The sequence below is a fragment of the Serratia sp. TSA_105.2 genome (assembly GCF_052692115.1).
Window position 1 is genome coordinate 451,854 of sequence record NZ_JBQZFT010000004.1, and the last position, 46,980, is coordinate 498,833.

The window sequence follows — 46,980 nt, forward strand, 5'->3', positions numbered from 1 at the left end:
TAACTCTTTAAATGCTCTGGAAACATTAGATTTTTGAAGTCCTAAATCTTTTGCTACTTTTGATTGTGAGAAGTTAACAAGAATATTACCATAATCAATAATTGAAAAAAGATAAATAATTATTCGAAAAGAAGTTGGTGTTAGTTTCATTCTTGCCAGAGTGCCTATGTTTGTTTTAAAGATCATGGAAAAATCATCTTTAAAGGAGGTTTTCCTTTTATTACTGGCTTTAATTCTAAGTTCTTCTAAATCGTCTAATGATACGTCTAATGCGTCTGCAATCGCGGATTTTTGTTCTCTGGTTAGAATAACATTTGTATTTATCATATTATCTCCTTTTGTTGTTTATCTGATAATATATATTGCATATTTTATTTAATTGTCAAATTTTTTTTCATAAAGAAACAAATTATTTTATCTATATTGATATATGGAGTATTAAATTAAATACTATGGGTGGTAGATTTAATGTTTCAGGTTATAAAATAAATAAACTTACTTCATGGAAGTCATTACCGCACATCTGATTTAATATTATGACTTACTTAGTTTTATTTTATTTGTCTTTCGCAAGATAAAAGATTAATAAAGAAATAAGAAACCATCGCATTACAATACTAATTTGATCTGCCATATTGTCTTGCTTAATTCAATATCGAATATATCCCTTATGTTTATGTGTATAATGTAATGAAGTCTGCGCAACTTCAGTGTTGCGCCATTGGACTTCGGTTATCATTATTTTTTTTTGGACTAAATGTAAATAATTACACTATATACAGTTATCTGGAATTAAATGAATGAACAAGGTTGTCGCAGAAGAGCTAAGATATCAGAATAACTGAAAATCATTGTATTACATGATTATAAAAATCGGCTTACGCCGAAAACCTCTGGAAAATTTTTCTACTTCAGCGAGTGAGTGCTTTGTGCACTCAGCGGTGCTGCAAGAAAGTCCGTAGCAAAGTATAAATCAATATCTTCGTATCAGTATATGGGGCGTAAGCCAGTGCGAAGCACATTGTTATAAATATCCGTAGAAGGTTTTTTATTAATTGGTTTTAAATTCGATTAAAGGAAGATTGTTATTTAACTTCCATATATTATTGTTTTGTTTCCAAAAAGTAAGATGATAATTATTTCGAATTGGTAATGATATAAAAATATTTTGTTTTAGGTGTTGATTTTTTATGTTGGCATGGTAGTACTTGATTATAAAACTAAAAAAGGATCAAGCTATGTCTAATAACATTACTCTTTCGCAGGAAGAAAAATTTATCCAGTTGATTGATAAATATATCACTCAGCATCGTGATGATGCTATTAATTCTGTGTTTTACCGAAAGCTGTATGTGCTTTTCGTCGGATATCACCTTAAATATTATTACTCACGTAAGCAATACTGCAACTCGTGTTTTCACGTGGATAATATTATGCAGATGTTCACAGGTGTAGTTTCATCACTCAGGGCTAATGTGCTAATAAAGCTCAACAACAGCCATACGATGCTTTATTGCTTGAATGGGCTTGTGGATTATATTTCTGGTAACCTCAGGGAGGTTGAACAACTCTATGCAGATTTGCTGGCACAGTATGAAAGGAAGAGCATTTCACATTCATTGAATTACGTACCGCCACCTATACGTGGCAGGAAAAGGCTATGAGGATAAGGCAATGTGCTTTATGCACACTATACAGTTCGTGGCACGGTGATATATGTGGGTAAGAAAAAGCAGGAGTTGGTTATCCAGGATCCTGCCAGAGGGGATAATTTTCTAGAATTTTACTTATCTACGACCTGCCAGCCATCATCCGTTTTGACCATTGTGACAGCTGCGGTGGCCTTGTCGTTATTGACAACAACCGTCACATTACATTTATAGCTTTTATCCGATACTTCCACACAGTCATGCTTTTTGACTGATTTTAATTCCCGCAGTGCGTCTTTCGGAACATCTTTGCCGGCTATGGATTTGACGATGGCATTCGTCTGCTCCACGACCTTATTCATTGCATTATAAAGATCTTGCTCGGAGGGCTCATTATTACAGCCACTCAGTAAAAAAATTGAGGCAATGAGTGTAGTAATTGCATATGTTTTCATAAAATAATTCCAGACGGTAGAGTGCGTTATTGAATAAGACCGGTTTTCATCTTGCTGTAATTTTCTGAGAACGTCCATTTTCTGACCGTTTCGTCTTTAAATTCGATTTCGAGTATTTTTGCCTGTGTCTGTGAACCACCCGTCAGTAATCCAACGATCGGGATGAATGTGGTAGCATCAAACTGATTGTTATTCATAAAGTAAGTCCATTCTTCATTGCCGTTATCAAGATTGGTTCTTGTATCTGGCTCGCCCAGGAGGGCAGTGATTTCTGATTTCCTTGTCTTATGTTTAGTAATTTTCGACTGCAGACTTTGTGATGTTTCGTTTTTGAGATGTTGATTTCCTGATGTTGAGCAACCAGAAGTAAAGGAAACGGAAATAAAAAATATAGAAGCAATAAGTCTGTTCATAAGCTCTCTCATTTTAATGTTTTATGCAGTGCAGAATTAATTTTGTTGAATAAAAACAACTCTGTCTGCATATATCTTTTTAATTATACAGATAAGAATAATGATGCTTGCAAAAAACGTAATGACAGAGACAGGAGTGCTGTCGGTTAATGAAAATACTAACCAGGCGAGACCGAAGGCCACGAATTGAAACAGGAATGCCACACTGAGCGGACTTTCACCATAGACCACTTTTGCATGGCATCCGGTGCATATTTTTACGCCGTGGGGACTTTCTTTAAAACAAAAGGGGCACTGAACAGTTTGCTTACTCATTGCAACTCCCTGACCTGATTTAAGGCGATGTCTTTTTGAGCATTTTCAATGAATGAACTGCTTTAGTAAAATTGCTTGTACCGATCGATGGATTCTAGTTGATAGTTTTTGTCTATCATGAGTGATTTATCGATCTGTATAAACGATCAATAATTTCTTGACTAAATTTAAAAAATAAACTAATTAAAATGTGGTTTGTAGTTGGGTACGTTACTAACCAATTGTTCTGAATATGTTTTATCGACAGGTTCAGGAGAGGAGGCAAGTAAGTGAAGATGATAGATTTGTCTAAAGGGACGAGCGGTCGCATACAACAGAGAACCACCCAACAGTCTGAGCAGGTGTATGAGCCTGCTAAGAAATGGAAGCCACACCTGGAAGTGGGATTGGTGTTGTCTGGATATCTGATGGGCCGTAAAGCGTAGTTTTTGGTTCAATTGGATGGTATGGGCAAGTTCATTCTCCCTTTCATTTCTGATTTGCTCGTCGAGTTGCAGTAGTTTATCGAGAATAGTTTCTCTGCTGGGATGTTGTGCTTCTGGCTGTGTGCAAGGAGCAGGAGCAGACTTAGATCGCGTATTAAGTAAGTTTACATGTTCCGGCGAATAATCAATAAGTGTCTGAAGATGTGACCACGCATATTTTTTTCCAAGTTGTGAAGCCTTGAAGGCAATCCCCTGAAATTGAAATGAAAAACCACTCATTTTGCCCGTCGAAGCAATGTTGAGCTGACAGGTTACCCCCTCTTGTTCCAGTTGCTGAATGAAGGATAACAAATCTGGGTGATTGGCTAATACATTATCGATGCAAGTTTGCAAAGCGACTTTTGGGCAGGGAGTAGCCGTTCGTTCAGAGAGCATCTTTTCGTTGCGCGAAAGCTTCTTTATGCTCTGAGATCGTCGGTTAGAAGTTGTCGCTGTTTCTGTGAGACCATGTATTCTTTCAAGCTCACTGATAATTCGAGTGCTGGTAAGGTTCTCATTTTTTCCCAGATACAACTTTCCGTCAGTAATATCGATACGACTGGCAATAATGTGAATATGCTGTCCAGCCTTATCATTATGAAGAACATAGCAACGAAGATGTGTATCAGTAAAACCCATACGGGACATATAGTCGTCGGCTACGGTTGCCCATTGTGCTTCTGACAATTTTTCTCCATGCGGTAAGCGAAGAGAATTGTGCCATACTGGTTTTTTGATATCCGGTCGTAAAATTTTTGTTTGCCCAAACTCGCGGATAAGGTCAACGATATTGTTACCGGCCATATTGCCACCAATAACCCTGGGATCAGTTTTATGGTGTGAAGCCGGTTCAAGTGCATAGACAACTATTCCTGTAAATTGCTTACCTCTTTTGATTTTCTGCATACCTTTCATTTGTATTACTCCAAAAAGTTGAGGGAAGTAGAAGAGTGCGAAGTGTCTGCACCTGCCGTTTGATTACATGCATTTCTGTCATGGTTGGATCGCTGTCAGGACTTTTACCATCGAGGTATGTCAGCAGGCGATTTAAATCTTGTGAAAGGCGACCAAGCTCTACCCATGCACTTTTATTAATCTCTGGTAATACCAAAGGAAGTTTATTCAGCGAAGCCATCCTGAGCCATTCTCCTTTTTTATAGGAACCTCTTTTTTCTTCCAGAATAGATAATTCATTTTCATTTAATCTGACACTTACACAGTATGATCTGATTTCATTCTCTGGTAGCCGTTCAGTATGAAATTTTCCCCTTCTCGATGTTTTTGTTAAATCAGGCTGTTGTTTTTGAGGGTTATAATGCATATAAATACCTAAATTTTAATTGTGTCATGAGTTATATATAAAAGATAATAATAAAACGTCAAGTGTGTAATGTTGTAAGTATAATATTTGGTAAGCTCGATTTTATAAAATGTAAGTTTATTTGTCATGCGGAGGTGATTATTTCTAACAGGAGTGTCGCTGTCATTCCAATTTTTAATGTGCACAAACTTGTTGATGTTTTCATGTTTTATAATATAATTTTTATAGAGTAATATGAGATGGATTTAGAAGGAAGAATAATGAAAAAAGACATTAAAGAAATGGAAAGGATGATTGATATCATTAATGCATGTTCTATGGACATAAATTCATATGGTGATATATCTTATTATTTGTTAGTGCATAAAGAAAATTCTTCGAGCGATTTATTTAAAAAAATTAATACAATATTGAATGCTCGGATACATCTTAAAAAGAAAAATACATTTTATGTAGAACCATCTACTGGGAAGAATTTATCTGACTTGTTAAGTGAAGATGATTTAGATAATATTGCTTTTTTGGCAGAAAAGATAACTCATTTACCTGTACGTGGCCGATTATATGATGTGTTATGGCTTTATAAGAAACCAAGGCAACGTAATTTTGCTTCAGAGGCATTAAATGCTTTTTCATCCTTAGATATCAAGGAAGATAATTGGTATGGATACGTAAAGGATGTTTTCTACAGAGCTCTTTATTTACCAAAGTTCACTCAAGAGTTCTCGGCGTATGATGTGATTGAATCAAAAATAATGGCTTGTTTTCATGAGACTAATAATCCCTACTTGTTCTGTGAAATGGCGGATATAATAACATCAAATAGCATCAAAAATGAAGATGATGTCTTAATCAATAAAGCAATAAGGTCATTTATCTATAAATCAAAAAAATCAAAAGACTATGTGTCTGCCTATCGTTGTCTAACAACATTATATGAGCGGTATAAAAATGATATCTTCCAAGGAAATGGTGATCATAAATGCCAATTAGTGAATTTATACCATGCCAGATTGTTAGATGAAGAAGGAAGGGAGTATCAAGGCCTGCATGCAGTAAATTGCTTTAATGAATCCTTGAAAAAATATAAAGCATCAAAAATTACACTTCGTGGGATCTTTGATGTAGATGAAGCTATTACAGCATTAAAAGCTATGATTAGAAAAGAAGGTAAACATGCCTATGAGTCTATGGCAATAATAAAAACAGAACCATTAGACATTTCCGTTGAAGTAAATCGAGCTATAGAACTTGTTTCAGAACAAAAGGATATAATTCATTCTCTTTACAATTTTTGTTTTATTGCCCATCCAGTCAATAAAAAAAGAATGATTAAAGATGCGGTTGACAGCATTAGGAATCACCCATTTCAAAGTATATTTCCTTCCATAGTAACTGATAGAGATGGCAGAGTTCTTGCTAAAACAAACGGTGTTGAAATTGATGAATTGAAAGATGAGGGTTATAGCTTAGAGAATATTATAATTCCATTATCACAAGGTTTTTCAATATATATATCGCTACAAATACAGGCAAGAATTGCTCCTGCACTTAAACAAATTTGTGAAGAGTATTATATTGATTATAAAGTTATTAAAGATCTTTGTGAGCATTGTGGATTTATACCCGATAGTAAAATAGCCCTTTTCTCGCAAGCCCTGCATTTTGGCTTTGAGTATAATTTTTCTGCATCAGTGCACCTATTGGCCCCTCTTTTAGAAGATATAATTAGAAAGATACTTTATGATCAAGGTGAATACTCTGCAATTATAGATAAGAATGCAAAAAGCACTGAAGTATCTATATCAACTCTTTTAGATAAACCAAAAGCTAAGGAAGTTTTTGACGAGAATTTCCTTTTTGAGTTAAAAATGCTGTTAACTAACAACATTGGCTCTAATCTGAGGAATGCAGTAGCACACGGGTTATTAGATGACGATACTGCCAGTGGGGGGGATGTTGTTTATCTCTGGTGGAGAATATTAAGATGGGTAACGCTATCTGTCGTAATTGGTCATAATGAATATCAGGAACTAAAAAATGCTCCTGTCATTGAGGAATCTGAATGATCAATAGTTAAATTTTATGTTAATATTAATATTAATATTAACCTAAGTTAAATATAGATGGCTATTGTTAAAGCGGTAGCCATATTTATGTGATATTGATGGTTGGCTATAGTTCGGTTGACTTTTAATTATTTAGTTAACTGGCTATTGAAGGCGTTTATTTTATTACGGGCTGTAGTATTAAGTAATTAGAATGTCGGATATGTGGCTATTCTACCTTTTCCAACCAAAGGGCGGAAAAGCAAGGTCAACCCGAAGAAGCATACGCAGTAGCTTCGTAGGGTTAGCCCTTGCTTATCTTATAATTGGCATTACTCATTAAAGAACAATAAGATCTTCGCTTGCACAAGCGAAGTTATAATATAAATCTGGCGATTAATTATTATAAAATATTTAATAAAAACTATTGACATAAATAAAAAATAAGTTATTTATTAATTATGCCATAAATAAAAGAGTTTTTATGTCATACGTCTCCTGCACCATGTGCAGTTAATATACTACTTGCCCCATATATGGGGATATTGGAAAGGTTACTTTGTTTTTGAAGTAGCCTTTCGTCCTTCAAGGCTCACCATCGCTTCTTACTCCTACCGAAGCCAGCCAAGTCGAAGAACTTTTTCTATTTGAAGCGACTTCGAACACCCGGTTAAAGTCCAAAAAATGTATCCCATACGTAGACCAAAGAAAATTACAAGATAATTACTTTATATTTTTCATTGTATTAGGCTGATTTCTCAGGTGCTGCTGCATCATCGGCGTGTGCGAATCGAGTTTATTGGTGCTATTCATGCGATTATTTTTCCAATCCATTGAATGTAAAGGTCACTGTGATTTTCATTGTCATCATTCGCTATCACATTGTCTCAGCAGGCGCCGCCCCATTCAGCGCTTGCCGGGCGGCGCAAATCAAATCATCAAAACGCCAGACGGCGCGCTCAAACCCGAGGTTTGCACAGACGCTTATACTAGCCTAGCGGGCAATCGGCTGTCACAGGTAAAAATGGGAAGCGCTGCGCAAGGCCGGTTTGTAACGTAGCGAGATTGTTGTTCGCCTGCGGGCAACAACGCAAGTCGCCGCCCGCAGTGGTGGTGGAAAGGTTATTGCGCGGCGGTGAGAGGCAGGGGCAGTTGATAAAGGCGGAAGCTGTCGGGCACTTCGGTTTCATGGCCGGGCAGCAGGCGGTGGCGGATGCGCGATTCGCTGACGAAGGCGCAGCCTTGTGGCGTGATAGTTAGGTTGACCGGCGATTCCATGCCTTCGCGCAAGATCTCAATCCGGTGCATACCTGCCGCCTTGGGGGAAGGGATCCGCAGGATCCGCCCCTGGCCGCTCTGGATCGCGTTTTCCAGCACGATCAGCGCGCCGTCCGGTGCCAACCCCACCCCGTCCGGGTTTTCGATGAGGCGCGGCAGCTGCATTTCCGTCAGCTGCGGCTTTGGAGCGTTATAGCTGAGGGTGTAGAGCTTACCGGTGCCGAAATTGGCGACGGCCATCAGCCGGTCGTCGAGCAGCACGATCCCGGCGGCTCCCAACCCGCTGGGAGCCGCCAATTGCGGATCCCGATACAGCGTACTGAAGGCCGTTTCGCCCGGCCGCAGGCGCAGGATGCCGCCGCCGCGGGTTTCCGTCACGTACACTGTGCCGTCTGCGCCGAGCACGATATCGTTGCCCATTTCCCCTGCCGGCAGCGCCAGGCTGCGGTTGAGGGTGCCATCCGCGACGTTCAGCGCATAGATGCGGTTGGCGCGCGTTTTGCCGCCGGAGAGAAAGTCCGGCGAGTTCCCCCACAGCAGCCCGCGCCGTTCGTCCAGCCGCAGCGCGTTTGAGGCGAATACCGTGTCAGCGCCGGGGAAGAAGGTTTCCCACGCCTGACTCGGCCGTTTGCGCAGCACGTTGCCGCTGGTGATCAGCCCGACATACAGCGTACCGTCCGCCGCGCGGGCGATGCCGTTGGGGTAAAGTGCGCCGGGCGGCAGCGTTATGCTGCTTTCTGTGCAATCTGCGCTGACGGCGGCCTGCGCTGGCGCGCTAAGGGTGAATGCGGCAGCGAGGGTGAACAACGCCGCTCGCGCGGTAACAGCGTATGACATGTTTCTCTCCGGGAATGGGGTAAAAGGGGCTACCAGCGTTCGGGGCGGGCCGCGTGCGCCATTGGCGCCTCCAGCGCGGCCACGTCTTCCGGCGATAGTCTGAGGTCGAGCGCCGCCAGCGCATCCTGCAGATGGTGTGGCTTGGACATACCCACCAGCGGCGACGTCACGCCGGGTTTGGCCAACAGCCAGGCCAGCGCGATCTGCGCCGGTGGAACGCCGCGCGCGGCCGCCACCTCCGCTACCGCAGCGACGGTGCGTTCCACCTTGTTTCTGCCGCCGTACCAACGGGGCGCCTGTTCGTCGGTGGCGGCGCGCAGCGTGCCGCCACTGCCGGAGCCGGCCAACACGCCGCGGGCCAGCGGCGACCAGGGCGTCAGGCCAAGACCTTCCTCCAGGCACAGCGGGATCAATTCTTCTTCGTCTTCACGCGTCACCAGGTTGTATTGGCTTTGCAACGAAATAAACGGTGCCAGGCGGTGCTGACGTTGAAAGGCCAGCATTTTCATCAGGCGCCAGGCGTGCAGTGAAGACGCGCCGAGATAGCGGATCTTGCCCTCCCGCACCAGGCCGTCGAGGGTGTCGGCAGTTTCTTCGATCGGTGTTTCGGTGTCGAAGCGGTGCAGTACGAACAAATCGAGGTAATCCGTTCCCAGCCGCAGTAAGGAGGCGTCGACGCTGTGCAGCAGGTGCTTGCGCGACAGCCCGCGGCTGTTCGGCTGCGCGTCCATCGGAAAGTAGGCTTTGGTGGCGATTACCACGTCTTCACGACGGGCGAACGTCTTCAGCGCACGACCGAGAATGCGCTCGCTTTCTCCGCCGGAGTATATGTTGGCGGTATCGAAAAAATTGATGCCCGCCTCCAGCGCCTCGCGGATAAAGGGGCGCGCTTCATCCTCTTTCAGTACCCAGGGCCGCCAGGCCGGATCGCCGTAGGTCATGCCGCCCAAACAAAGGCGGGACACCTTCAGGCCGCTGTCGCCAAGCCGAACGTAGTTCATGGCGTCGCCCCCTCAGCGCATGCCGGCGATGGTGTAACCGCCGTCCACCAGCAGGCTTTGGCCGGTGATGAAACGGGCTTCGTCCGTCGCCAGCCACAAAGCCACATCGCCGATGTCTTCCGATTCGCCCAGGCGGCCGGCGGGCGTGTGGGCGATAAAGGGCGCGAACGCCGTGCTGTCGGCCACGCTGCCGCGCGCCATCGGCGTGTCGATGATGCCGGGGTTGATGTTGTTGACGCGGATGCCCTGGCCGCTGTATTCGAGCGCCACCGCGCGGATCATCGCATCGAGCGCGCCTTTGCTGGCGGAATAGCTGGATGAGCCGGCCAGCGCGCCGTGGGTCAGCCAGGAGGAAGTGTTAACGATCACGCCGCCCGAGCGCTGAGCCAGGAAGGTTTCAATCTCGTATTTCATCGCCAGCCAGACGCCTCGGAGGTTAATGGCGATCACGCGGTCAAAATCCTCGCTGCTCTGTTCGGTGATGGGGGCGAAGTTGCCGATGATGCCGGCGTTGTTGAAGGCGACGTCGAGCCGGCCGTAGTGGGCGGTCACCGTGGCGAGCAGCCGACGGATGTCGTCTTCCTGGGAGACGTCGGCCACGATGGGCAGGGCGTCGCCGCCTGCGAGCGCGATGTCGCGCGCCGTGGCTTCGATTTCCGCCGCGAGCCGGCCGGCCAGCGCGACTTTGGCGCCTTCACGGGCATAGGCCAGCGCGGCTGCGCGGCCGATACCGGTGCCGCCGCCGCTCACCAGCACGACTTTGTCAGCCAGACGGCGCGGCGTTTCATGAGTTGGAGCTGTAGCATTAATCATCGCATCGATACCTGGTAATGGATTCGATCGTAATGCTATGTTGTTAGATGACGGATAACTATCCGCTAAAAATTCATCTCACTATTAGATAATTTATATTAATAGCATGAAGAAACCCGAATTGTCCGGCCTGGCGGCCTTCGTGGCTATCGCCAGTGAACGCAGCTTCCGCCGCGCCGCCGCCCGACTGGGCGTGACGCCGCCGACGTTGACCCACACCCTGCGCGAACTGGAAGCGCAGGTGGGCATTCGCCTGCTGAACCGCACCACCCGCAACGTCTCGCCGACGGAGGCCGGTGAGCATCTGTTGGCACAGCTGGTGCCGGCCTTTACCGACATCGACGCCGCGCTGGAGAGCCTGAATGCATTTCGCGAAGGGCCACGCGGCCTGGTGCGCATCAACGCGCCGCGTTCGGCGATCGATCTCGCCATCGTGCCGCACCTGGGGCGGTTGGCCAGCGAGTACCCCGGCATTACGCTGGAAGTGGTAGCGGACGAGGGGTTTGCCAACATCGTCGAGCAAGGCTTTGACGCCGGCATTCGGCTCGGCGAGGATCTGCACAACGATATGCGTGCGGTGCGCCTGACGCCGGATCTGCGTTTTGCCATCATCGCCACGCCGGACTATTTTCAACGGCACGGCGAACCGACGCATCCGCAGGATTTGCTGCAGCACCGCTGCATCGGCTGGCGCAAGACCTCTTCGGGCGAGCGCTACAAATGGGCATTTCAGCAGGGCGAGCAGCGATTTTCCGTGGCGGTCAGCAGCCCGCTTATCGTGGATGACGCCAGGCTGTTGCTGCAGGCGGCGTTGGCGCACGTCGGCATCGCTTTCGCCATCGAACAGGAGGTGGAAGAACACCTCGCGAGCGGGCGGCTGCGGCGGGTGTTGGCCGACTGGTGCGCGCCGTTTCCCGGTTTTTACCTCTATTATCCCAACCGCAGGAATCATTCCGTGGCGCTGACCACGGTGATCGAGTTGCTGCGTCTGCCCACCTAATCTTCTTTACCGGCCATCGCGTTCGGATGGTAAGTAAGTGAATCAAGCTTGAACTATTTTTATTCCCTCTTCGTTTGTTCGGGCGCAAATAATCCCTTAAATTCCCGGAGAGTTTATAACTGGCTGTTTATAATTGTTATTTGAGTATTTATTGCGAATATTCCGAGTTTTTATCGGTTATTTGAGAGCCCGGTCACACTATTTTTTTATGTGAAATGTGAAGAGGGTCAAGCCAGTAGGTCAAGGAGAGACGGTTATTATCCTAGCTGGCTTACCGATCCGTTTTTCATGCTCCGTATACTGTCTGCAACCAGGGCAACGTGACGGAAATTTTCATAAGGAATGTGCGTGAAGCAATCGTGATTGCATCTGGCATACAAATAACACGGGGTTTTTTTGATTATCTGAGGTGCTTGGTATGGAAAAGAAAAAAATCTATCTGTTTTGTTCTGCCGGTATGTCCACTTCCCTGTTGGTATCAAAAATGAAGGCGCAGGCCGAGAAATACGAAGTACCGGTGATCATCGCCGCCTATCCGGAGGCGCTGGCCGCGGAGAAAGGCATTGAAGCGGATCTGATCCTGCTGGGGCCGCAGATCGCCTACACCTTGCCGGAAGTGCAAAAACAGCTGCCCAACAAACCTGTTGAAGTCATCGATCCGCTGCTGTACGGCAAGGTCGATGGGCTGGGGGTGCTGAAGGCCGCGGTGGCCGCCATCAAGAAAGCCAATCAATAACAGGAGGCCGCCGTGAATACCCTCATTGCCTCGCTCGAGAAGGTTATCCTGCCTTTCGCCGTAAAAATCGGTAAGCAGCCCCACGTTAACGCCATCAAGAACGGCTTTATCCGCCTGATGCCGCTGACCTTGACCGGGGCGATGTTCGTGTTGATCAACAACGTGTTCCTGAGCTTCGGCGAAGGATCGTTCTTCTATTCGCTGGGCGTGCGCCTGGATGCCTCCACCATCGAGACGCTGAACGGGCTGAAGAGCATCGGCGGCAGCGTTTACAACGGCACGCTGGGGATCATGTCCCTGATGACGCCGTTCTTTATCAGCATGGCGTTGGCCGAAGAGCGCAAGGTCGATCCGCTGGCTTCGGCACTGCTGGCGGTGGCGGCCTTTATGACCGTCACGCCGTTTAACGTCGGCGAGGCCTATGCGGTGGGCGCCAACTGGCTGGGCGGCGCCAACATCATTTCCGGTATGGTGATCGGGCTGGTGGTGGCCGAGATGTTCGCTTTCATCGTGCGGCGCAACTGGGTGATCAGCCTGCCGGACAGCGTGCCGGCTTCGGTGTCGCGCTCCTTCTCGGCGCTGATCCCCGGTTTCATCATCCTCTCCATCATGGGGCTGGTGGCGTTCGCGCTGGCGCACTGGGGCACCAACTTCCACCAGATCATCATGGACGGCATTTCGGCGCCGCTGGCCAAGATGGGCAGCGTGGTGGGCTGGGTGTACGTGCTGTTCTCTTCGCTGCTGTGGTTCTTTGGGGTGCACGGCTCCATGGCGCTGGCGGCGCTGGACAGCGGCATCATGACGCCGTTCGCGCTGGAAAACGTGGAGCTGTACAACAAATACGGTTCGGTCGAAGCGGCGGTGGCCGCCGGCAAAGAGTTCCATATGTGGGCGAAGCCGTTTGTCGACTCCTACATCTACCTCGGCGGCACCGGCTCGACGCTGGGCCTGATCATCGCCATCTTCATCGCCTCGCGCCGCGAAGATTACCGCCAGGTCGCCAAGCTGGCGACGCCGTCCGGCATCTTCCAGATCAACGAACCGATTCTGTTCGGCCTGCCGGTGATCATGAACCCGGTGATGTTCATTCCGTTCATCCTGGTGCAGCCGGTACTGACCATCATCACCTCGCTGGCTTATTACTCCGGGCTGATCCCGCCTATCACCAACATCGCGCCCTGGACCATGCCGGTCGGCCTGGGGGCGTTCTTCAACACCAACGGCAGCATCATGGCCCTGTTGCTGAGCCTGTTCAACCTGGCGGTCGCCACCGTGATTTATCTGCCGTTCGTGGCGATCTCCAACAAGGCGCAGAGCCAGATCGACGCGGCGACGGAAAGCGAAGAAGACATCGCCAAGGCGCTGAAATTCTAACAGTGGAACGGGGCGGCGTGGCCGCCCCGCGAGGGACGCGAGTATGGAATATCAATTTGCCGACGGGTTCTGGTGGGGCAGCGCCACCTCCGCGCCGCAGTCTGAAGGGGCGGCCGCACGGGACGGCAAGAGCCGCAACATCTTCGACTATTGGTTCGAGATCGCGCCCGAGCGCTTTCACGATCGGGTGGGGCCGGGCGAGGCCTCAACCTTTTACGACCATTTCCGTACCGATATCGGGCTGCTCAAAACGCTGGGCCACAATACCTTTAGAACGTCGATCTCGTGGTCGCGGCTGATCCCGGACGGCGACGGCGAAGTGAACCCGCAGGCGGTGGCTTTCTATAACGCGATGATCGACGAGCTGCTGGTGCAGGGCATCACCCCGTTTATCAATCTCTGCCACTTCGATATGCCGCTGTGCATGCAGCAGCGCGGCGGCTGGGAAAGCCGGGCGGTGGTCGAAGCCTATGCGCGTTACGCCGATATCTGTTTCGGTCTGTTTGGCGATCGGGTCACCCACTGGTTCACCTTCAACGAGCCGATCGTGCCGGTGGAGGCCGGCTACCTGAATGACCTGCACTACCCTTGTGTAGTGGACTTCAAACGGGCGGTCACCGTGGCGTATCACAGCGTACTGGCGCATGCCATGGCGGTGCAGCGTTTCAGAGCGCGGGAGCTGCCGGGGAATATCGGCATTATTTTGAACCTGAGTCCGACCTATCCGCGTTCCGATGCGCTGGAGGATCGGCAGGCCGCGCACGATGCCGATCTGCTGCTCAACCGCAGTTTCCTCGATCCGGTCGCCAAAGGGCGTTATCCGGCGGCGTTGCTGCAGCTGCTGGAGCGGCATGGGCTGATGCCCCACTGCGAGCCGCAGGATGCGCAGCTGATTGAAGACGGCGTGGTGGACATCCTCGGCGTCAACTATTACCAACCGCGCAGGGTGCAGGCGAAAGAGGGGCGCCGTGCCGAGGGGCCGATCGCATCGCCGGAGGATTTGTTCAGTTACTATGCAATGCCGGGCCGCAAAATCAATCCGCACCGCGGCTGGGAGATCTACGAAAAGGGGCTGTACGACATCCTGATGGATCTGAAAGAGAACTACGGCAATCTGCCTTGTTATATTTCGGAAAACGGCATGGGCGTTGAAGGCGAAGAGGCGTTTATCGGCGTTGATGGGCGGGTGGAGGACGATTACCGCATCGACTTTATTCGCGAGCACCTGAAATGGCTGCACCGCGCGCTGGCGGAAGGCTCGCAGTGCAAAGGCTATCATCTGTGGACCTTTATCGACTGCTGGTCCTGGCTGAACGCCTACAAGAATCGTTATGGGCTGGTGCGGCTGGATCGGGCGGATCAGCGCCGCACCATCAAGAAAAGCGGCTACTGGTTTGCCGAGGCGGCCAGACGCAACGGATTTGACTAACGGGAGGCCGGCGCCGTGTCCGACAACCGAATTTCGCTGAGTGCGAACGACGTGAAGCTGATTCGCGAGCAGGATTTTTTTAACTGCAAAGATTTTCACCTGTTTATCTACAACAAGGTGGAAAGCGCCACCGGGCTGCATCAGCACGACTATTACGAGTTCACCATCGTACTGAGCGGCAAGTGCTACCAGGAGATCAACGGCAAGCGGGTGCTGCTGGAACGCGGGGATTTCGTCTTTATCCCTATCGGCTCCTACCACCAGAGCTTTTACGAGTTCGGCGCGACGAAAATCTTCAACGTGGCGGTCAGCAAAGCGTTCTTTGAAGAGCACTATTTGCAGCAGCTGCCGCGCTGTTTCGTCGCCTCGCAGGCCTACAGCCTGAGGAGCGAGTTTTTGGCCTATATCGAATCGGTGGTGAGTTCGCCGCAGTTTCGCGAGGATGATTTCGCCGAATTTCTCGAAACGCTGACTTTCTATGTGATCAGCCGCATTCGTCACTATAAGGAAGAAAACGACGGCGGCGATGATATCCCGCAGTGGCTGAAGAACACCCTGGCCGGCATGCATGACAAGGCGATGTTCGGCGAAAGGGCGTTGGCGAACATGGTGGCGCTGTCGGGGAAGACCCAGGAGTATCTGACCCGGGCGATGCGGCGTTACTACCATAAGACGCCGATGCAGGTAATCAATGAGATCCGCATCAATTTCGCCAAGACGCAGCTGGAGGTCACCAACTCTTCGGTTTCCGATATCGCCTTTGATTCCGGCTATGGCGATGTCAGCCTGTTCATTAAGAACTTCAAGCGGCTCACCGACGTGACCCCAGGCAACTACCGAAAAAAGTGCTACGGCCCTCTTTAGGGCCGCTCCCGATCAGTATCAACGCAGATATGCCGATGAGCTTCAGGCCGCCGGCCGGTTAATCATTCGATTTTTACCTTAGCGAAGGGGAATGCCGCGTCGGTCGGTCGGGCTTCCCTTGCCAAAAATCCATCTCGCGGGAGCCATTATGGAAAAACTACTGATCGTGAATGCCGATGACTTCGGCCTGAGCAAGGGGCAAAACTACGGCGTCATCGAGGCGTATCAGCATGGCGTGGTTTCTTCTACCACGGCGATGGTGAACGGCGGCGGCGCCCAGCACGCGGCGGCGCTCAGCCGGCAATATCCGGGGCTGCCGATCGGGCTGCATTTCGTTTTGACCCATGGCAGGCCGCTGGGCGCCATGCCTTCGCTGGTCAACGAGCATGGCGAACTGGGTAAATGGCTGTGGTGCCGCGCCGAGGCCGGCGAGCTGCAGCTGGACGAGGTTCAGGAGGAACTGCAGCGCCAGTTCGCGCGGTTTGTGACGCTGTTCGGCAGGCCGCCGACGCATATCGACAGCCACCACCATGTGCATATGCAGCCGCAGATTTACCCGCTGGTGGAGGCGTTTGCGCAGGCACAGGGTCTGCCGCTGCGTCTCGATCGCGAAGAGGCGAAACGGTGCGATATTGCGTTGCAGACGCCCTGCAGCACCGACGCGTTTGACGCGGGATTCTACGGTGAAATGATTTCCGAAGCCTTGTTCCTGCAGCGGTTGACGCGCGCCGACGAGCAGGGCGCCGAGTCATTGGAAATGATGTGCCACCCGGCGTTCCTCGACGCGACGATCCTGCAGAGCAAATACTGTCATCCGCGCCTCGTCGAGCTGGATGTGTTGACCGCGCCGACGCTGAAAGCGGCGATCGCCGAACGCGGTTTTATGCTGGGCTCCTTCCAGGATCTGTAGCGCCGCCGTTTACAGCATGGCGTGCGCCTTTTTCAGGCCGGTATCCTCTTGCGGATCGGCCCCCTGAGGCAGGGGCTCCATCTCCTGTTCCTCGGGCTGCGGCTCGTCGACATCGGGCGCCGCTTCCGGCGGCGGCATGGTGTCGTGAATGATCTGCTCATCGAAGGTCGGATTGAGCGCCGGCGACAGCGGCGAACTGGCGAGGCTGTCCGGCAGCGGAATATGCGGCACCGGTGCGTCCTGCGCCAGCTGAGGTTCCTCCGCTTTCGCCGTGCGGCTGAGGGCCGCCAGCAGCACGCCGCACAGGGCGAAGAAGGCGTACAGGATATTACCGCCAAGCGGCTCGATCAGCGCGCCGACCGCCAAGGGCCCGATGCTGGCGCCGACGCCGAACGCCATCAGCAGACAGGCGGCCAGTGAGACGCGGCGCTCCGGCTCAATCAGATCGTTGGCCAGCGCCACTACCAACGGGTAGAGCGTAAACTGCAGCATGCTGACGACAAAGCCCACCGCCAGCAGCAGCGGGAAATCGATGTGCGGCAGCAGCGCCAGCGGCAGCGCCGCCACGATCAGCAAAATAGCGTTGAGTCGCATCAGCAACGGGCGGCTATAGCGATCCGACAGCCAGCTGAGTGGGAACTGCGCCACCAGTCCGGCGAAGATGGCCAGCGCCATGAACAGGCCGGTTTGTTGAGTGGTTAAGGACTGCAGGCTGGCATAGACCGGCGCCAGCCCGTAAAACGAGCCCACCACCATGCCGATCACCAACGTGGTGGCCAGCACCTTGGGAATGGCGCCGACAAAGTAGCGCAGCTCCATCGGCGCCGGCGACATGTGGCGTGCATTGGTGCGGGTGGTGAGGGCGATGGGCACCAGACAGAGCGCGAAGCACAGCGCGATCACCAGCAGCGTGGTGATGCCCAGGTTGCTTTGCAGCATCAGCACGATCTGGCCCAGCGACATGCCGAGATAGGTCGCTGCCATATAGAAGCCGAACACCATGCCGCGCTGGTTGGATTCCGCCTGGTCGTTCAGCCAGCTTTCCAGCACCATGTACTGACACATCATGCACAGCCCGATCACCAGGCGCAGGGCGACCCAGGCGGGAATGAACTCCGTTAGGCCGTGCCCCAGCACCGCAGCGGTAATGATGCCGGCGCAGGCCACGTAGGCGCGGATATGCCCGACGCGGGCGATGAGAAAGTGGCCGACCTTGCCACCGATCACCAACCCGATGTAGTTGGCGGCGATGATGGCGCCGATCAGCGCGCTGCTGACGTGGATGGAGGCCAGTCGCAGCGAGACGTAGGTGGTGAGCAGGCCCGAGCCCAACAGCAGCAGCAGGGTGGTGGTGTACAACGGCAAGAATACGCCCAACGTTTTTTTCACGCTATCATCCTAATCTCTTCTGGTGCGCCCTGAGGCCGCCGCCGCAGCGTGCCGCCTCCGTGATGTTCCTTGTGCTGGTGCGCCGCCGCTCGCTGGGGCGCTTCTTTTGATACTAGCAGCTTGGCTGGGCGCTTAAAACCGCACCTCCTGCGAGGCGCTGCGCATTTCCACGCGTCGGCCGCCGCATCGCCTTGATAAATGCTACTATCGGGCGCATATACCTGAATTCGCGAGGGAGAGGTTATGAGTGAAAACCAACTGCGTCGGCTCAGCGTGCTGGTGGGGGAAAAACTGAAGGCACAGGGCCGCTGGATCACCTGTGCGGAATCCTGCACCGGCGGCGGTATTGCCAAGGCCATTACCGATATCGCCGGCAGCTCCGCCTATTTCGATCGCGGTTTCGTCACCTACAGCAATGCGGCGAAGCATGACCTGCTAGGGGTGCGCGAAGCCACGTTGGCGGTGCACGGCGCGGTCAGCGAAGAGGTGGTGCGCGAGATGGCGATAGGGGCGCTGCGGGCGGCGCAGGCCGATCTGGCGCTGTCGGTGAGCGGCATCGCCGGCCCGGACGGCGGAAGCGCGGAAAAGCCGGTCGGTACCGTGTGGTTCGGCTTCGCCGGCAGCGATGGCCGGGGGCTGTCGCGCATGATGCAATTCGAGGGCGACCGCGACGCGGTGCGGCTGCAGGCGACGATTTTCGCGCTGCAAACCGCCATCGACGAATTTTTGTAAATTAGGCTTGATACTGTATGACCATACAGTATAATTAGTGACATTTCCTGCACAACATACATTCAGTGGCAGTGTGGGGTAACACCGGCATTGCGAAACGAAGGAGCAAAAATGGCTATTGATGAGAACAAGCAAAAGGCGTTAGCTGCGGCACTGGGCCAGATTGAGAAACAGTTCGGCAAAGGCTCCATCATGCGCCTGGGTGAAGACCGTTCCATGGACGTGGAAACGATCTCCACCGGCTCACTGTCACTCGATATCGCTCTGGGCGCCGGCGGCCTGCCGATGGGCCGCATCGTTGAAATCTACGGCCCGGAATCCTCCGGTAAAACCACCCTGACGCTGCAGGTCATCGCCGCTGCGCAGCGCGAAGGCAAAACCTGTGCGTTCATCGATGCCGAGCACGCGCTGGATCCTATTTATGCGAAAAAGCTGGGCGTCGATATCGACAACCTGCTGTGCTCCCAGCCGGACACCGGCGAGCAGGCGCTGGAAATCTGTGATGCGCTGACCCGCTCCGGCGCGGTTGACGTCATCATCGTCGACTCCGTGGCGGCGCTGACGCCGAAGGCGGAAATCGAAGGTGAAATCGGCGATTCACACATGGGCCTGGCGGCACGCATGATGAGCCAGGCGATGCGTAAGCTGGCCGGCAACCTGAAAAACGCCAATACCCTGCTGATCTTCATCAACCAGATCCGTATGAAAATTGGTGTGATGTTCGGCAACCCGGAAACCACGACCGGCGGTAACGCCCTGAAGTTCTACGCTTCGGTGCGTCTGGATATCCGCCGCATCGGCGCCATCAAAGAGGGCGACGAAGTGGTGGGCAGCGAAACCCGCGTGAAAGTGGTGAAGAACAAAATCGCTGCGCCGTTCAAGCAGGCTGAGTTCCAAATCATGTACGGCGAAGGCATCAACAGCCGTGGCGAGCTGGTCGATCTGGGCGTGAAGCACAAGATGATCGAAAAAGCCGGCGCCTGGTACAGCTATAACGGCGAGAAGATCGGTCAGGGCAAGGCGAATGCCTGTAACTTCCTGAAAGAAAACCCGGCTATCGCCGCTGAGCTGGATAAGAAGCTGCGTGACCTGCTGCTGCACAGCGGCGGTGAACTGGTGGCCGCTTCCGGTGACGACTTCGAAGACGACGAAGCGGAAACCAGCGAGCAGTTCTAATCGCTGAAGATATGCGCCGCCGTTCGTGTGGCGCATATCCCATAAATTCAGGCTTGAATGATGAATGACTTGCTAAGCCGCGCCATGCGCCTGCTGTCGCAACGCGATCATAGTGAAGCTGAACTGCGCCGCAAACTTGCGGCGCAGCCGTTTGTGGCGAAAGCCCGTTTTGGCGGCAAGGGGCCACATGCGCCGGCATCACCGCCGGTGGCTGAAGAGCCGGTGGATCCTGCGCTGATCGAGCAGGTTATTGCCTACTGTTACCAGCATAATTGGCTAGACGATAAGCGTTTCGCTCACAGCTACATCGGCAGTCGCAGCCGCAAAGGTTACGGCGCGCAGCGCATCCGCAGCGAACTGATGCAAAAGGGCGTCGACAAAGCGCTGGTGCAGGATGCGCTGGCGGAATGCGATATCGATTGGTGCGAACAGGCAAAACAGGTGGCGCAGCGAAAATTTGGCGATGCGTTGCCAACCGACTGGAAAGAGAAAGCCAAAGTGCAGCGTTATCTGCTCTATCGCGGCTTCTTCCAGGAAGAAATTCAGTCAATTTACCGTGATTTTGCGCAATGAGCGCACACGGGGTTTTACTTCCCTCTGAAGAAAATTTATCTTATCCCCACTTTTTGTTCGTGAGCTGGTTGTCATCGTCGGGATGACGCGTCACCGGCTCACGTGTCGTTATTCTAGCCTTTCCAGGAAAATTATGAGCAAGAGCACCGCTGAGATCCGTCAAGCGTTTCTCGATTTCTTTCATAGTAAGGGTCATCAGGTTGTAGCAAGCAGCTCCCTGGTGCCTAACAATGATCCGACATTGCTGTTTACCAATGCCGGCATGAACCAATTTAAGGATGTTTTCCTGGGGCTGGACAAACGCGCCTATTCCCGCGCCACCACCTCGCAGCGCTGTGTGCGCGCAGGCGGCAAGCATAACGACCTGGAAAACGTCGGTTATACCGCGCGTCACCATACCTTCTTTGAAATGCTGGGCAACTTCAGCTTCGGCGATTACTTCAAGCACGACGCGATCAGCTACGCGTGGGAACTGCTGACCGGTGAAAACTGGTTCAACCTGCCGAAAGAGAGACTGTGGGTCACCGTGTATGAAACCGATGACGAAGCGTTCGACATCTGGCAGAAGCAAATCGGCGTACCGGCCGAGCGCATTATCCGTATCGGCGACAACAAGGGCGCGCCTTTCGCTTCCGACAACTTCTGGCAGATGGGCGACACTGGCCCATGCGGCCCGTGCACCGAGATTTTCTACGATCACGGCGATCACATCTGGGGCGGCCCTCCAGGCAGCCCGGAAGAAGACGGCGACCGCTACATCGAGATCTGGAACATCGTTTTCATGCAGTTCAACCGCCAGTCCGACGGCACCATGCTGCCGTTGCCGAAACCTTCGGTGGATACCGGTATGGGCCTGGAGCGCATCGCGGCGGTGTTGCAGCATGTGAACTCCAACTATGAAATCGACCTGTTCCGTACCCTGATCGCCGCCGTGGCGAAAGTGACCGGCGCGACCGATCTGGACAACAAATCTCTGCGCGTTATCGCCGACCACATCCGTTCCTGCGCCTTCCTGGTATCGGACGGCGTGATCCCGTCTAACGAAAACCGCGGCTACGTGCTGCGCCGCATCATTCGCCGTGCGATCCGCCATGGCAACATGCTGGGCGCGAAAGAGACCTTCTTCTACAAGCTGGTGGCGCCACTGATCGACGTGATGGGCCCGGCGGCCGACGAACTGAAACGCCAGCAGTCGCTGGTGGAGCAGGTGCTGAAAACCGAAGAAGAGCAGTTTGCCCGCACGCTGGAGCGTGGTCTGGCGCTGTTGGACGAAGAGTTGGCCAAGCTGCAGGGCGATACCCTGGACGGCGAAACCGCTTTCCGTCTGTACGATACCTACGGCTTCCCGGTCGATCTGACCGCTGACGTCTGCCGCGAACGCGGTCTGAAAGCCGATGAAGCGGGCTTTGAAGAGGCGATGGAAGCACAGCGCCGTCGCGCACGCGAATCCAGCGGCTTCGGCGCCGACTACAACAGCCTGATCCGCGTGGACGGCAGCAGCCAGTTCAGCGGTTACGATCACGACGAGCAGCAGGCAACTGTCATCGCGCTGTTCCGCGACGGCCAGCCGGTCGATCGGATCAACGCCGGCGAAGAGGCGGTGGTGGTGCTGGATGAGACGCCGTTCTACGGCGAATCCGGCGGCCAGGTCGGCGATAAAGGCGTGCTGAAAGCCGCCGGCGTAGAGTTTGTGGTCAACGACACCCAGAAATACGGCCAGGCAATCGGCCACCAGGGCAAACTGGCGCAGGGCTCGCTGAAGCTGAACGATCGCGTGGATGCGCAGATCGACGCTGAGCGCCGCAACAGCATCCGTCTGAACCACTCCGCGACTCACCTGCTGCACGCTGCGCTGCGTCAAACGCTGGGCGACCACGTCGCGCAGAAAGGCTCGCTGGTTAACGACAAATACCTGCGTTTCGACTTCTCGCACTTCGAAGCGATGAAGCCGGAGCAAATCCGCGCGGTGGAAGATCTGGTGAACCAGCAGGTGCGTCGTAACCTGCCGGTACAGACCGAGCTGATGGCGTTGGAAGATGCCAAAGAGAAGGGCGCGATGGCGCTGTTCGGCGAGAAGTACGATGATAACGTGCGCGTACTGACCATGGGCGACTTCTCCACCGAACTGTGTGGCGGTACTCATGCCAGCCGCACCGGCGATATTGGCCTGTTCCGTATTCTGAGCGAGTCGGGCACCGCGGCGGGCATTCGTCGTATTGAAGCGGTGACCGGCGCAGGTGCTATTGCCACGCTGCACCAGCAAAGCGATTTGTTGCAAGACGTTGCGCAGCTGGTTAAGGGCGACAGCAACACCCTGACCGATAAAGTGCGCTCGGTGCTCGATCGCACCCGCGCGCTGGAAAAAGAGCTGCAGCAGCTGAAAGATCAGCAGGCGGCGCAGGAAAGTGCGTCGTTGTCCAGCCAGGCAAAAGTGGTTAACGGCGTGAAGCTGTTGGTCAGCCAGTTGGACAATGTCGAAGCCAAAATGCTGCGCACCATGGTGGATGACCTGAAAAATCAATTGGGTTCGGCCATCATCGTGTTGGCAACGACGGCTGATGACAAAGTCAGCCTGGTTGCAGGCGTGACCAAGGATCTGACTGACCGCGTGAAAGCCGGCGAGTTGATCGGCAACGTGGCGCAGCAGGTAGGCGGTAAGGGCGGTGGTCGCCCGGATATGGCGATGGCGGGGGGGACGGATATCAACGCCCTGCCAGCGGCGTTAAACAGCGTAGAAGCCTGGGTGGCCTCGAAGCTGTGAACATAAATAAATAGCACGCACAAACGCCATAATACTTTGTTGATTATGGCGTTTTCATACTGTGCTAACACAATTTAGTTACAATTGCGGGAACAAAGTTTTTCAGGTCGGCTAAACTTACCATTATCTGAGGTGGGACCAAGTCTGCTTACACTTATTGTGGGTTGCGCGGCTTACGTTTTCACCACATATGATGGATAATGACGGGGAAACTGAGAGACCCGACTCTTTTAATCTTTCAAGGAGCAAAGAATGTTAATTCTGACTCGTCGAGTTGGTGAAACCCTCATGATTGGCGATGAGGTTACGGTCACTGTGCTAGGGGTAAAAGGCAACCAGGTGCGTATTGGTGTGAATGCCCCCAAAGAGGTTTCGGTTCACCGTGAAGAAATCTATCAGCGCATTCAGGCAGAGAAGTCTCAGCAGACGACTTACTGATTCCGAAGCAGCGTCTCGTTGCCAGACGAGACGCTACTGCATCGTTTTACCCACTTCTTTCGTTCTCCTCTCTCTTTTTCGTGATTATTTTCCCGGTTAGTTTTCTGCTTTGTTGCCACAAACGCTGCGGTTGCCTGTTGATAAAACGCCCTTTTTGCCGTGAAATCGCCCATGTTGGGTGCGAATTGTGCAAACGCGCATGAGTTGGGAAAAATTGTTTGACTTAAAAGTCGGAGAAAGTAATATGTGCGCCACGCAGTGCCGATGAGCTTCTCTAAAGCAAGTCAGGCACAATTCGAAAGAAGCGTATGGTGAGGTGGCCGAGAGGCTGAAGGCGCTCCCCTGCTAAGGGAGTATGCGGTCAAAAGCTGCATCCGGGGTTCGAATCCCCGCCTCACCGCCATTTGCATCCATAGCTCAGCTGGATAGAGTACTCGGCTACGAACCGAGCGGTCGGAGGTTCGAATCCTCCTGGATGCACCATATTTTCCTCATGTGTCGCGAAGCGAGAGTTTCAGACAGGTGACGAGCAAGAAAGTGCTCGAAGGAGGATAACATTGCTTAAGCAATGGCCCGTAGGGCGAGGCGCTAGCGCCGAATAATCCTCCTCGATGCACCATATTTTGCGGTATGGTGGGGTAGTAACAACGTACCATACGGTATCAAAAAAGAATTCCTGTGCATCCATAGCTCAGCTGGATAGAGTACTCGGCTACGAACCGAGCGGTCGGAGGTTCGAATCCTCCTGGATGCACCATTCTTTCCGTCATGCTTCGTTAGTGAAGCGGGCAAGCAGTAAAAAATAGACATGCATCCATAGCTCAGCTGGATAGAGTACTCGGCTACGAACCGAGCGGTCGGAGGTTCGAATCCTCCTGGATGCACCATCTAAGAGAAACCCGCTTCGGCGGGTTTTTCGCTTTTCAGCATTTAGCCATTCTCTCTCCCCCGTCCTCCTTTGCGTCCGATCGGGCACAGCACATTCCGTTATGACGCAGTCAGCGACAACCCAACGGCTTTACGCTAAAGTAGTTTTCTTTCCTCTACGATCATGGAGTAACGATGTACGACCGCTATCAGGGTCTTATTTTCGACATGGACGGCACGATTCTGGACACCGAGCCAACGCACCGCAAAGCGTGGCGTGAAGTGCTGTCCCGTTATGGCATGACGTTTGATGAAGCGGCCATGGTGGCGCTGAGCGGTTCACCGACCTGGCGCATCGCCCAGGCGATTATCGCCAGCCATCAGGCCGATCTCGATCCCCATCACCTGGCCGCGGAGAAAACCCGCGCGGTGGAAGCGATGCTGTTGGACAGCGTGCGTCCATTGCCGCTGATCGAGGTGGTGAAGTCCTATCACGGCCGCCGTCCGATGGCGGTCGGTACCGGCAGCGAGCACCGCATGGCGGAAATGCTGCTGCGTCATCTCGGCCTGTTCAACTGCTTCGACGCGATCGTCGGTGCGGACGACGTGCAGCGCCACAAACCGGAGCCGGACACCTTCTTGCGCTGTGCCGAACTGATCGGCGTGCCGCCGGAAAAATGCGTGGTGTTTGAAGACGCCGATTTCGGCATTCAGGCGGCGAAAAGTGCCGGTATGGCTGTGGTAGACGTCCGTACGCTGTGAGTAGTACGCTAGCCGTAATATCGTTATTTGGCAGTAGCTTCCTCAGTGCGACGCTGCTGCCGGGAAATTCAGAAATCGTTCTGGTCGCCTTGCTGACTCAGAATCGCGTCTCGCCGGAGTTGCTGGTGCTGGCCGCGACTCTGGGCAACACGCTGGGTGGCTTGACCAATGTCATTATCGGGCGCCTGTTACCGGCGTTGAAACCACAGCGGGGGCTGGCAACGGCGCTTGGGTGGCTGCAACGCTTCGGCCCGGCTGCGCTGCTGCTCAGCTGGGTGCCGGTGGTGGGCGATTTGTTGTGCGTGTTGGCAGGTTGGCTGCGCATGCCCTGGGGCTCTGTCGCGCTGTTTCTGTGTATCGGAAAGGCGCTGCGTTACATCGTTTTGGCTATGATAACGGTACAGGGCATCGCCTGGTGGCAGTAACCAAGTGAATATAACTCAATATTCTCTCGGGTGCGGATTCAGTATGCTTACGAGTTATTGTTTTTAGAAGCGGGAGGTCAATTTGATCCCGGACGTATCACAGGCGCTTTCTTGGTTGGAAGCCCATCCCCAGGCATTAAAAGGTATTCGTCGTGGCATCGAGCGTGAAACGCTGCGGGTCACGCCGAACGGCACCTTGGCGACCACCGGGCATCCGGAAAAGCTGGGCGCGGCATTGACGCACCACTGGATCACCACGGATTTCGCCGAAGCGCTGTTAGAGTTCATTACGCCGGTTGATGACAACATCGATCACCTGCTGACGTTCCTGCGCGATATTCATCGCTACGTGGCGCGCAATATCGGCGATGAGCGCATGTGGCCGCTCAGCATGCCGTGCTTTATCGAAGCCGAGCAGGATATCGAGCTGGCGCAGTTCGGTTCCTCGAACATCGGCCGCATGAAGACGCTGTACCGTGAAGGGTTGAAGAATCGCTACGGCGCGCTGATGCAGACCATTTCCGGCGTGCATTACAACTTCTCGCTGCCGCTGGAGTTTTGGCAGGCGTGGGCCGGCGTGCAGGACGCAGAAAGCGGTAAAGAGCAGATCTCGGCGGGGTATTTCCGCCTGATCCGCAACTATTACCGTTTCGGCTGGGTGATCCCGTATCTGTTCGGCGCATCGCCGGCCATTTGTTCTTCGTTCCTCAAGGGGCGCGAGACCAATCTGCCGTTCGAGCGCACCGAGCAGGGGATGTGCTACCTGCCGTATGCCACCTCGCTGCGTCTGAGCGACCTGGGTTACACCAACAAGTCGCAGAGCAATTTGGGCATCACCTTCAACGATCTGCACAGCTATGTGGCCGGTCTTAAGCGGGCGATCGCTACGCCTTCCGAAGAGTTCGCCAAGCTGGGCGTGAAAGAGGGCGATCGCTACCTGCAGCTGAACAGCAACGTGCTGCAAATCGAGAACGAGCTGTATGCGCCGATCCGGCCGAAGCGCGTGACCCAAAGCGGCGAGACGCCGTCGGACGCGCTGCTGCGCGGCGGTATCGAATACATCGAAGTGCGTTCGCTGGATATCAACCCGTTCTCGCCGATCGGCGTGGATGCGGTGCAGGCGCGTTTCCTGGATCTGTTCCTGGTGTGGTGCGCGCTGGCCGATGCGCCGGAGATGAGCAGCGATGAACTGCTGTGCACGCGCAAGAACTGGAACCGGGTGATCCTGGAAGGGCGCAAGCCGGGTCAGACCATCGGCATCGGCTGTGGCGCCAGCCATGAACCGCTCGAAAAAGTGGGCAAGGCGCTGTTCGCCGATCTGCGTCGGGTGGCGGAAGTGTTGGACGGCGAAGCCGGTAACCGTCAATACCAGCAGGTGTGCGATGAGCTGGTCGCCGCGTTCGATGACCCTGAGCTGACCTTCTCCGCGCGCATTCTGAAGGCGATGAAGGCGGAAGGCACCGGGCGCGTCGGGTTGCAGCTGGCGGAGCAGTATCGCCAGACGTTGCTGGAAGAGCCGTTGGAAATCCTGAACGAAGCCGAGCTGGATAAAGAGCGGGAAGCCTCGTGGCAGCGCCAACGCGACATGGAAGCCAATGATACGCTAAGCTTTGAAGCGTTCCTGAAGCAAAACGGCGGAAGCTGAAAAAGAAAAAGGCCACATCAATGTGGCCAAATATGCATCTCTGATGACAGGGATGATGATAACAAATGCGCGTCTTTCACATACTCAGACTCGCAGGGTTGGAAAAGGTTTCCCGGTTAGGAAAAAAAGTTTCGAAATAAATGCTCTTTTACGAGGAGGTAGCGAAATGCCATTGCTGGATAGCTTTACCGTCGATCATACCCGTATGGCAGCTCCGGCTGTCCGCGTTGCGAAAACCATGAAAACGCCTCATGGCGATACCATCACGGTGTTTGATCTGCGCTTTTGCCGCCCGAACCTGGAAGTGATGCCCGAGCGCGGCATTCACACGCTGGAGCACCTGTTCGCCGGCTTTATGCGTGACCACCTGAACGGCCAGGGCGTGGAGATTATCGACATCTCACCGATGGGCTGTCGTACCGGTTTTTACATGAGCCTGATCGGCGTGCCGGAAGAGCAGCGCGTAGCCGACGCCTGGAAAGCGGCGATGGCCGACGTGCTGAAAGTGACCGATCAGCGCAAAATCCCTGAGCTGAACGAATACCAGTGCGGCACTTACCATATGCACTCGCTGGAAGAAGCGCAGGAGATCGCCAAGCACATCCTGGATAACGACGTGGTGGTTAACCACAACGACGAGCTGGCGCTGCCAAAAGAGAAGCTGCAGGAACTGCATATCTAGCCGCGAGTTTCCCGCAGAGATAAAAAAAGACGCGATTTCGCGTCTTTTTTACGTTCAGGCCGGCGGTCAGTGTTGGCCGACGCTGGACTGCAGCGAGGTGATCGGCGTGACCCGCACCTGTTTGATCATGTTGCCCTGCACGTCGAGAATGTCGATATCGTAATGGCCGATACGCACCCGGGTGCCGATTTCGGGGATCTCTTCCAGCTCTTCCAGCAGCATGCCGTTGACGGTACGGGCCTCACTGGCCGGCAGGGTCCAGTTGAAGGCCTTGTTCAGCTCGCGCACGTTGGCGGTGCCGTCGATCAAGACCGAGCCATCGCTCTGCGGCGTGACTTCTTCCGCCAGCGTCGGTGACATCGAGGTGGTGAAGTCGCCGACGATCTCTTCGAGAATGTCTTCTACCGTGACCAAGCCCTGAATGTCGCCGTACTCGTCGACCACGATGCCGACCTTCTCCTTGTTGCGCTGGAACTTCACCAGCTGCACGTTGAGTGGCGTGCCTTCCGGCACGAAGTAAATCTCGTCGGCGGCGCGCAGCAGGTTCTCTTTGTTGAATTCTTTTTTCTCGGTCATCAGGCGGTAGGCTTCGCGCACGCGCAGCATGCCGATCGCGTCGTCCAGCGAGCTGCGATACAGCACGATGCGGCCGTGCGGCGAGTGGGTCAGCTGGCGCATGATCGACTTCCAGTCGTCGTTGACGTCGATGCCGACGATCTCGGTGCGCGGCACCATGATGTCGTTGACCGTCACCTTTTCCAGATCCAGCACCGAGATCAGCATGTCCTGATTGCGGCGGGAGATTTGCGATTGGGATTCGCGCACGATGGTGCGCAGTTCATCCTTGCTGACGGCATCGCTGATGCGCACGTTGGTGCGGATGCCGAACAGGCGCAAGGTCAGGCTGGTGATGCCGTTGAGCAACCAGACCAGCGGGAACATCACCTTTTGCAACGGCGCCAGCAGGACGCTGCTGGGGAAGGCGATGCGTTCCGGGTAGAGCGCGGCGAAGGTCTTCGGCAGCACTTCGGCGAACAGCAGCACGGCAAAGGTCAGTATGCCGGTTGCGATCGCCACGCCGAGATCGCCATACAGCCGCATGCCGACGATGGTCGCCAGCGCCGAGGCGAGGATGTTGACCAGGTTGTTGCCGATCAGCACCAGGCCGATCAGCCGATCCGGTTTTTGCAGCAGCTTCTCCACCCGACGCGCCGAGCGGTTGCCCTGTTTGGACAGGTGACGCAGGCGATAGCGGTTGAGCGTCATCATGCCGGTTTCGGAAGCGGAGAAGTAAGCGGAGACCACGATCATGATCACCAGGATAATGATGAGGGTCCCCGTCGACACATGCTCCAATGCAGTATTCCTTATAGAGAGGGAGAATTGAGCCGGGCTGGCTTAGCGCACCATCACCTGCTGAATCAGACGGCTGCCGAAGTAGGCGAGCGTCAGCAGGAAGGCGCCGGCGAAGCTGAACCAGACGACGCGGCGGCCGCGCCAGCCTTCATGGTAATGGCCCCACAGCAGCACGATATACACGAACCAGGCCATGATCGACAGCACGGCTTTATGCACGTTCTCTTTGCTGAACAGATTGTCCATGTACAGCAGGCCGGTGCACAGGGTGAGCGTCAGCAGCACCACGCCGATCTGGGTGATATGGAACATCTTGCGCTCGATGCTCATCAGCGGCGGCATGTCGGCGCTAAAGGTCAACTTCTTGTTTTTCAGAAGGTAGTCGAGCCAGGCGAGCTGCAAGGCGTAGAGCGCGGCGATGATCAGGGTAGCGTAAGAGAACAGCGCCAGGCCGATATGCACCATCAGTTCCGGGCTGGCTTCCAGGTGAGTGATGAACTCGCCGGGCATGAAGCTGGCGAAGGCCAGGTTGATCATCGCGAAGCTGTAGACGATCGGCAGCAGGAACCAGCCGCGGTCGCGCGAGGCGACGAAGGTCATCACCGAGCAGATGATCAGGCTGACGATGGAGCCAATGTTCAGCAGGCTGAGATTCTGCCCGGCGCTGACGTCAAAGATGCGCTGCTGCAGCGCGATGGCATGGCAAATCAGCGCCACCACCGCCGAGACGAGGGCAAGCCGACGGTATGCGCTGTTCTTCCGCAACAAACTGGGAATGATCAGTCCAAGGCTGAGCAGGTAGGCCATCAAAGCCACAATGGAGAAAACTGGCATAGCGTTTAATTTTGCTTCGGCGTGGTTAATTGGAGTGTCAGTATAACGTTGCGCGCGTTTCACTCCAACCTATCTCCAACGCTGAGGCAGAGATCCGCCGCGCTTCGTGTTATCATCGGCGCAATTGTGTCGCCGGAGCGGCCTGTCATTACACGTTGAGCATGAGACGATGTTTGAAAATTTAACCGATCGATTGTCGCGCACGTTGCGCAATATCAGCGGCCGCGGGCGGCTGACCGAAGAGAATATCAAGGAAACCCTGCGTGAAGTGCGTATGGCATTGCTGGAAGCGGACGTCGCGCTGCCGGTGGTGCGCGACTTCATCAACCGCGTCAAAGAGAGCGCGGTTGGCCATGAAGTCAACAAGAGCCTGACGCCGGGGCAGGAGTTCGTCAAGATCGTCAAAGGCGAGCTGATCGCCGCGATGGGCGAAGTCAACACCGAGCTGAACCTGGCGGCCCAGCCGCCGGCGGTGGTGCTGATGGCGGGCCTGCAGGGCGCCGGTAAAACCACCAGCGTCGGTAAGCTCGGCAAATTCCTGAAGGAAAAGCAGAAGAAGAAAGTGTTGGTGGTTTCCGCGGACGTTTATCGCCCGGCGGCGATCAAACAGCTGGAAACGCTGGCGGAAGGTGTCGGCATCGATTTCTTCCCGTCTGACGTCAAAGAAAAACCGATCGACATCGTCAATCGCGCGCTGCAACAGGCCAAGCTGAAGTTCTACGACGTCCTGATCGTCGATACCGCCGGCCGTCTGCACGTTGACGAAGCGATGATGGACGAGATCAAACAGGTGCACGCGGCGATCAAGCCGGTGGAAACCCTGTTCGTGGTCGACGCCATGACCGGCCAGGACGCCGCCAATACCGCCAAGGCGTTTAACGAAGCGCTGCCGCTGACCGGCGTGGTGCTGACCAAGGTCGACGGCGATGCGCGCGGCGGTGCCGCGCTGTCCATCCGTCATATCACCGGCAAGCCGATCAAGTTCCTCGGCGTGGGCGAGAAGACCGAAGCGCTGGAGCCGTTCCACCCGGATCGCGTGGCATCGCGCATCCTGGGCATGGGCGACGTGCTGTCGCTGATCGAAGATATCGAAAGCAAGGTCGACCGCGAGCAGGCGGAAAAACTGGCCAACAAGCTGAAGAAGGGCGACGGTTTCGATCTGACCGACTTCCTGGAGCAGCTCAAGCAAATGCGCAACATGGGCGGCATGGCCAACATGCTGAGCAAGCTGCCGGGCGCCGGCCAGCTGCCGGACAACGTCAAGTCGCAGATGGACGATAAAGTGCTGGTGCGCATGGAGGCGATCATCAACTCGATGACGCTGAAAGAGCGCGCCAAACCGGAAATCATCAAGGGCTCGCGCAAGCGCCGCATCGCGATGGGGGCCGGCATGCAGGTGCAGGACGTCAACCGCTTGCTGAAGCAGTTCGACGAAATGCAGCGTATGATGAAGAAGATGAAGAAAGGCGGTATGGCGAAGATGATGCGCGGCATGAAAGGTATGATGCCGCCGGGCTTCCCTGGCCGCTGATGGGCCTCCGCACGCCGAGTGCGGGCGCTTTCAGCATTCGCCGTTCGCGGTGAAAACCGCCCGAAATTTGACAGGCTGCAAAAGTTGTCCTCTGCGATCGACGCTTTAGATTGCTTTTTGCGCCAAAATGAGTAAAATTTTCGGGCTTTTTATATTGCAACCGGGCCCCGTCCCTCAATGGGGCCCGGCTGTTTTATTAACTAAAGAGGATGTTATGGTAACAATTCGTTTGGCACGTGGCGGCGCTAAAAAGCGTCCGTTCTATCAAGTAGTAGTGACCGACAGCCGCAACGCTCGTGATGGTCGTTTCATCGAGCGCGTAGGCTTCTTCAACCCGATCGCTTCCGGTCAGGCTGAAGCACTGCGTCTGGACCTGGACCGCATCGAGCACTGGGTTGGTCTGGGTGCAACCGTTTCTGATCGCGTTCACGCGCTGATCAAAGACGCTAAGAAAGCAGCTTAATCTGTCGCGGTGGTGGCAATGAGCAAGCAACTCAAACCGGTAGCGCCTAAGCAGCCGATTGTACTCGGTAAAATGGGGTCCGCTTACGGCATTCGTGGTTGGCTCAGAGTGTTTTCATCCACCGAGAACGCCGAAAGCATTTTTGACTATCAGCCGTGGTTTATCCAGCAGGCGGGTCAGTGGCAGCATATCGAGTTGGAAGACTGGAAGCGCCACAGTCAGGATCTGATCATCAAGGTCAAAGGCATTGACGATCGGGACGCGGCGAATCTGCTGACTAATCGCGAGATTATGGTGGATTCTGAGCAACTTCCTCCGCTGGAGGGTGACGATTACTACTGGAAAGACCTGATGGGCTGCCAGGTAGTCACCACCGCCGGCTACGAGCTGGGTAAAGTCATCGATATGATGGAAACCGGCTCGAACGATGTGATGGTTGTGAAAGCGAACCTGAAAGATGCGTTCGGCATGAAGGAGCGGTTGATTCCGTTTCTTCATGGGCAGGTTATCAAGAAAGTCGATCTCACTGCCCGCGTGATTGAGGCAGATTGGGATCCTGGTTTTTGACCCCCGGATCAAACGGTCGAAGCAAGTGGAATAACGGTAAGGGGATTGGCTTGTGTTCATCGGTATTGTAAGCCTGTTTCCTGAGATGTTCCGCGCTATCACCGATTACGGGGTGACTGGCCGGGCAGTAAAAAATGGCCTGCTGAGCGTGCAGTGTTGGAGTCCTCGCGACTTCACCTACGACCGGCATCGTACCGTGGACGATCGCCCTTATGGCGGCGGCCCGGGAATGCTGATGATGGTGCAACCTTTACGGGAAGCCATTCATGCGGCGAAAGCAGCGGCAGGCGAGGGAGCAAAGGTGATTTATCTGTCACCTCAGGGGCGCAAGCTGGATCAAACCGGCGTGTGCGAACTGGCGGCCAATCAGAAGATGATTCTGGTGTGCGGACGTTACGAAGGGATAGACGAGCGCGTAATCCAAACCGAAATTGACGAAGAATGGTCAATCGGCGATTACGTTCTCAGCGGCGGGGAACTGCCGGCGATGACCCTGATTGATTCAGTCGCCCGTTTCATACCGGGTGTGCTGGGCCATCAGGCCTCAGCGGAGGAAGACTCCTTTGCCGACGGATTGCTGGACTGCCCGCACTATACCCGCCCAGAGGTGTTGGAAGGGATGGAAGTACCGCCGGTTCTGCTGTCGGGCAACCATGCCGAGATACGTCGCTGGCGCTTAAAGCAGTCGCTGGGCCGAACCTGGCTTAGAAGACCTGAACTTCTAGAAAGCCTAGCTCTGACTGACGAGCAAGCGGTGTTGCTGGCTGAGTTCCAACGGGAACATCAGGCCAGGCAACAGGACTATGAAGGAAACGTCTGACATCAGACGGGACCGATATATCAGTTTACCTAGGGTAAGAGACATATTATGAGCAACATTATTAAGCAACTTGAACAAGAGCAGATGAAACAAGACGTACCTGCATTCCGTCCGGGTGATTCCGTGGAAGTGAAGGTATGGGTCGTTGAAGGTAGCAAAAAACGTCTGCAGGCATTCGAGGGCGTGGTTATCGCTATCCGTAACCGCGGTCTGCACTCTGCATTCACTGTTCGTAAGATTTCCAACGGCGAAGGTGTTGAGCGCGTATTCCAGACTCACTCCCCAGTAATCGACAGCATTACTGTTAAACGTCGTGGTGCCGTTCGTAAAGCTAAACTGTACTACCTGCGTGAACGTACTGGTAAGTCTGCTCGTATCAAAGAGCGTCTGAACCGCGTTAACTAACGCTGCATCCAAAAGTTAATAGTTATCAGGGGTTGGCTTTTGCCAACCCCTTTTTTTATCTGAAAATCCGGCTGCGTTGTATTTGCGAGATTTGACCGCGTTGTAGCGACATTAAAAAGCCTGCATCAGCAGGCTTTTTGCATTACAGCGCGGCGGCGCTTTGTTTAAGCTGATTCTCCGGCGGGTGCGGTTGCGCCGGGACAATGTCATCGCCGGGCTTGACGATCACCCGTGCAACGGATTCGTGCGTGGCGAACGTGCAGCTGCAGTTGATGTTGCGGCATTGATGGTAACGCTCTTTGGTCGACTCGCTCAGATAGCGACTGGAGCGAGTGTGGGCCACGTGACCGCAGAGTGGACAGTGCATCATAAGAACCCCCCTTGAACAAATTAAGTGAAATTGTTGTGGCATCACCACTTAGGCGAGCGAGCCCGTCATGATGAGGCAATGCCTTGCAAGCACAGTGCGCGTTCCGTGGCGCGTCGCTGTTCCAGCCCCTTGTTTTTCTTTCCGTTTACGTAAACCCAGCGTGGCAACTGATCGCAAGCCTGCTGCCACTGGCGCTGCTGCAGCAGCGTGACCAGCGTGGAGTGGCAGGCGGCGCTGATGCCCACGTTGAAGGCGAAGGCGATCACCGCGTCATAGGTTTCTTGTGGGAGCGTTTGCGGCAGGCAGGCGGCCATGCCACGCTCGGTGCGGCGAACATCGTCTACCAAATCCACAGCGGCTTGCCGTTCATCGATGGCCTGGCCCGGGATGACGCCGGCGGTGTGCCCAATGCCCTGTGTCCACACTCCGGCGCTGCACTGGTAAGGCGACAGGCGGCAACCTTCGAGATCGGCGATCAGCCTGAGGCCGGCTTCTGAGGTTTGCAGCTCGCCAAATGACGGTAACAGCACGGCAATGGCCAAAACGGCGGCGACGCTGCAGCGCTTAACGATTGCACTCATCGTAAAGTTTCCTCCGTGATGCCGCATTGCGCTCAATAGCCTTCAAGATCTGCAGGCTTTTACGACGGTAGTACCAGTTCACCAGAAACGTGCCGATGCCTACCGCCGCACCGACTAAAAAGGCAATGTCCTGCGGAGAGAGCCTGCCGAGCCAGGCGAGAAACAGCGCCATGGCGTAGGTGATGAATGAGGTAATTTTCTCCATAGCTTATGCTCGCTTTGTTTACAGCATCTCGGGAGCTGTGGTGGTCATCGATGCGTTACTGGTCGCTCTCTATCGAAATCCATCATGGCCCGAGGCTGTATAATAATTGCTGTATATGCATACAGTATTAAGCTATTTGCTAAAGTCGTCAATGGGCGGGATGAATATTTTTAGCAGATTGTGCAAAAGAGGGCGGCGGGCAGAAAAAAGCCCATCGATGATGGGCTTCGAGAAATTCTGGGCGGGGGAAGTTACAGGCCGTAGACCAGCGTGACTGAGGTGGTGGTATCGGTATTCTTAGGCGCTGAGGCCGGCGGTTTGCTGTTGTAGGTCACGGTGTAGGCCACGCGCAGTGAGAAGCGATCGTTGATCGCCACGTTCAACGCGCTTTCCGAGTTCAGCGTGGTTTCCTCGTTCGCCAGCGCAGAAACGCCCTGAATGAACTTGGTGTTGTCGGTCAGCTGATAGGAATAGTTGGCCGCACCGTAGGCCAGCCCTTTGGTCGAGCGGCCGCCGCCGTGGTATTCGTCATGGCGCACGCCGGGACCGAATTCTACCCGCAGATCGCTGAGCGGCCCGTTGAGGAGTTGGCGGCCGTAACCGCCGGTCAGCGTGGAGCGCGAGTCATAACCGTTGAAACGGTCGCTCAGCCAGCTGGCCTGGCCGAACAGGTAGTTGCGATCGGTCAGGTTATAGCGCGTACGGCCACCGGCCTGGTACTTTTCGGACGAGCGCACGTTGGAGGAGGTGGTGTTGTTGGCCGCCCCCCACAGGCTATATGCCGCGTCGGTATTGAACCAGGTCATATTGGTGTTGGCCAACAGGGTGGAGCTTTGCGAGTTGCCGGACTGGGCGTTGTAGCCCGCCTGCACGTTGCCTTCGAACGGTTTCTTGGCGGTGGCCGGATCGTCCATCGCGGTGAAAAGCGTATTGTCGGCAAGGGCTGAAACACTGGTGAAAGTCGTTAAGCAACAAATATACAGCGGAAAAGCGCGACGAGCGCGAGAAGAGAGCATCTTGGATCCAGTTGTTAAGGGTGGTTATTGTTGATGACGGTCACATTATATCGGTTCACTTCGGCGACAAAAATAGCCGCCATTAGCTTAAGTTTTTAATTTTTATTCCTCATTTATTCGCTTTTCTTCTACTTAAATTCATCGCTTTCGGCGGCATTTCGTGCTGAGCCTGACGGTATCCGCTACTGTCCGTTCGTGGGCGCCGAGACGGGCGGTGTATCTTCCCTGTAAAACTAATTGTACAAATATGTTTACGATTGGGTGTTTTGGTTCGCAGGGTGCCTAGGCGCGTTTTGATGATCCTGTAATTTTATTATATTATTGATTTAAATGAATTTAATTGTATTTTATTGATGTTTTTATACATGTTTTTTTATAAGAAAAAGCACGGTAATTTTTTATTTACGGAAATTGGATTGAAATCTTTACATCGCGTGATAAGGTAGAGCCCTGAAACGCTCAATGTTCCATTTCAACGCATAACGCCAAACGACAGGAATAGCATCATGCAAAAAGACGCGCTCAATAACGTACATATCAGTGCAGAACAGGTTCTCATCACGCCGGAGGAGCTGAAGAACCAGTTCCCGCTTAGCGCCGACGACGAAAATGAAATCGCCACCGCGCGCAACACCATCGCCAACATTTTGCAGGGGCGCGATCATCGCCTGTTGGTGGTGTGCGGGCCTTGTTCGATCCACGATCCGGATGCGGCGCTGGACTACGCCCGTCGTTTGAAAACCCTGGCGGCTGACTTGAGCGATCAGCTGTATATCGTTATGCGCGTCTATTTTGAAAAACCCAGAACCACTGTCGGCTGGAAAGGTTTGATCAACGATCCGTACATGGACGGTTCGTTTGACGTTGAAGCAGGCTTGCATATCGCGCGTCGCCTGTTGCTGGATCTGGTGGGCATGGGCTTGCCGTTGGCTACCGAAGCGTTGGATCCGAACAGCCCGCAGTACCTGGGGGACTTGTTCAGCTGGTCGGCGATCGGCGCGCGCACCACCGAATCGCAGACCCACCGCGAAATGGCTTCCGGCCTGTCGATGCCGGTCGGGTTCAAAAACGGCACCGACGGCAGTCTAGGCACCGCCATCAACGCCATGCGCGCCGCCGCTATGCCGCACCGCTTCGTCGGCATCAACCAGGCGGGCCAGGTTTGCCTGCTGCAGACGCAGGGCAACCCGGACGGGCACGTGATCCTGCGCGGCGGCAAAACCCCGAACTACAGCGCCGAGCACGTTGCGGCCTGTGAAAAACAGATGCTCGAGGCGGGACTCCATCCGTCCTTGATGATAGATTGCAGCCATGGCAACTCGAATAAAGACTATCGCCGTCAGCCGGCGGTGGCCGGGTCCGTGGTGGAGCAGATCAAAGCGGGCAACCGTTCGATCACCGGCATTATGCTGGAGAGCCATCTGCATGAGGGCAATCAGTCTTCCGAACAGCCGCGTGCAGACATGCGTTACGGTGTGTCCGTCACCGACGCCTGCATCGACTGGGAGAGCACGGAAACGCTGCTGCGTCATATGCATCAGGAACTCGGCGCTGCGCTGACGGCACGCACGGGAGAAAAGTAAGTTATGGTGGCAGAACTGACCGCGCTGCGCGATCAAATCGACGAGGTGGACAAAGCGTTGCTGGATCTGCTGGCAAAACGCCTGCATCTGGTAGCGGAAGTGGGGGAGGTGAAAAGCCGCCACGGTTTACCGGTTTATGTGCCGGAGCGCGAGGCGGCGATGCTGGCCTCGCGCCGTCAGGAGGCGGAAAACCTCGGGGTGCCGCCGGATTTGATCGAGGACGTCTTGCGCCGCGTGATGCGCGAATCATACGTCAGCGAGAACGATAAAGGCTTTAAAACCCTGTGCCCGCAGCTGCGGCCGATCGTCATCATCGGCGGCAACGGCCAGATGGGCCGGCTGTTCAACCGTCTGCTGACGCTGTCGGGTTATCAGGTCAGGGTATTGGATCAGGAAGATTGGCCACAGGCGGAACAGCTGTTGGCCGACGCCGGCATGGTGATCGTCAGCGTGCCGATCCATGTGACAGAGCAGGTGATAAGCCGCCTGCCAACGTTGCCCGACGACTGTATTCTGGTGGATTTGGCGTCGGTGAAGAACCGTCCGCTGCATGCGATGCTGGCGGTGCACAACGGCCCGGTGGTGGGGCTGCACCCGATGTTCGGCCCGGACGTGGGCAGCGTGGCGAAGCAGGTAGTGGTCTACTGCGATGGCCGCCGGCCGGAGGCTTACCAGTGGTTGCTTGAACAACTGCAGGTGTGGGGCGCGCGGCTGCATCGCATCAGCGCGGTCGAACACGATCAAAACATGGCGTTTATTCAGGCGCTGCGGCACTTCGCCACCTTCGCCTACGGGTTGCACCTGGCGGAAGAGAACGTGCAACTGGAGCAACTGCTGGCGCTCTCCTCGCCGATCTACCGGCTGGAGCTGGCGATGGTTGGCCGCCTGTTTGCGCAGGATCCGCAGCTGTACGCCGACATCATCATGTCGTCGGAGGAAAATGTGGCGCTGATTAAGCGTTACTACCAGCGCTTCGGCGAGGCGATAAAGTTGTTGGAGCATGGCGACAAACAGGCGTTTATCGACAGTTTCCGCAAGGTGGAGCACTGGTTCGGCGATTACGCCCAGCGCTTCCTGGTGGAGAGCCGCACGCTGTTGCGGCAGGCTAACGACAGCCGGCAGTAAACGCGGGTGGTAAACGTAAAGGTAAGGGGTTCGGCTTGGCCGAACCCTTTTTTTATGGTTTCAGGATGGGTTGACCGGCACCACGGTGTCGCTCGGGTAACAGCCCAGTACCTTCAGCGAGCGGGTGATTGGTGCCAGATCGCGCAGCGCTTTTTGCATCGCGTCGGCACGCAGATTGGCCTGCACATCGATATAAAACATCTCTTCCCACGGATTGCCGTTGATCGGGCGTGACTCCAGCTTGGTCATGATGATGCCGTTGTCGCGCAGAACCAGCAGCGCTTCGACCAAGGCGCCGGATTGCTGACCGGTCGCCATGATCAGCGTGGTTTTGGACGGTACCTGCTCAGAAACCTCGATCGCTTTGCGCGCCAGGACGATAAAGCGGGTGATGTTCTGCTGCTGGTTGGCGAGGTTATGCTCCAGCACCTGCAGACCGTACAGTGCGCCACCGGCTTCGCTGCCCAGCGCGGCTACTTTCGGCGAATTCAGCTTGGCGACTTTCTCCATCGCGCCGGCGGTGCTTTCGGTGTATTCGATTTTCCAGTGCGGGAAACGGTTAAGGAACTGGCTGCACTGCTGGAACGGCTGCGGATGGCTGTAGACGGTTTCAATCTGGCTCAGATCGCTGTCGCCGGCCACCAGAACGCAGTGGTTGATCGGGTTGGTCAGTTCACCGACGATCGACAGACTGGTGTGCTGCAACAGATCGTACACCTCGTTAATCGAGCCGGAGCTGGTATTCTCGATCGGTAGAATCGCGTAGTCCGCCTGGCCGGTTTCCACCTGGGCGAAGATATCCTGAAACTTCTGGCAGCCACATTCGATCAACTGATCGAAGTGGCGGGCAGCGTATTGGCGCGCCGCCAGATGCGAGTAAGAGCCTTTCGGGCCGAGGAAGGCGATGCGGGCGGAGTGCTGGCTGACGGGATTGAGCTGGTGCTGCAGCAGCGCTTGTTGGGTCAGAACGGAGTCTTCAATGATCAGTTGGAACAGGCGAGTGACGTAGAAACCGTCCAGGTCGTAAGGCTTGGCGGCGGCGATCAGCGCATCCAGCAGATCGCGCTCGCGCTCTTTGTCGCGGATCGGGCGGTGAGAGTGCAGCTTGGTCTTGCCGACTTCGATCGCCAGCTCACGGCGTTCCGCCAGCAGGGCCAACAGTTTCAAGTCCAGTGCGCTAATGCGCTCGCGCAGCACCAATAACGGGTTGTCAGTCATAATCAGCTTCCGCCTTCAGTTCTTATTCGTTATAAAACAGCCATAAAAAAAGCCCCCTGTTTCCAGGAGGCCTTGTTGTTCGTCTTCGCATTCTTTCTCACACGACGAAACGCCTCCCAGTCAGGGGAAGGTAAAAAAGAATGCGAAGAAAAACGGTGTACGTAGCATGGTCTACCTAAGGTTGATGCGAACAGGTTTTAAAGTAACCGCTGGCTTTTACCCCGTCAACAAAAATACCCGACAAAAAACGCGCCCTCGGGCGCGTTTGATGCGGCAACCGCAGTCGGACTCGGACAGTTATTCTTCTTCCGGTGTGACTTCCGGCACGATGTCTTTCACGCTGGCATTGCAGCGGCGCGCTTCACCTTTGTGCTGCACCTTGTTCAGCTGGCGCTCCAGCTTGGCGATCAGCTCATTAACGGCGGTATACATGTCATCATGTTTGGCGCTGGCGACCAGCGGGCCGTTAGGCGTGGTAATGGTAGCGTCGGCGACAAACCCCTGTGGTTCTTTGGATAAGACGATGTGCGGGTTTATCAGCTGGGTCTGCCATTTTTCCAGTTTGGTGAGACGGTCTTCGACGTGATTGCGGATTGCGGGAGTGATATCCATTTGTTTGCTGGTAATGTTCAATGTCATATAACTTACCTCTCTGTCTTTCCGTCTTGGTGAATCCAGCATACCCCGCTTTTTGTTTAAATGCGTGATGTAAATCACGATTTTTTGTCACTTTTTGCAAAGTTAGTTCAATCTGTGATTCAGCATTTGAATTGGTTATCTAATGCTTGAGAGTTGCCGCCGGATGGCGCATTATCGATGAGTTGACCGGTGAGGAGCGCTAGCTAACACCGTGTTTTTACTTGTGTATTTCCCAGTGAAAACCCGGTCGACGCCAATGAAAACGGCAGCCGAGGCTGCCGTTTGGTTTTTCTGCCGATGCCGACGCGCGGTTATTGCGGGTTGGCGGCGATCACTTTGGCCACTTTGTCAGCCTGGCCGTTCAGCTGCAGCTGCTTGTAGGCGTTTTCCATCAGCGGCAACACATCGTGCGTCGCCTTGGTATCCGGGAATTCACGCAACATCTGCTCGGCGCGATTAACGACCGCGACGTAAGCACCGCGTTTAGTGTAGTATTCCGCCACCGAAAGCTCATACTTGGCCAAGCGGTCTTTCAGATACACCAAACGCTTGTTGGCGTCGGTCGCGTATTGGCTGTTCGGGTATTGCTGAATCAGCTGGCTGAAGTCGCGGAACGCAGCGCGAGCGTGCTGAGGATCGCGATCTGAACGGTCGACCCCGAAGAAGCCCTGCAGCGCGCTGTCATCGAGCGCCATGTCGGTCAGGCCGCGCATGTACATCACGTAATCGATGTTCGGGTGCGTCGGGTTCAGGCGCATGAAGCGATCGATGGATGCCTGAGCCATCGGCAAGTCGGCGGCCTTATAGTAGGCGTAAATCAAATCCAGCTGGACCTGCTGGGAATACGGCCCGAAAGGATAGCGGTTATCTAACGCTTCGAGTTGCGTAATCGCGCCCTTGAAGTTACCGTCCTGCAGCTTTTGCTGCGCGGTAGCATAGATTTCCGAAGGTGGGTTGTCGGGAACCGCATCCTTGGATGTGGAGCAACCTGCCAGCGCCAGGCTCAACGTGGCTGCCGCCACCAGATATTTCATACGCGTCATGACGTTTTGATTATCCTCAGGGTGTTATTCCGGGAGACTGTCCGTTAAGCTCCCGACAAAGACCAGGTACAATAGCACATTATATTAAACGGCATCGCCGTGAAAACCCAACGTTAACGAAGAAGCTGCATATGGCACAACAAGTACAACTCACCGCAACGGTGGCCGAATCTCAACTCGGACAACGTTTAGATCAGGCTTTGGCCGAATTGTTCCCTGATTATTCACGATCTCGCATAAAAGAGTGGATCCTGGGCGATCGGGTGAAGGTCAATGGCAAAACGTCAAATAAACCGAAAGAGAAGGTGCTGGGCGGAGAGACCGTCGCCATCGATGCACAGATTGAAGAAGAGGCGCGTTGGGAGCCGCAGGATATCGCGTTGGATATCGTCTATGAAGACAGCGACATCCTGGTGATCAACAAGCCGCGCGATTTGGTGGTGCACCCTGGCGCCGGTAACCCAGACGGCACCGTGCTCAATGCGCTGCTGCATTACTACCCGGAAATCGCCGACGTGCCGCGCGCCGGCATCGTGCACCGTCTGGATAAAGATACCACCGGCCTGATGGTGGTGGCGAAAACCGTGCCGGCGCAAACCCGGCTGGTGGAAGCCCTGCAGGCGCGTGAAATCACCCGTGAATACGAAGCGGTGGCGATCGGTACCATGACCGCCGGCGGCACGGTAGAAGAGCCTATCTCGCGCCACTCCACCAAGCGTACCCACATGGCTGTGCATCCGATGGGTAAACCGGCGGTGACGCACTACCGCATCATGGAGCACTTCCGCGCGCACACCCGCCTGCGCCTGCGTCTGGAAACCGGCCGTACTCACCAGATCCGCGTACACATGGCTTACATCAGCCATCCGCTGGTGGGCGATCCGCTGTACGGTGGCCGTCCACGTCCGCCGAAAGGCGCTTCGGAAGCCTTCATCAACACGCTGCGCGGCTTTGACCGTCAGGCGCTGCACGCCACCATGCTGCGTTTGTACCACCCGATCAGCGGCATCCAGATGGAGTGGCATGCGCCGCTGCCGCAGGACATGGTCGATCTGATCAACGCGCTGAAGGCAGACACCGAAGAATTCAAAGATCAGATGGACTGGTAATGAACCCGCTCATTCTGCCCGACTGGCCGTTGCCTCCCGGCGTTAAAGCTTGCAGCACCACGCGCGGCGGCGGCGTCAGCCTGCCGCCTTATGACTCGCTGAACCTCGGCACCCACGTCGGTGACGAGGAACAAGCGGTGAAGTGCAATCGGGAAAGGTTGGTTACCACCGCTGGCTTGCCACAGATGCCGGTATGGCTCGAGCAGGTACACGGCACCCGCGTGGTGCCGTTGACGGGACCAGCGCCCGCCGATCTGCGGGCGGATGCGGTGTACAGCAACGTGCCGGGGCAGGTGTGTGCAGTGATGACGGCGGATTGCCTGCCGGTGCTGTTCTGTTCGCAGCACGGCGACGAAGTGGCCGCCGCTCACGCCGGTTGGCGTGGGCTTTGCCACGGCGTGCTGGAACAAACCGTGGCGGCGTTCAGCGCCGCGCCGGGCCAGATCAGCGCCTGGCTGGGGCCGGCGATCGGTCCGCAGCAGTTTGAGGTTGGGTCGGAGGTGCGCGCCGCTTTCATGGCGGAAGATGCTGAAGCCGCGTTGGCATTTACGCCGCACGGCGATAAGTTTTTGGCTAATATCTACTTGCTGGCTCGCCAACGCTTGTTGCGTGCAGGCGTTCAGGCCATCTATGGCGGCGACCGCTGCACGGTTAACGAAACGAGCCATTTTTTCTCCTATCGACGTGATGGAATAACCGGACGTCTGGCAAGTTTAATCTGGCTGATATAACCTATTGAATTAGGACGATCCAACGACGTATGGCGTTGTACCGAAAATTTAGCGTCGAGATAACCTTGAAAATTTGAGGGATGACCTCATTTAATCTCCAGTAGCAATTTCGACCCATCTTGGAGGTGTTATGCGTCTGGATCGTCTTACCAACAAATTCCAGCTTGCCCTCGCCGATGCCCAGTCACTAGCCCTTGGGCACGACAACCAGTTTATTGAACCGCTACATCTGATGAGCGCCCTGCTCAATCAGGAAGGGGGCACGGTTCGTCCACTTTTAACTTCCGCAGGTATCGATGCCGGGCGCGTACGCACCGAGATCGAACAGGCGCTGTCCCGTTTACCGCAGGTAGAAGGCACCGGTGGTGACGTTCAACCGTCTCACGAGCTGGTGCGCGTTTTGAATTTGTGCGACAAGCTGGCACAGAAGCGTGCGGATAAATTCATTTCTTCCGAGCTGTTTGTGCTTGCGGTGCTGGAAGACCGCGGCTCGTTGACCGACTTGTTAAAAGCGGCCGGCGCAACGGCCGACAAAATCAGCAAAGCCATTGAACAAATGAGAGGCGGTGACAGCGTGGAAGATCAAGGCGCCGAAGACCAGCGGCAAGCATTGAAGAAATACACGATCGATCTGACTGAACGCGCTGAGCAAGGCAAACTTGACCCGGTGATCGGCCGTGACGAAGAGATCCGTCGCACCATTCAGGTGCTGCAACGCCGTACCAAAAACAACCCGGTGCTGATCGGCGAACCTGGCGTGGGTAAAACCGCCATCGTCGAAGGCCTGGCGCAACGCATCATCAACGGCGAAGTGCCGGAAGGGCTGAAGCACAAGCGCGTACTGTCTCTCGATATGGGCGCCTTGATCGCCGGCGCCAAATACCGCGGCGAGTTTGAAGAACGGCTGAAAGGCGTGCTCAACGATCTGGCCAAGCAGGAAGGCAGCGTTATCCTGTTTATCGACGAACTGCACACCATGGTCGGCGCCGGCAAGGCGGATGGCGCGATGGATGCGGGCAACATGCTCAAGCCGGCGCTGGCGCGCGGCGAACTGCACTGCGTCGGTGCCACCACGCTGGATGAGTACCGCCAATATATAGAGAAGGATGCGGCCCTCGAACGTCGTTTCCAGAAAGTGTATGTGGCGGAGCCGAGCGTGGAAGACACCATCGCTATCCTGCGCGGCCTGAAGGAGCGTTACGAACTGCACCACCACGTGCAGATCACCGACCCGGCCATCGTGGCGGCGGCAACGCTTTCGCACCGATATATCGCCGATCGTCAATTGCCGGACAAGGCTATCGACTTGATCGACGAAGCGGCGTCCAGCATTCGCATGCAGATGGACTCCAAGCCGGAGTCTCTCGACAGGCTTGAACGCCGCATCATTCAGTTGAAGCTGGAACAGCAGGCGCTGAATAAAGAGTCTGACGACGCCAGCAAGAAACGCCTGGACATGCTCAGCGATGAGCTGGGGCAGAAAGAGCGCGAATATTCTGAGCTGGAAGAAGAGTGGAAAGCGGAAAAAGCGTCGCTCTCCGGCACCCAGAACATCAAGGCTGAACTCGAGCAGGCCAAAATCACCCTGGAGCAGGCGCGCCGCGTCGGCGATCTGGGGCGGATGTCGGAACTGCAGTACGGCAAGATCCCTGAGCTGGAGAAACAGCTCGCCGCCGCCACGCAGGCCGAAGGCAAGAGCATGAAGCTGCTGCGCAACCGGGTGACCGATGCGGAGATTGCTGAAGTGCTGGCGCGTGCTACCGGGATCCCGGTGGCCAGAATGCTGGAAGGCGAGCGCGACAAGCTGCTGCGTCTGGAGCAAGAGCTGCATTCGCGAGTTATTGGCCAGGACGAAGCGGTCAGCGCGGTCTCTAATGCTATCCGCCGCAGCCGTGCGGGGCTGTCCGATCCTAACCGGCCGATCGGTTCGTTCCTGTTCCTCGGCCCGACCGGGGTGGGGAAAACCGAGCTCTGCAAGGCACTGGCTTCGTTCCTGTTCGACAGCGACGACGCCATGGTACGTATCGATATGTCCGAGTTTATGGAGAAACACTCCGTTTCGCGTCTGGTCGGTGCGCCTCCGGGTTATGTCGGTTATGAAGAGGGTGGCTACCTGACGGAAGCCGTGCGCCGCCGGCCTTATTCGGTGATTCTGCTGGATGAAGTCGAGAAAGCGCACCCGGACGTATTCAATATTCTGTTGCAGGTGTTGGATGACGGCCGACTGACCGATGGCCAAGGCCGTACCGTCGATTTCCGCAATACCGTGGTGATCATGACGTCCAACCTGGGCTCCGATCTGATCCAAGAGCATTTCGGTCAGATGAACTATGCACAGATGAAAGAGTCGGTGATGGAGATGGTGAGTCACCACTTCCGTCCGGAGTTCATCAACCGTATCGACGAAGTGGTGGTGTTCCATCCGCTGGGCGAGAAACACATTGCTGCGATCGCCAAGATTCAGTTGTCGCGTCTTTACAAGCGTTTGGAAGAGCGCGGTTACGAAGTGACCATGACCGAGCCGGCACTGGCGCTGTTGAGCAAAACCGGTTACGACCCTGTATATGGTGCGCGTCCGTTGAAACGCGCTATTCAACAGGAGATCGAGAACCCGCTGGCGCAGCAAATCCTGTCCGGTAAGCTGATCCCCGGCAAACTGGTCACGCTGGATGTGGAAAACGACCATATCGTTGCACGCCAATAACGGCAATCGAGCGTCATAAAGATGAAAGGGAGCGGGTGACCGCTCCCTTTTCTTTATCTTCGTTTGTCCCTATTTACAGGGTTTGCCGCCATTACTGCGCTAAAAGCGGTATTTTTTGACTAATAAACATCCTAAAAAGGCATTTATGGTGATTATTTGAGCTCTTGAAAAGTTTTTTGCAATTAGGGGTTGCGGCCCGCCGAGAACTCCCTATAATGCGCCTCCACTGACCGGGAACAACGACTGACAAGCCGCCGGGTCAGCGAGAGGAAAGCGAAATAAACGCTTGACTCTCCGGGTGAAAAGCGTAATATACGCCACCT

Annotated in this window: 47 protein-coding genes, 4 tRNA genes and 1 other annotated feature (1 of these 52 cut by a window edge); of the genes, 31 read left to right on the plus strand and 20 right to left on the minus strand. The window is 54.5% G+C overall.

The genetic code is table 11. The features are described from left to right. Positions 1–327, minus strand: the 5' portion of a protein-coding gene (locus ACUTSC_RS16270) for a helix-turn-helix domain-containing protein (RefSeq protein WP_445653447.1). The gene continues 195 nt to the left of window position 1, outside the view; the window shows 327 of its 522 coding nt (coding positions 1–327); it begins with the start codon at positions 325–327; its stop codon lies beyond the left edge, outside the window. 911 nt (positions 328–1,238) lie between these two features. Between ACUTSC_RS16270 and ACUTSC_RS16275 the strand changes: the two genes are divergently transcribed. Continuing rightward, a complete protein-coding gene (locus ACUTSC_RS16275; protein ID WP_445653448.1) occupies positions 1,239–1,664 on the plus strand; it encodes a hypothetical protein in 426 nt (141 codons plus the stop codon). A 119-nt stretch (positions 1,665–1,783) separates the two neighbouring features. On the opposite strand, the gene ACUTSC_RS16280 is transcribed toward ACUTSC_RS16275, so the two are convergent. From ACUTSC_RS16280 to ACUTSC_RS16300, 5 genes are all read right to left on the minus strand, one after another. After that, positions 1,784–2,104: a hypothetical protein gene (locus tag ACUTSC_RS16280; RefSeq protein WP_023486611.1), complete on the minus strand. Its 321-nt coding sequence runs from the start codon at positions 2,102–2,104 to the stop codon at positions 1,784–1,786. 26 nt (positions 2,105–2,130) lie between these two features. Next, a complete protein-coding gene (locus tag ACUTSC_RS16285; RefSeq protein WP_445653449.1) occupies positions 2,131–2,517 on the minus strand; it encodes a hypothetical protein in 387 nt (128 codons plus the stop codon). 36 nt (positions 2,518–2,553) lie between these two features. Continuing rightward, positions 2,554–2,832, minus strand: coding sequence for a hypothetical protein (locus tag ACUTSC_RS16290; RefSeq protein WP_023486609.1), 279 nt, complete (start codon positions 2,830–2,832; stop codon positions 2,554–2,556). Positions 2,833–3,011: 179 nt separating this feature from the next. After that, the gene (locus ACUTSC_RS16295) at positions 3,012–4,211 is read right to left on the minus strand and encodes a relaxase/mobilization nuclease domain-containing protein (protein WP_445653450.1); all 1,200 of its coding nucleotides are present in this window, start codon (positions 4,209–4,211) and stop codon (positions 3,012–3,014) included. Next, positions 4,180–4,617, minus strand: coding sequence for an ATP-binding protein (locus tag ACUTSC_RS16300; RefSeq protein WP_445653451.1), 438 nt, complete (start codon positions 4,615–4,617; stop codon positions 4,180–4,182). Before ACUTSC_RS16300 ends, ACUTSC_RS16295 begins: the two co-directional genes overlap by 32 nt. Positions 4,618–4,877: 260 nt before the next feature. Between ACUTSC_RS16300 and ACUTSC_RS16305 the strand changes: the two genes are divergently transcribed. After that, the gene (locus ACUTSC_RS16305) at positions 4,878–6,686 is read left to right on the plus strand and encodes a DUF4209 domain-containing protein (RefSeq protein ID WP_445653452.1); all 1,809 of its coding nucleotides are present in this window, start codon (positions 4,878–4,880) and stop codon (positions 6,684–6,686) included. A 1,101-nt stretch (positions 6,687–7,787) separates the two neighbouring features. Here the strand turns inward: ACUTSC_RS16305 and ACUTSC_RS16310 are convergent. From ACUTSC_RS16310 to ACUTSC_RS16320, 3 genes are read right to left on the minus strand one after another with little or no spacing between them, the layout of a single operon-like run. Next, a complete protein-coding gene (locus tag ACUTSC_RS16310) occupies positions 7,788–8,780 on the minus strand; it encodes a Vgb family protein (RefSeq protein ID WP_445653453.1) in 993 nt (330 codons plus the stop codon). A gap of 29 nt (positions 8,781–8,809) precedes the next feature. Continuing rightward, a complete protein-coding gene (locus ACUTSC_RS16315) occupies positions 8,810–9,781 on the minus strand; it encodes an aldo/keto reductase (protein ID WP_445653454.1) in 972 nt (323 codons plus the stop codon). A 12-nt stretch (positions 9,782–9,793) separates the two neighbouring features. Continuing rightward, on the minus strand, positions 9,794–10,594 hold the full coding sequence (locus ACUTSC_RS16320) for an SDR family NAD(P)-dependent oxidoreductase (RefSeq protein WP_445653455.1): 801 nt from the start codon (positions 10,592–10,594) through the stop codon (positions 9,794–9,796). A 106-nt stretch (positions 10,595–10,700) separates the two neighbouring features. Between ACUTSC_RS16320 and ACUTSC_RS16325 the strand changes: the two genes are divergently transcribed. The 6 genes from ACUTSC_RS16325 (at position 10,701) to chbG (ending at position 16,907) form a co-directional block, all read left to right on the plus strand. After that, positions 10,701–11,594 carry a LysR family transcriptional regulator gene (locus ACUTSC_RS16325; protein ID WP_445653456.1) on the plus strand — a complete coding sequence of 298 codons (894 nt, stop codon included), beginning with the start codon at positions 10,701–10,703 and terminating at the stop codon, positions 11,592–11,594. A gap of 418 nt (positions 11,595–12,012) precedes the next feature. Continuing rightward, the gene (locus ACUTSC_RS16330; protein WP_033641898.1) at positions 12,013–12,330 is read left to right on the plus strand and encodes a PTS sugar transporter subunit IIB; all 318 of its coding nucleotides are present in this window, start codon (positions 12,013–12,015) and stop codon (positions 12,328–12,330) included. A gap of 12 nt (positions 12,331–12,342) precedes the next feature. After that, complete coding sequence (chbC, locus tag ACUTSC_RS16335; RefSeq protein ID WP_049200339.1) at positions 12,343–13,704, plus strand: PTS N,N'-diacetylchitobiose transporter subunit IIC; 1,362 nt, start codon at positions 12,343–12,345, stop codon at positions 13,702–13,704. 43 nt (positions 13,705–13,747) lie between these two features. Continuing rightward, positions 13,748–15,133 carry a glycoside hydrolase family 1 protein gene (locus tag ACUTSC_RS16340; protein WP_445653457.1) on the plus strand — a complete coding sequence of 462 codons (1,386 nt, stop codon included), beginning with the start codon at positions 13,748–13,750 and terminating at the stop codon, positions 15,131–15,133. A 15-nt stretch (positions 15,134–15,148) separates the two neighbouring features. Continuing rightward, the gene (chbR, locus tag ACUTSC_RS16345) at positions 15,149–15,997 is read left to right on the plus strand and encodes a transcriptional regulator ChbR (protein ID WP_060425318.1); all 849 of its coding nucleotides are present in this window, start codon (positions 15,149–15,151) and stop codon (positions 15,995–15,997) included. A 148-nt stretch (positions 15,998–16,145) separates the two neighbouring features. Further along, the gene (gene chbG / locus ACUTSC_RS16350; RefSeq protein WP_213873706.1) at positions 16,146–16,907 is read left to right on the plus strand and encodes a chitin disaccharide deacetylase; all 762 of its coding nucleotides are present in this window, start codon (positions 16,146–16,148) and stop codon (positions 16,905–16,907) included. Between the two features lie 9 nt (positions 16,908–16,916). On the opposite strand, the gene ACUTSC_RS16355 is transcribed toward chbG, so the two are convergent. Then, positions 16,917–18,296 (minus strand): MFS transporter, encoded by a 1,380-nt coding sequence (locus tag ACUTSC_RS16355; RefSeq protein ID WP_197783742.1) that lies wholly within the window; start codon positions 18,294–18,296, stop codon positions 16,917–16,919. Between the two features lie 243 nt (positions 18,297–18,539). Here ACUTSC_RS16355 and pncC point away from each other — a divergent pair, with 243 nt between their 5' ends. From pncC to luxS, 13 genes are all read left to right on the plus strand, one after another. Continuing rightward, on the plus strand, positions 18,540–19,028 hold the full coding sequence (pncC, locus tag ACUTSC_RS16360; protein ID WP_445653458.1) for a nicotinamide-nucleotide amidase: 489 nt from the start codon (positions 18,540–18,542) through the stop codon (positions 19,026–19,028). Positions 19,029–19,139: 111 nt separating this feature from the next. Further along, positions 19,140–20,204, plus strand: coding sequence for a recombinase RecA (recA, locus tag ACUTSC_RS16365; RefSeq protein ID WP_004932541.1), 1,065 nt, complete (start codon positions 19,140–19,142; stop codon positions 20,202–20,204). Between the two features lie 60 nt (positions 20,205–20,264). After that, the gene (gene recX, locus ACUTSC_RS16370; RefSeq protein ID WP_043135802.1) at positions 20,265–20,777 is read left to right on the plus strand and encodes a recombination regulator RecX; all 513 of its coding nucleotides are present in this window, start codon (positions 20,265–20,267) and stop codon (positions 20,775–20,777) included. 133 nt (positions 20,778–20,910) lie between these two features. Continuing rightward, entirely contained in the window at positions 20,911–23,538 is a 2,628-nt protein-coding gene (gene alaS, locus ACUTSC_RS16375; RefSeq protein WP_445653459.1) for an alanine--tRNA ligase, read from the plus strand. A gap of 252 nt (positions 23,539–23,790) precedes the next feature. Then, complete coding sequence (gene csrA / locus ACUTSC_RS16380; RefSeq protein WP_004091602.1) at positions 23,791–23,976, plus strand: carbon storage regulator CsrA; 186 nt, start codon at positions 23,791–23,793, stop codon at positions 23,974–23,976. Between the two features lie 310 nt (positions 23,977–24,286). Continuing rightward, positions 24,287–24,379, plus strand: a tRNA-Ser gene (locus ACUTSC_RS16385). 3 nt (positions 24,380–24,382) lie between these two features. Next, positions 24,383–24,459: transfer RNA gene (locus ACUTSC_RS16390), tRNA-Arg, on the plus strand. Positions 24,460–24,656: 197 nt separating this feature from the next. Next, a tRNA-Arg gene (locus tag ACUTSC_RS16395) sits at positions 24,657–24,733 on the plus strand. 53 nt (positions 24,734–24,786) lie between these two features. Next, positions 24,787–24,863: transfer RNA gene (locus tag ACUTSC_RS16400), tRNA-Arg, on the plus strand. Between the two features lie 175 nt (positions 24,864–25,038). Further along, positions 25,039–25,605 (plus strand): fructose-1-phosphate/6-phosphogluconate phosphatase, encoded by a 567-nt coding sequence (gene yqaB, locus ACUTSC_RS16405; protein WP_033637176.1) that lies wholly within the window; start codon positions 25,039–25,041, stop codon positions 25,603–25,605. Continuing rightward, positions 25,602–26,030 (plus strand): VTT domain-containing protein, encoded by a 429-nt coding sequence (locus ACUTSC_RS16410; RefSeq protein ID WP_197766946.1) that lies wholly within the window; start codon positions 25,602–25,604, stop codon positions 26,028–26,030. Before yqaB ends, ACUTSC_RS16410 begins: the two co-directional genes overlap by 4 nt. An 82-nt stretch (positions 26,031–26,112) precedes the next feature. Then, a complete protein-coding gene (gshA, locus tag ACUTSC_RS16415) occupies positions 26,113–27,675 on the plus strand; it encodes a glutamate--cysteine ligase (protein WP_197766945.1) in 1,563 nt (520 codons plus the stop codon). A gap of 166 nt (positions 27,676–27,841) precedes the next feature. Further along, the gene (gene luxS, locus ACUTSC_RS16420; protein ID WP_019455133.1) at positions 27,842–28,357 is read left to right on the plus strand and encodes an S-ribosylhomocysteine lyase; all 516 of its coding nucleotides are present in this window, start codon (positions 27,842–27,844) and stop codon (positions 28,355–28,357) included. A gap of 66 nt (positions 28,358–28,423) precedes the next feature. Here luxS and ACUTSC_RS16425 read toward each other — a convergent pair whose 3' ends face one another. Both ACUTSC_RS16425 and ACUTSC_RS16430 read right to left on the minus strand, forming a co-directional pair. Next, positions 28,424–29,713, minus strand: coding sequence for a CNNM domain-containing protein (locus ACUTSC_RS16425; protein ID WP_197766944.1), 1,290 nt, complete (start codon positions 29,711–29,713; stop codon positions 28,424–28,426). Positions 29,714–29,755: 42 nt separating this feature from the next. Then, a complete protein-coding gene (locus ACUTSC_RS16430) occupies positions 29,756–30,547 on the minus strand; it encodes a cytochrome C assembly family protein (protein WP_004932506.1) in 792 nt (263 codons plus the stop codon). Between the two features lie 169 nt (positions 30,548–30,716). On the opposite strand from ACUTSC_RS16430, the gene ffh reads away from it, so the two are divergent. The 5 genes from ffh to rplS all read left to right on the plus strand — a co-directional run bounded on the left by ffh (position 30,717) and on the right by rplS (position 34,333). Then, entirely contained in the window at positions 30,717–32,078 is a 1,362-nt protein-coding gene (gene ffh / locus ACUTSC_RS16435; protein ID WP_141970871.1) for a signal recognition particle protein, read from the plus strand. Between the two features lie 214 nt (positions 32,079–32,292). Continuing rightward, positions 32,293–32,541: a 30S ribosomal protein S16 gene (gene rpsP, locus ACUTSC_RS16440; RefSeq protein ID WP_004932501.1), complete on the plus strand. Its 249-nt coding sequence runs from the start codon at positions 32,293–32,295 to the stop codon at positions 32,539–32,541. A gap of 18 nt (positions 32,542–32,559) precedes the next feature. Then, positions 32,560–33,108 (plus strand): ribosome maturation factor RimM, encoded by a 549-nt coding sequence (gene rimM, locus ACUTSC_RS16445; RefSeq protein WP_019455135.1) that lies wholly within the window; start codon positions 32,560–32,562, stop codon positions 33,106–33,108. Between the two features lie 52 nt (positions 33,109–33,160). Next, complete coding sequence (gene trmD, locus ACUTSC_RS16450) at positions 33,161–33,928, plus strand: tRNA (guanosine(37)-N1)-methyltransferase TrmD (protein ID WP_004932485.1); 768 nt, start codon at positions 33,161–33,163, stop codon at positions 33,926–33,928. A 48-nt stretch (positions 33,929–33,976) separates the two neighbouring features. Further along, positions 33,977–34,333: a 50S ribosomal protein L19 gene (rplS, locus tag ACUTSC_RS16455; protein ID WP_019455136.1), complete on the plus strand. Its 357-nt coding sequence runs from the start codon at positions 33,977–33,979 to the stop codon at positions 34,331–34,333. Positions 34,334–34,475: 142 nt separating this feature from the next. On the opposite strand, the gene ACUTSC_RS16460 is transcribed toward rplS, so the two are convergent. The 4 genes from ACUTSC_RS16460 to ACUTSC_RS16475 form a co-directional block, all read right to left on the minus strand. Then, a complete protein-coding gene (locus ACUTSC_RS16460) occupies positions 34,476–34,703 on the minus strand; it encodes an ogr/Delta-like zinc finger family protein (protein ID WP_197766943.1) in 228 nt (75 codons plus the stop codon). A gap of 65 nt (positions 34,704–34,768) precedes the next feature. Then, complete coding sequence (locus tag ACUTSC_RS16465) at positions 34,769–35,284, minus strand: lysozyme (RefSeq protein WP_038871806.1); 516 nt, start codon at positions 35,282–35,284, stop codon at positions 34,769–34,771. After that, positions 35,268–35,489, minus strand: a complete 222-nt coding sequence (locus tag ACUTSC_RS16470) for an HP1 family phage holin (RefSeq protein ID WP_197766941.1) — start codon at positions 35,487–35,489, stop codon at positions 35,268–35,270. Before ACUTSC_RS16470 ends, ACUTSC_RS16465 begins: the two co-directional genes overlap by 17 nt. Positions 35,490–35,740: 251 nt before the next feature. After that, positions 35,741–36,505, minus strand: a complete 765-nt coding sequence (locus ACUTSC_RS16475) for a DUF481 domain-containing protein (RefSeq protein WP_047728881.1) — start codon at positions 36,503–36,505, stop codon at positions 35,741–35,743. A 506-nt stretch (positions 36,506–37,011) separates the two neighbouring features. Between ACUTSC_RS16475 and ACUTSC_RS16480 the strand changes: the two genes are divergently transcribed. Continuing rightward, positions 37,012–38,088 (plus strand): 3-deoxy-7-phosphoheptulonate synthase, encoded by a 1,077-nt coding sequence (locus ACUTSC_RS16480; RefSeq protein WP_197766940.1) that lies wholly within the window; start codon positions 37,012–37,014, stop codon positions 38,086–38,088. Between the two features lie 3 nt (positions 38,089–38,091). After that, the gene (gene tyrA / locus ACUTSC_RS16485; RefSeq protein ID WP_049273621.1) at positions 38,092–39,213 is read left to right on the plus strand and encodes a bifunctional chorismate mutase/prephenate dehydrogenase; all 1,122 of its coding nucleotides are present in this window, start codon (positions 38,092–38,094) and stop codon (positions 39,211–39,213) included. 60 nt (positions 39,214–39,273) lie between these two features. On the opposite strand, the gene pheA is transcribed toward tyrA, so the two are convergent. From pheA to bamD, 4 genes are all read right to left on the minus strand, one after another. Continuing rightward, complete coding sequence (pheA, locus tag ACUTSC_RS16490) at positions 39,274–40,431, minus strand: bifunctional chorismate mutase/prephenate dehydratase (protein ID WP_197766939.1); 1,158 nt, start codon at positions 40,429–40,431, stop codon at positions 39,274–39,276. Between the two features lie 42 nt (positions 40,432–40,473). Next, positions 40,474–40,600 (minus strand) — a sequence feature (Phe leader region). After that, a complete protein-coding gene (pheL, locus tag ACUTSC_RS16495; RefSeq protein WP_197767152.1) occupies positions 40,552–40,599 on the minus strand; it encodes a pheA operon leader peptide PheL in 48 nt (15 codons plus the stop codon). It overlaps the preceding feature by 48 nt. A gap of 128 nt (positions 40,601–40,728) precedes the next feature. Then, a complete protein-coding gene (gene raiA / locus ACUTSC_RS16500) occupies positions 40,729–41,070 on the minus strand; it encodes a ribosome-associated translation inhibitor RaiA (protein ID WP_060422373.1) in 342 nt (113 codons plus the stop codon). 311 nt (positions 41,071–41,381) lie between these two features. Continuing rightward, complete coding sequence (gene bamD / locus ACUTSC_RS16505; RefSeq protein WP_004932456.1) at positions 41,382–42,113, minus strand: outer membrane protein assembly factor BamD; 732 nt, start codon at positions 42,111–42,113, stop codon at positions 41,382–41,384. 131 nt (positions 42,114–42,244) lie between these two features. On the opposite strand from bamD, the gene rluD reads away from it, so the two are divergent. From rluD to clpB, 3 genes are all read left to right on the plus strand, one after another. After that, positions 42,245–43,222 carry a 23S rRNA pseudouridine(1911/1915/1917) synthase RluD gene (gene rluD / locus ACUTSC_RS16510; RefSeq protein ID WP_197766938.1) on the plus strand — a complete coding sequence of 326 codons (978 nt, stop codon included), beginning with the start codon at positions 42,245–42,247 and terminating at the stop codon, positions 43,220–43,222. Next, positions 43,222–43,953, plus strand: coding sequence for a purine nucleoside phosphorylase YfiH (yfiH, locus tag ACUTSC_RS16515; RefSeq protein ID WP_197766937.1), 732 nt, complete (start codon positions 43,222–43,224; stop codon positions 43,951–43,953). Before rluD ends, yfiH begins: the two co-directional genes overlap by 1 nt. Before the next feature lie 130 nt (positions 43,954–44,083). Beyond that, positions 44,084–46,657: an ATP-dependent chaperone ClpB gene (clpB, locus tag ACUTSC_RS16520; protein ID WP_025301647.1), complete on the plus strand. Its 2,574-nt coding sequence runs from the start codon at positions 44,084–44,086 to the stop codon at positions 46,655–46,657. Positions 46,658–46,980: the final 323 nt, after the last annotated feature.

Excerpts from the sequence above, each read along its gene's own strand:
- ACUTSC_RS16275 (WP_445653448.1), top strand. The coding sequence starts at position 1,239 with ATGTCTAATAACATTACTCTTTCGCAGGAAGAAAAATTTATCCAGTTG.
- ACUTSC_RS16280 (WP_023486611.1), bottom strand. The coding sequence starts at position 2,104 with ATGAAAACATATGCAATTACTACACTCATTGCCTCAATTTTTTTACTG.
- ACUTSC_RS16285 (WP_445653449.1), bottom strand. The coding sequence starts at position 2,517 with ATGAACAGACTTATTGCTTCTATATTTTTTATTTCCGTTTCCTTTACT.
- ACUTSC_RS16290 (WP_023486609.1), bottom strand. The coding sequence starts at position 2,832 with ATGAGTAAGCAAACTGTTCAGTGCCCCTTTTGTTTTAAAGAAAGTCCC.
- ACUTSC_RS16295 (WP_445653450.1), bottom strand. The coding sequence starts at position 4,211 with ATGAAAGGTATGCAGAAAATCAAAAGAGGTAAGCAATTTACAGGAATA.
- ACUTSC_RS16300 (WP_445653451.1), bottom strand. The coding sequence starts at position 4,617 with ATGCATTATAACCCTCAAAAACAACAGCCTGATTTAACAAAAACATCG.
- ACUTSC_RS16305 (WP_445653452.1), top strand. The coding sequence starts at position 4,878 with ATGAAAAAAGACATTAAAGAAATGGAAAGGATGATTGATATCATTAAT.
- ACUTSC_RS16310 (WP_445653453.1), bottom strand. The coding sequence starts at position 8,780 with ATGTCATACGCTGTTACCGCGCGAGCGGCGTTGTTCACCCTCGCTGCC.
- ACUTSC_RS16315 (WP_445653454.1), bottom strand. The coding sequence starts at position 9,781 with ATGAACTACGTTCGGCTTGGCGACAGCGGCCTGAAGGTGTCCCGCCTT.
- ACUTSC_RS16320 (WP_445653455.1), bottom strand. The coding sequence starts at position 10,594 with ATGATTAATGCTACAGCTCCAACTCATGAAACGCCGCGCCGTCTGGCT.
- ACUTSC_RS16325 (WP_445653456.1), top strand. The coding sequence starts at position 10,701 with ATGAAGAAACCCGAATTGTCCGGCCTGGCGGCCTTCGTGGCTATCGCC.
- ACUTSC_RS16330 (WP_033641898.1), top strand. The coding sequence starts at position 12,013 with ATGGAAAAGAAAAAAATCTATCTGTTTTGTTCTGCCGGTATGTCCACT.
- ACUTSC_RS16340 (WP_445653457.1), top strand. The coding sequence starts at position 13,748 with ATGGAATATCAATTTGCCGACGGGTTCTGGTGGGGCAGCGCCACCTCC.
- chbG (WP_213873706.1), top strand. The coding sequence starts at position 16,146 with ATGGAAAAACTACTGATCGTGAATGCCGATGACTTCGGCCTGAGCAAG.
- pncC (WP_445653458.1), top strand. The coding sequence starts at position 18,540 with ATGAGTGAAAACCAACTGCGTCGGCTCAGCGTGCTGGTGGGGGAAAAA.
- recA (WP_004932541.1), top strand. The coding sequence starts at position 19,140 with ATGGCTATTGATGAGAACAAGCAAAAGGCGTTAGCTGCGGCACTGGGC.
- recX (WP_043135802.1), top strand. The coding sequence starts at position 20,265 with ATGAATGACTTGCTAAGCCGCGCCATGCGCCTGCTGTCGCAACGCGAT.
- alaS (WP_445653459.1), top strand. The coding sequence starts at position 20,911 with ATGAGCAAGAGCACCGCTGAGATCCGTCAAGCGTTTCTCGATTTCTTT.
- csrA (WP_004091602.1), top strand. The coding sequence starts at position 23,791 with ATGTTAATTCTGACTCGTCGAGTTGGTGAAACCCTCATGATTGGCGAT.
- yqaB (WP_033637176.1), top strand. The coding sequence starts at position 25,039 with ATGTACGACCGCTATCAGGGTCTTATTTTCGACATGGACGGCACGATT.
- luxS (WP_019455133.1), top strand. The coding sequence starts at position 27,842 with ATGCCATTGCTGGATAGCTTTACCGTCGATCATACCCGTATGGCAGCT.
- ACUTSC_RS16430 (WP_004932506.1), bottom strand. The coding sequence starts at position 30,547 with ATGCCAGTTTTCTCCATTGTGGCTTTGATGGCCTACCTGCTCAGCCTT.
- ffh (WP_141970871.1), top strand. The coding sequence starts at position 30,717 with ATGTTTGAAAATTTAACCGATCGATTGTCGCGCACGTTGCGCAATATC.
- rpsP (WP_004932501.1), top strand. The coding sequence starts at position 32,293 with ATGGTAACAATTCGTTTGGCACGTGGCGGCGCTAAAAAGCGTCCGTTC.
- rimM (WP_019455135.1), top strand. The coding sequence starts at position 32,560 with ATGAGCAAGCAACTCAAACCGGTAGCGCCTAAGCAGCCGATTGTACTC.
- rplS (WP_019455136.1), top strand. The coding sequence starts at position 33,977 with ATGAGCAACATTATTAAGCAACTTGAACAAGAGCAGATGAAACAAGAC.
- ACUTSC_RS16460 (WP_197766943.1), bottom strand. The coding sequence starts at position 34,703 with ATGATGCACTGTCCACTCTGCGGTCACGTGGCCCACACTCGCTCCAGT.
- ACUTSC_RS16465 (WP_038871806.1), bottom strand. The coding sequence starts at position 35,284 with ATGAGTGCAATCGTTAAGCGCTGCAGCGTCGCCGCCGTTTTGGCCATT.
- ACUTSC_RS16470 (WP_197766941.1), bottom strand. The coding sequence starts at position 35,489 with ATGGAGAAAATTACCTCATTCATCACCTACGCCATGGCGCTGTTTCTC.
- ACUTSC_RS16475 (WP_047728881.1), bottom strand. The coding sequence starts at position 36,505 with ATGCTCTCTTCTCGCGCTCGTCGCGCTTTTCCGCTGTATATTTGTTGC.
- ACUTSC_RS16480 (WP_197766940.1), top strand. The coding sequence starts at position 37,012 with ATGCAAAAAGACGCGCTCAATAACGTACATATCAGTGCAGAACAGGTT.
- tyrA (WP_049273621.1), top strand. The coding sequence starts at position 38,092 with ATGGTGGCAGAACTGACCGCGCTGCGCGATCAAATCGACGAGGTGGAC.
- pheA (WP_197766939.1), bottom strand. The coding sequence starts at position 40,431 with ATGACTGACAACCCGTTATTGGTGCTGCGCGAGCGCATTAGCGCACTG.
- raiA (WP_060422373.1), bottom strand. The coding sequence starts at position 41,070 with ATGACATTGAACATTACCAGCAAACAAATGGATATCACTCCCGCAATC.
- bamD (WP_004932456.1), bottom strand. The coding sequence starts at position 42,113 with ATGACGCGTATGAAATATCTGGTGGCGGCAGCCACGTTGAGCCTGGCG.
- rluD (WP_197766938.1), top strand. The coding sequence starts at position 42,245 with ATGGCACAACAAGTACAACTCACCGCAACGGTGGCCGAATCTCAACTC.
- yfiH (WP_197766937.1), top strand. The coding sequence starts at position 43,222 with ATGAACCCGCTCATTCTGCCCGACTGGCCGTTGCCTCCCGGCGTTAAA.
- clpB (WP_025301647.1), top strand. The coding sequence starts at position 44,084 with ATGCGTCTGGATCGTCTTACCAACAAATTCCAGCTTGCCCTCGCCGAT.